Origin of the sequence: Mesorhizobium sp. M0618 (assembly GCF_040320765.1) — a bacterium.
GTDB lineage: Bacteria > Pseudomonadota > Alphaproteobacteria > Rhizobiales > Rhizobiaceae > Mesorhizobium.
The window spans coordinates 57,672-115,342 of sequence record NZ_JAMYQH010000011.1 but is presented as its reverse complement, the minus strand read 5'-3'; the positions used below and the strand labels follow the sequence as shown (position 1 = coordinate 115,342).

The following is a 57,671-nucleotide window of genomic DNA, read 5'->3' as shown; positions in this document are numbered from 1 at the left end:
GATGAAAAAGATACCTACGAAGCTGACGACGTCGGTCTGCTGACATGTTCGACGTGCACGGCAAGGAGTTCACAACCCATGAATGGCAATAGGCTACCCCCGCTTTGTAACGAGAGCGTGATCATTGTGGATCGCGTCGAGCAGAGCCGCCAAAATTGGACGCCTTTCCCTACCGTACCGGCCTGAAGAGTTTATGGAGCGCGCAACGGGGGCGCCTGCACCGCTGGTGCGGATCGATCTCCTCACCTGTGAATTCCCGCCCAGTGCCGTCCTGCGCGCCGCCGAGACAACCTGCCGCAAATTAAGAAGAGATCAGTCCAATGAAAGACATCCATGTGGTCACCGATTTCCCGCGCAAGGTCCGCGAGATTGAGAACCTGTGGATCCCGATGCCAGATGGCGTGAAACTAGCTGCCCGCATCTGGGTCCCGGAAGACGCCGAGGCCGATCCGGTCCCGGCCATCCTCGAATACTTGCCTTACCGCAAACGCGACGAAACGGCGGAACGTGATGCGCTCACTCATCCCTACTTCGCCGGTCATGGCTACGCTGGCGTACGTGTCGATATGCGTGGCACCGGCGACAGTGAAGGTGTTTGCAAGGGCGAGTATCTGAAGCAGGAGCAGGATGACTGTTTGGCCGTCATCGAGTGGTTGGCCAAACAGCCTTGGTGCTCGGGCGCGGTCGGCATGATCGGCATTAGCTGGGGCGGCTTCAACGGGCTCCAGGTCGCCGCCCGCCGGCCGCCGGCGCTTAAAACTGTGATCTCACTGTGCTCAACCGACGACCGCTATAATGATGACATCCATTATCTCGGCGGCGCGCAGATGTGCGACAATCTGGACTGGGGCACTACCGCCTGGGCGGTCGCCATGACGCCGCCCGATCCACTGATTGTCGGCGACCGCTGGCGCCAGCTTTGGGAGGGCCGCCTTAACGGCAACGGCATCTGGATGCAGGAATGGTTTGAGCATCAGCGTCGCGACGAGTTCTATAAGCACGGCTCGATCTGCGAGGGTTACTCCGATGTCGAGATCCCCGTTTACCTCGTCGGTGGCTGGGCCGACAGCTATCCGAACCCGATCTTCCGCATGCTCGAAAGACTGCCTGGGATCCGGAAGGGACTGATCGGTCCGTGGGGTCACAAATATCCCCATTTCGCCATGCCCGGACCGCGAATCGGTTTTCTCAAGGAATGCCTGCGCTGGTGGGACCAGTATCTCAAGGGCATCGATACTGGCATTAGCCAAGAACCGATGCTGCGGGCATGGATGCAAGACCCATGTCCCCCGGCTGCCATTTATGATGAGCGGCCCGGCCGTTGGGTCGCGGAGCCCTCCTGGCCGGGACCAGGCGTCGGTCAACGATCGCTGGCCCTTTCGCCGGGACGCCTTGCAGAGGGCGCCAGCAGCGATGATGTGCTGACAATTTGCTCACCGTTGACGGCGGGCCTCTCCTCGGGGGCTTGGTGCGCTTTTGGCGTCGTTCCGACCTTGCCGGTAGACCAGCGCATGGAAGCCGGCAATGCGCTTGTCTTCGAAACGACCCCTTTGGAAGAAACCGTGGAAATTCTCGGCTTTCCGGAACTCGAGGTAAAGCTCGCCTCGGACAAGCCAGTTGCGCTGATCTCAGCGACGCTATCGCTGGTGCTCGAAGACGGCGCAGCATCGCGCGTTAGCTATGGCATTCTCAATCTCACGCATCGGCATGACGATCTCGAGCTCCAGCCAATGCAGCCAGGCAATCCCGAAACGGTGCGCTTCAAATTGCGCTGCTGTGGCCAGCGCTTCGAGAAGGGTCAGCGCATCCGGCTTGCCATCGCCACCGGGCATTGGCCGATCGTTTTTCCAGGGCCGGAGAAGGCGACGCTGTCGATTCATTGCGCTGGCAGCAGGCTGATCCTGCCGGTGCGCAAGCCGCAGCCACTGGATGCAACGCTTGCCGCGTTTGAAGGACCGGAGAGCGCAACGCCTATGGCGCAGGAAGTGATCAAGGCGGGCGAGCCCTTCCGGCGCGAGGTGACGACCAACCAGGTCACCGGGGAAGCCACCTACACTGTCGTCAGTGATGGCGGGACCGTGCGTCATCCGCATACCGGCATCACTGTGTCGGCTAGGCAAACAGACGTCTTCGTGGTTCTCCCAGACGATCCGAATTCGGCCCGGGGGACCGTGACTTGGGAGAATTCCTATGGCCGAGGCGACTGGGATGTCAGAGTTACGGTCTCGGCGACGGTACGAGCGCTACGTGATGTGTGGCGCATGGAGACCCACCTCGTTGCGCGTGCTGGCGACGATGTCGTCGTTGATCGCGAAGACGTCACGGACTTTCCACGTGATCTGAATTGAAGAGCGGCGCCGGTCGCCGGCTGAGGCAAGGATCAGCGTTGAATAGTCGGACGCCGGCCATCCGGACAGTCCGCTCCTTGAGCGGGCTGCCATGTTGTGAGAAGGTCGAACGGCGAGTATCGCACTAAGGTCAAAGAGACGGGTTCGAACCTCCCGCGCTCAAGGCGTTGAATTGGAGCCGATCCGAGAACTCCCATAGGGCCCTCGGCATGTGACGCCGCAAAAGAGCCGGGTAGTGTGCTGAGAGTTCTGCAAATTCGCTGAGAGGGGCGGTCATGGCAGGCTGGTGATGTTCAATGTCACCTGATTCCCGCGAAGGAACGCCACCATGACCAAGACCGAAGATAAATCCGCCATCGCTGCCGTCAAAGACATTCTGCTTTCGGACCCGGATGGGCTGCACGAAGTGATCCGCGCGGTGACGCAGGAGGTGCTCGAGGCCGAGATGGACGAGGCGCTGGGTGCTTCCAAGAGCGAGCAACGCCTGATCGTCTGGGCTATCGCTCGGGCTATTACGGCCGCACCCTGATCACGCGGGTCGGCAAGCTGGAGCTGCGGGTTCCGCAGGACCGGGCCGGCCGCTTCTCCACCGAGCTGTGCGAGCGCTACCAGCGCTCCAAGCGCGCCTTGGTGGCCAAGCTTGCGAGATGTATGTGCAGGGCGTGTCGACCAGAAAGGTCGAGGCGATCACCGAAGAGCTGTGCGGTCATGCCTTCTCGGCTTCGTCGATCTCGGCCATCAACAAGCGCTTGGACGAGAGCCTGAAGGCGTTTGCCGAACGACCGCTTCAGGAGCCATTCCCCTACCTCATTCTCGATGCCCGCTACGAGAAAGTGCGCGAAGCCGGCATCGTGATGAGCCAGGCGGTGCTGATCGCGGTCGGCATCGACTGGGACGGGCGCCGGCAAATCCTGGCCGTGGAGATGGCCAATCGCGAGAGCCGCTCGGCCTGGAAGGACTTCCTCGTCGGCTTGAAACGACGCGGCCTCAAGGGCGTCGAACTGGCCGTGTCCGACGACCATGCCGGCCTGGTCGCGGCGATCGGCGAGGTGATCCCGGAAGCCGCATGGCAGCGCTGCTACGTCCACTTCCTCAGGAACGCGCTCGATCATCTGCCCAGGAAGCACGGCGACGATTGCCTGCAGGAACTGCGCTGGCTCTACGACCGGCGCGATCTCGCCGAGGCCAAGGCCGATCTCGCCGCATGGCTGTCCAAATGGTCCGCCCGCTACCCGCGACTGACCACCTGGGCGGAAGAAGCTATAGAACAGACGCTGACTTTCTTCCGGCTGCCGCGTCAGCATCACAAGCACCTAAAGTCCACCAACATGCTCGAACGGCTCAACGAGGAAATCCGCCGGCGCACCTATGTCGTGCGCATCTTCCCAAACGCCGAAAGCTGCCTGCGCCTCGTTAGGGCGCTCGCCGTCGAGACCAACGAAAACTGGATGGAGGCCAACCGCTACATCAACATGGACGACCTGCGCGAGCACAAGAAGCTCGCTCTGCGCCAAGCTGCATGACCAGCTTCATGGCCGCCCCGTTTCTGCAGAACTTGGCGCACACAACCAAGAGCCGGACACATGTCAGCACAACGCTCCGCGCTCAAAGCTTCTCTTGCATCAACCGGCGTTTACACAAATCAATGACGTCGCCCCCGACAATGTCGGACCAGCACCTGCTCGACATAGGCCAGCAACACGTTGCCGTTCATGGCGCCATCGTAGACGAAAGCGCAGTCGTGCCCACCAGCCGCAGGGCTCCAGTGAAGGTCGTGATCGGCATACCCGCCCGGCAGCGCTCGCCGCGCGGCGCTCTTCCACGGGGCCACTTTGTGGAGAGGCCGATCTCATACGAACACGAGCTTCCGCTCCATACCCTCGTCCGAAGCCTTTAACACCCGCGACCGAAGATCCTCGCTCAATGGTGTTCCCATCGTCCGCGTCCATCGGGCTCCAGCCCCAAAGACGGCCTGTCCGCACTTCCGTGCTCTGGCCCCATGTCCCGGATGGGCTCACCACAAGGCCGCTCTCAAAGAAGAACAGCAGGACGAACAGGCACCGAAGATCACATAGCGATTTGCTTCCGCCCAATCACGTAATCATAGTAAATTCGCTCTCCGTGGACGCTCATACGGTGGAATATCTTTCCTCGCTTTGAATCGACGATATAGCTTGTCTTCACCTTGGCTTCTATCCACTGCAGAAGTGCCACGCATTCGGGGTCCGGATCGTTTGGCTTAACGTGAAAAATGAACCAGCCACCCGGCTCAAGTACGCTGAAGGCTCGTTCGAAACCCGCCACCGGAATATGGTTGTTCCAGCCCGTCGCAGAGGCTACGCCTACACAGTTTGGTGATAGGCTCGCGATCTCCGCCTTCGCTTCCGAACTGAGAGCGCAAAGGTCGGCTACGATATAGCCATCATATATACCCGGCCGGTCTCGATCGGCAGCGACACGAGCCTCTTCAATGATGTCGAGCCCAACCATGCGTCCGATAGGCATCGCCAAACGGACAGCCTCCGCGAAAGCGCCAGAACCAGCCCCAACCTCCAGCACCCTCAAGGCCGACGGATCAACCCTGTGCTCGAACAAAATTCGTCCGAACTCTCTAGCAAGCGCGAATGGCGTCTCGCATCTCAAGTGCCCGTAGATCATCGCATCGTATAAGTTCGGTATCTTGTACATTTCTCCATAGTCGTGCATGGAAAAGTGGAAATCCTCTCCGTTCACATTTGCGATAAACACCTCGTCGGATTGCTTTGCTCTCTCCAGCGAGAACACAGAGCGAATTGAATATAATTTGGCATACTTCGCCACGTCCATACCGTTGCAGTTCTCGATCATAACCGTACTCTCCTGTTATCGACAACCAATTCTTTTATTGAGAACGGAGTGAATTCCATCATTGCTGTGCCATCAGTGTGAAATGGGAAGTGAAATGGGAACTTTTTTAGCCGAATTGATATTCACTGCCGCAGAGCTGATGTGGCTCCGCAGACTCCGGCAGCCACCCCCACGCGCTTCTAAACACGTCCGAAAGCGTATTGTGCATATGTCGCAATGGTCGCTAAAAGCAGTGCACAGATAAACTGCCCTGGCAGTATACCCTATTTTAGACGCATATCCATGACAACGTGGTTAGTTGCTTCCCATTTGGGCCCCTTTCCCGATCCAGACCAATACCTCCACGACGCCTATGCGATTGTCCTAACTGACTCTTGTACCAAGACCTATCTTATTGGATATCGACATTCAAGCATTATTGGCCACCTTCTGCCGAACTTTCATACTAAGTTCGTGAACACAATGTGAAAACTACGTTATACTTCGTTACAGGAGCGCAATGGACTTGCAATGGAATGTTGCATACTAGGGCTAAGACTCATAACCAGTAGCTGACGGTTGCAGCGATGCAGACGGCGGCGAGGAAGTTGCGGGCGAGCCGATCGTAGCGAGTTGCGATGCGACGGAAGTCCTTGATGCGACAGAACATGCGCTCAATCGCATTGCGGTCCTTGTAGAGGAAGGGCGAGAAACAATTCTTCCATTTTCGGTTCGCCTTGGGCGGGATATTGGCGAAGGCGCCGCGTCCGCGAACCTGCTCCCGTATGGCATTGCTGTCATAGCCTTTGTCGGCATGCAGGATTGGCGCCGCCGGCATCTGCTCGATCAGCAGCGCCCCGGCAGTGCAATCGGCGACCTGGCCACCGGCGACCGGCCGGCAGAATCCATCCGTCAGGGCATGGATTTTGGTAGTCCGTCCGCCTCTCGAGCGACCGATGGCCTGATTTTGCTCCCCCCCTTTGCCGCCGGCCGCACAGCGATGCGCCCTTACCGCCGATGAGACGATGAGACGATGAGAAGCTCGGCCGGAGGCCCGCCGGCGTTGGCAAGAGCATGGAAAATGGCACTCCAAACGCCCTTGGCCGACCAGCGCTGGAAACGGTTGTAGAGGGTCTTGCGCGGTCCATAGACCGACGGAGCGTCGACCCAGCGTCCGCCACTCTTCACCACATGAATAATGCCGCTGATCACGCGGCGATCATCGACGCGCGGCTTGCCTCGGGTGCCGGTCGGCAGATGTGGTTCAAGCAACTCAAACTGCTCAACGCTGAGCCAGAAATATTCGCGATTCATGAGTGGTCCCCCTCAGAGACCCGTGAACCACAATCCCGCCGGCAGAGGAACCCCTTTTATGGGTCCAGACCCTAAAGCTCTCGTGAGCCCGCTCTACGAGGCATCGCTCGCACGCGAACAGCGCTTTTTCACTGCAGCACATGTGATACTGACCTGATCCTGCCAATTGACGTCGATTTGCGCCAAAACATCGCAACACATTTCTCACATAAGTTTACAAAAGCTTTGTGGCCGCCGATCCGCTCCTAATGGTATCTTCACCACGGCTAAGATTGGCTGATGCCGATCTTAGCTTCGACCGCGCCCAGCATGCAAAATCGGAGTCAACAAGTGGCAACAAGAGCTCTTATATTGGTTGAGGGTCATCCGCGCTTGGGCCTGCAATACGTTCAAGCGGCTAAGCGCCTTGGTCTTCAACCAATTACCCTGTCGGCTGATCCAGCTCAGTACGGCTATCTTTCGGCGGAAAACGTTAAGGCAATCGGTGTCGATACTGACGGTCTGGAATCGCTGTCTCGCGAATGTACCCGCCTATCTTCGTCCTATGATATTGCTGGCGTTACCGGGTTTTCGCGCGCCGACGAGTCGGCCTGTGTGACGGCTGCTAAACTCTGCCGGTACCTCAATCTACCTGGACCTAACCCTACATCAATGGAACGATGCTGTGACAAGTTCGTTCAACGTCAGCTCCTTGCACTTGCCGGCGTTCCAGTGCCTACCTATCGCCTAGCATCGAACGCGGCTGACGTTGAACGCTCAGCTGCGGAGATGACCCTTCCGGTTATTCTCAAGCCGGCTGCAGGCAGCGGAAGCTGCGGCGTCCGACTATGCCGCACCCTCGATGAGCTAGCCGAACATACCGCTTACTTACTGGGCAACAAAGCCTTATGGCGGTCTTCGCCTAGGATACTGCTCGAAGAATTCGCGCAAGGTCCTTACTATGAAGCTGACATAATGGGAGATGAGGTCGTTTCGATTGGTACTGCTGAGTTATGGCCCCCACCCCATTTCATCTTTCGGGAAGTGACCTATCCGGCCTCCCTGAATGATGAGGAGTATAAATGTATAGCTGATGTCTCGCTGGCCTGTTTGCGAGCTCTCGGCCTCGGATGGGGACCAACGAACATTGAACTCCGGTGGACGACGCGTGGCCCGGTCGTTATTGAGGTCAATCCACGTATGCCTGGCACGCCGTTTCCTGAACTGGTCCAGTTGGCTTACGGTGTTGATCTGGTTTACGAGCACATCAAGGTTGTCATCGGCGACAAACCTGATTTGCGCAGAAGGCATTCGAACACTGCTATCGCGCGGATCCTCGTTCCAGATCACGATGGTATTCTCGATTGGATCGACGGCACTCGGGCGGCTGCTATACCAGGTGTAGCCGAGGTCAAATTCTATGTTCAACCCGGAATGCCGGTCACCAGGAAAGGCAATTACCGAGATTATATAGGACACGTGATCGCCGCCTCACCCAGCTGTGCTCAGAGCAAGGCGATAGTTCAACAGGCTGTCGACTCTACCGAATTGTTGATCACACCATTTCCGACCCTTGGCGAAGTGTGAAAGTTTCGCGGCGCTTGCTCTCAGCATCAGCGCAGGTGGGCAGGGTGTTGAGAGTTTTATGTTCGGCCTGCTAGCGTCGAGCCGGAATGTTCTGCTCTGCGGAGGAGTTCGCAAGCCTGGACCTCGAACGTGACGTTGTGTGCCGGGGCGAAAGAACAAAGCGCCTCAATCCTCGGAGAGCTTCGCCGCTAATCTGGATTCGTGCGCAACAGCGCCACTCCTCCGGCTGACGCAGCATGAACGTAATCTGCGCCGCTGAGAACCTCCGGCGTTGCCCCGAATCCCTTGGCGACAGACGAGCTGTCTTGGCACGAGTGGCAAATGCCGACGGCAGCGGAGGTAACAACGCAGACGGAAAGGCCCGGCCAGTAAGCACGATCCTTCGGCCGTGACCTTGCCCCCAGTTTCTATCCAATTTTGAGTTCGTTTCCGGCGTGGGTTGTGCCCTGCTGGGCGGGTGAAGCGACGGTCGTTGGCGCGGAGCAGTTGGCATAGCGGAGCGCGAGCGACCGTCGCGGATTGAAGGTGCTGGCGAATTCGGCCGGGGTCTGCCAGGCGATTTGGGAGTGCGGCCGCGCGATGTTGTAGTCGGCGCGCCACAGGGCGATTGCTACGCGCGCCTGGGCAAGCGAGGTAAACAGCGTCTCGTTGAGCAGTTCATCGCGCAGTCAGCCGTTGAAGCTCTCGATGAAGCCATTCTGCATCGGCTTGCCGGCCGCAATGTAATGCCATTCGACGCGGTTCTGATCCGCCCAGGAGAGGATGGCGTTCGAGGTGAACTCGCTGCCATTGTCGCTGACGATCATCCTCGGCCGGCCGCGCTCGGCAATGAGCCGGTCCAATTCGCGGGCAACCCGCATGCCCGAGAGAGACGTATCAACGATGAGTGCCAGGCACTCTCTCGTGCAGTCGTCGACGACGGCCATGATGCGGAAGCGGCGCCTGTCGGTGAGTTGGTCCGATACGAAGTCGAGCGACCAGCGCTCGTCGGGCCTCAGCGGCACTAGCATCGGCGCCCTGGTCCCGATCGCCCGTTTGCGGCCGCCACGGCGGCGAACGGCGAGCTTCTCCTCCCGATAGAGCCGGAACAGCTTCTTGTGGTTCACGACCAGGCCCTCCCGCCTCAGCATCACGAGAAGACGCCGGTAGCCGAACCGGCGACGCTCCTGCGCGATCGCCTTCATCCGCTCGCGAACCTCGCGGTCGTCCGGCCTGCTGATCTCGTAACGAACCGTCATGCGGCAACAGCCGATGGCTTTACACGCCCGCCGTTCGCTCATCCCAAAGCCTTCCTTCAGGCGAGCGACAGCTTTCCGCTTGGCCGCGGGCGTCACCATTAATGGGAGGTCCGCCTCGTCCTCCTGCCGCATCATGAGGCTGTAAAGTCGAAGGAGGTTGCAATGCCACAACGTAATGTGCCGCGTCCTGCCGCAGTCTACGGAATCGATATCGGTAAGAACATATTCCACGTCGTTGGCCTCGGAAGCGACGGCGTGCCAGTTCAAAAGGTTCGTTTCCGACGTGACACGCTGCTACAATTCTTCGAGCGAGCCGCGCCGGCGATCGTTGGCATGGAATCGTGCGCCGGATCTCAATGGATTGCGAGGAAGATACAGGCGCTCGGACATAAGGTGCGCTTGATCCCCGCGCAGTTCGTGAAGCCCTACGTCAAGTCGAACAAGACCGACACCATCGATGCGGAGGCGATCGCTGAGGCGGCCACGCGGCCAACAATGCGGTTTGCTGCACTCAAGAGCGAGGAACAAGCCGATCTTCAGGCTTTGCACCGGGTGCGGGACCAGATGATCGGAACGAGAACTCGTCTGATCAATCAGATGAGAGCCTTCTGCCTCGAATACGGGATCGCCCTACGCCAGGGGGCAGGCCTGTTAAAGCTCGACTGCCGCTGGTTCTCAACGATGCGTCGAACGACCTATCGCCGGCGATGCGCAAACTGCTCACGGATCTGTTCGCCGACCTCCACCAGCTAGAGCAGCGCATTCAGGACGTGACAAGGGAGATAGCTGCGATCGCAGATCGAGAAGATGTTGCCCGCCGGCTCATGACGATCCCCGGCATCGGAGCACTGGGCGCCACCGCCCTTCTTGCGGCAGTCGGCAACGGACGCCAGTTCCAGAAGGCCCGCGATCTGGCTGCATGGCTGGGCCTTGTCCCGCGGGAACACTCGACCGGGGGCAAGCAGAAGCTCCTCGGCATCAGCAAGCGCGGGAACCGCTACGTCCGCAAGCTCCTCGTTCATGGCGCGCGATCCTGCTTCAGACATCTGGATCGAACCCGGGATCGCCTTGGAAGCTGGCTCGATGGGCTGCAGAGCCGAATGCATCCGAACAAGGCCGTTGTCGCACTCGCCGCCAAGATGGCACGTATTGTCTGGGTTGTTCTGACCAAGCCGGGAGCGCTCTACGAACGCAGGGATCCTGCATTCGCCTGACGCTTGCGGCTCGATTGCAAGGCTCGGGAATAGTGATGACGAAACAGTGGATCAGCATGCCGTAAGCCCTGTGCAAAAAAGCGGGCTTCGTGCCCGAACCATTTATTGGGAACGGTGTGCGCGGATCTCATCATGGCCTGGCTGCAACAGCAGCCCGCTCGCGAGAGGCCGGATACATTTATGCAACTGGAATCGTCATCGGCGCTGTCGTGAACCCTTGCACGGACGAGGCGGACCATACATTTTTTCCGAGAAGATCCTTCAACGCGGCATTGTCGAGCATCGCGTCGGCCAGAAGCCGCTTTAGCCGCGTGTTCTCGTCCTCCAGCGCCTTAAGTCGCCGAGCCTCGGAAGATATCCATCCCGCCGAAGCGGGCCTTCCAGTTTGATCTGATCCCCCGAAACTGGACCGTTCAGAATTGGAGTTTTCCGCTGTAGTTTCCCGGCTGGGAGAGGAGCGGAAGCGATGAAAGCATCGAAGTTTTCGGACGCGCAGAAGGCGTTCATTCTGAAGCAGGGAGCGGATGGGTTTGCTGTGGCGGAGATCTGCCGGAGGGCCGGGATCAGCCAGGCGACCTATTTCAACTGGAAGACGAAATATGACGGGCTGCTGCCGACAGAGATGAAGCGGCTGAAGCAGCTCGAGGACGAGAACCGCAAGCTCAGAAAGCTGGTCGCCCGACCTGTCGCTGGACAAGGAGATGCTGCAGGGAACCGACGAAGGCAGCTGTTGACTGCCCAGGTGAAGGAATCTAGTTCTTCCGGAATGCCTTAGTCGGTGGAGTGAAAAAGCCGAAAGATACCAGAAGGAGCTAGACCAAGACCAGCAGGCTGTTGAAGAAGTCAGGCTCTTTGGCAATGACGCGGCCTGCGGCACCATGACCCCAGCAAGCATCACGGCGCTGACGAAGGAGGAGTTTGTGGCAGCAGCTTGGGATGTCGTCGGCCGCAAGGTCAGCAAGACAAAAATTCTGATGGATATTTTCGAGACGGCGCGCTCATCGATGGGATTGCAGCTGCCACTTGATGCCCCTGCCATTCGCATGTTCCGGATGGTCATTGACGAAGTACGCAGCCTGATCCGGCAACGCAATGAGATCGAAGCACAGGCCGACGATCTGCTGCGGCACAGCCAGATTATCAGCTCCTGCGACAAATCCCTGGCATCGGACCGATCAACGCATTGACCGTCACTGCCGAAGCCGGCGATCTTCGCCGTTTCGGTCATCATCGCCAGTTTCTAAAGTTCTGCGGGCTGGACCTCTCGACCACAGAAGTCCGGTCAATATCGAGGCCAGACCCGCCTTTCCAAATTCGGCAATGCTCGTTTGCGCCGCACCCTGTGGATCGCCGGGCAAGTTGCCATCCGACAGCGTGAGAACGGATTCCGGCACAAGTTCGAACGCAACATCGCAAGAGATCGCGACAATCCAGATCTGCGCCGCAAGGCGATGACCGCTATTACCGCCAAGATGGCGCGCGTCGTACACGCCGTCGTCAAAGGCGGTTCCGATTACCGGCCCTTCGTTGAGGGGCGGGTGCCAGGAGGAAGAACCTCTGTCAGCTAGGCCGTAAGGGCATCGCTGCGATGACCCTGTAGATAATGTTTGGGTCTTCCACCTGGATCAGAAGCTCGTGTTGAGGGCGGTGAGGGCCGCTATCAGCGTACCCTGTGTTTGCTATGGACGAGATCTTTTCCCTTGCCGGTGGAAGCCGCCTGGTTCGACTATGGAACTTGACGAGCATCATGCGGCGAGAGCATGTTGACGAACAGAGAGACTTTGACTGTCTCCTCCATTTTCCTTCCGCTCTTAGGACGTTGTCCGAGACGATCGTGCGAGACCTGCCGCGGCGGGCGATGATGGCGTCCAGTTCCCGGACGACGCTGGCGCCCGACAGCGATGGTTGGTCCAAAGTGGCGCTAACTTGAGCACTGACCTTGTCACGGCGCCTCAAGGCAGCAGCAGCGATATGGCCAGCATTTGGTCGCGCTGAGCAAATCTGCGGATTCATTCGTCACCTCATCAAGGTCTTGCGGCTCGGATCCGACTTCCTTGCAACTGCCGAAGTGCTCAGCCCTTTTGCCACCAGACCGCCAGATCAGAAAGAGCACGCTTGCGAAATACGCCAGCTGAAGGAGCAGCGAACAAGCTAGCGTCGTAACAACTACTGTGCGGATGGAATGAGAAGCGACGTAGACGATCAAAGCGTTGGTGCACAGGACCAGGCACAGGACGCGATAAAAGATTCTAAGGGGCAACGCCGTTCTCCTGGATTGTCCACCAGATCATGCAGCGACATTGTCGGCCGCAACATGGGTCTGGCAGTTCTTCGGGCAGACGCGGGCGCAGGCTCCGCAGCCAATGCAGCGGCCGGGATGGTCGACGACCATGATCATGCGATTGAGCTCGCCATCGAAATCGTCATCCCCGTCGTCGCAGGGGCCGAGGATCTCACCCGTGTCATCGACGCCGTAAAGATGCATGACCTCGCGCGAGCAAACTTTGAAACAGCGACCGCAGCCGATGCAGGTCGTGCCGTTTATAGCGGTGAGATATTCCGGCACCCATCCGGAGCCGTCGCGAGTGATGAATGTGCTCGTCATGGTAACTTCTTCATTGCAACGAGCTCTCTCCTGGCACCACCCAACTCGGAAAAAACGGCCGACGCTTCCTCGGCAACTTCCTCTATCTCCGTCCATTTTCTCGGGAGATCCTCTGCAAGGTCGCGCAATTTCATCTTGGCAATTGCCGCGCCCAGCTGAAGCTTTCGGACTTTCGTCCCCATCTCATCTAGCTTTGACATAACCCTTCCTCGAAATCGGTGTCTTCACGCCCGTGCCACGTCGCGATAAGCTTCAGTGGCTGCGGGCGCATCGTCGACCAGTTTCGCACCGGCCTCCCCGAGTTGCCGGAACGTCTCGAAGCCGAACCGATGGACGTCTGGACAGAACGACGAGCTGCCCGACCGTGAAAAGCACGGGCCCGAAGGCCTTACGGTTTTCATCTCAATCATTGGCGATGTCATCAGGCCGGAGCGCTCCTCGATCGCAAGCCCGACGGCCGTGTAGAACATATCGAGCCTCCACAGCACGTCCGGATCGGGATCGCCGATGATGGGATCGCACGGCGCTGTTTTTTGGTGATGATGAAGTCGCCCAGCAGTTCGGCGTCCGATTTGCCTTTCCCACGAGCCATAGGAGTCTTGAGCACGGATCAGCCGCACGAGGCATGTGACAAAAGGCATGGCAAGGGCCGCCTCGTCCTCGTTGACCGGATGACTGACCAGCATCAGACATTTCGCCTTCTCCTCATTTCAGTTCTCTTCCTCGAAGCACGATGTCTGTTTCTGGCACGCCTACTTCGGGCACACTTGCACAGCCGACGCCCGGCTCGGCGCGGCTGATTCCACGCAATTGACGTCCCTTTGGCCGACCTTGAACACGTCCTCGGCTGCGAAGTCTTCCACGCGAATTCGCGTCGAACATCACTTCCGCCCCAATGCGGCCGGAGGCCATGAAGATTCGAGCCTCGGTCCTGCTGCAAACGATCGACCAAGTGCTGCATGGACCCTCCTTGCTGCGGTCGCGCGAGGGAAATGGACGAATTGGCCAGTAAGCAATTTCGAGCAATCACCCTTTTTTAGCTTTCTTTCTTGGCCGACCGCGCTTTGGCACCTTCGGGAAACTGTTTTGCGCAGCCGCAAAGAGAGCGCCGCAACAAGCCTTCGCACCCCTGTACTTGGCAAGGGCCTGCAGCAAATCCCGCAGATGCTGCTCTTTCAATTCGGCTGGGATAGGCTCCGGACCGTCCAGCGACGTCAGTGCCAGTTCGACCAATTCGATCGCGCGATCATTGTTGCCGTTCTCGTAATAGTACCGGGCGACCGCGGGATAGGACCGGAACTTTGGACTGTCGCCTTGCGGGGGATTCAGCGCCAGGATGTGTTCGGACAGCTCCTTGCCCATCGCGAAGCGCTCAGCAGGAAGGCGCGAATGGTGATTGGCCGGATGGAAAAGTTGGTCTAGCGCCGAAACCATCCAATCCTCGGAATTTTTGTCGATCGCGTCGCGAACCAACTGGCGCATCACGGGCAAGCCGGTCCACATGTCTTGTATTTTGTGAAGCAACAGATGTGCATGGGCCAGGCGGAAATTGAGGTCGTCCGGCATCAAGGCGATGCCCTCTTCGATCGCCCAGAGCGCCGTCTTCCAATCTTCCAGCTTCACCGCCGCCCAGAACCTGTCATCGATCGGCTTCTTCAGCGCTTGTCCGCGCGCCAGGGGTTCGCTTGTGGCAATCCGCTGCTGATCGGCGGCTTTCGCTTTGTTGCTCGTAGGCCAGCTGCCGTTGAACACTTTCGGCAAAACCTCACCGAGTTGGCACGGATGACCGATAAAGGCGATGCAGCCGTCTCGGTCGACTACGAACGAGGTCGGAATCCCGACGCAAAAGCTGGGTTCCCTCCAAAGCTTCTTCATTTCGCCTGTGTAGTCGAACGCAATCCGATGATTCAGATCCGGGCACTTTTCGGCCAACCACGCGTCCAACTTGGTCCGGGCCTCGACGGCCGTTGGAGCGTCTTCATCAGCCGCGATCCCGACGACCTCAAGTCCGCTGTCCTTGTATTTCTCCTGTAGCTGCATCAGCTCGAGCATCTCCGCCGCACATAGTTCGCACCACGTTGCCCAAAATTCGATGATATAGACTTTGCCGGGCTGGAAGTCCGCAAGGGGCTCGCCACGCAGCCAGTCCTCCACTTTGATCGAAGGAGCCGGTGACCCCATCCGCAACATCATCTTGCCCTCCAAAGCTGTCGCCAAAGGTTGCGTGATCTTATGCGCAAGCTTGTTCCCCTTTGAGACGGGGCACGAGGGTTCAACGAAGGGAGAGCATTGTTCGTCTTGCGCATCTGCGTGCAGTCAGCCTTCACTCAGTGTTGCTGAATCTCAATTCGCAAAGGCCGTGCCAACGCGCTCAGCGTGCGGTAAATGCTTGATTGACTTCTGCGGCGCCTAAGATCGCCGGTTGTATTGGACGCGACAGATTATCCGCCACTGTCAGGTCTTGGACACGCATCACCCGCTTCCCGTCGGCGCAGATGCGTGGCCACCGACGTCTCGATATATAGGGACGAACAGATGCATGACCGCGTTGGCTACCGGCAGCCTCGTCATCATCGTCCGCCTCAAGCGTTGCTAGCTTCTTGTCGTTTCGGTCGCTCAGGTGGTAGCGCAACGCCATTGCGATTGCAGGCGCGGCTCCATCCGAGCATCGCCTCTGCCCTACCTCTTCCGCTTTGCGCTTGATTCCTGGTGGCGACGCAGGAGTTCTTCACGACGACGCCGGTTATGTCCGGCTGCGGGTCGCGAGTACCGTTATCGCCAGATGATGATCGTGGGGAAGAGAACCATGATGAGTGCCGGCCTGTGCCGGGCCGGTGAACTCTCCCGGATCCTACTTTTGTTGTTCTGTGTCCCTGTGCGCAGGCCCTACAGGGGACCACCTGGTGCGAATGTGAGCGTTGTCGGAATTGGCCGGTCTCAAGGCCGCTCGGTCGCCACGCGGTGGGCCGGGCAGACTGAAAACGCCGAAGATGCGGCGCCCTCGCCGCTGACCCGGCTACCATCCCAGGCGATGACACGTTGCTGCCACCGTTCGCGCCGAGGCCGGCAAGAGCCCGACCGTCGGACTCGAAGGTCGGTGCCTTGGCCGCTGCACGTCGTTGCCATGTTCCGTTCCCGGCCAGTGGTGAGGGAAATCCTGATAACGCTAATACGAAGAGGCTATGGTCCGAACGCGGCCTGCCGCGCTGAAACGACTCTCTTTCTCGACCTGACGCCGGCTCGAGTATTGGTGTTTCGAGCGCATTGAGGGTGCCTGGGCTTCTGCCCGGCCGTTTGTCTGCGCGTTACGGGTTGTCCCGGCGAGCAGACACCGAGCGCGTTAGAGGCGTCCGGGGAATGTTCTTTGCGACGGCGCTTGCAAGTTGCTCATGAGCTTCGCGAAACCTGCTCGTTTGCGGCGACCTTCCTCCAACTTGGTATCAGGGTAGGTGGCCAGCGGAGTAGAGCTTTGAACAGCATCGGTGCTACTTCAGAACCCGTCAGCGGGCCAAAAACAGCGGCAAAGGCGTGCCAACTATCCATCTTATCACGCTACCGGAGAGCCGCTCGCGCAACCAGCGGCTGCCATAAGCGCCCATGACGATCACGTCGGCAGACGTGTCGATTGCGTGCTGCGCTAGCACCGTGGCCACCGGTTTGCCGCGGCTCGCCAGCCGGTCGACCCAAACCCGAGCACCGTGCCGAGTGAGATAGGCAGCGATGTCGGCTCCCCGGCTCGGCGCCGTTTCCGGTGCAGGTCGCCTCCGGATCGACGACTGCGACACGAACTTCCTCAGCACCGGCTAGCAGATGCAGCGCTTCTCGAATCGAACGGGACGCCTCGACTCGCGAATCCCAGCCGACCAGCACGCGCCGTGGAGACAGAGTCGCCTCAGCGCCCTCCGGTACGACAAGCACCGGCTTTCCCGTGTCGAACAAGCTGCCGTTGATAACAAGGGGTCCGAGACTAGTCTCGTTGAGAAGTGCGGGGCCGACGATTGTCAGGTCGGTGCAGAGCGCCCGCTGTCGCACCGCGTCACCGACGCCAGCCTTGTCGCAGTGTTCGGTGTCGACATCATAGCAGCGCCACGTGGCTCTCAGCACTTTGTGAATTTCCCTGCATGTCTTTTCCAGGTTGGCCATCTCCTGTGAAAATTGTTCCTGTGCGGCAATGTGGTGTGCGCGATGTCTAGACCACTCGGGGATGCCACCGCCCAACGGCGGAGGGGACCCAATAAGCGGAGGCGACATCAGGAGCGGCGGAGGCGATATAATCAGTACGGAAAGATACGCGCCGACCTCGGCGCACAAGCGAGCAGCTATTGCGACGTCCTGATCGGAATGGTCAGCTCCCGTCACACTGAGTATTTTCTTGAAGGCCATCTGACTGCTTCCCCCTGAGATGTCGGGCCCGTAGCGCGTTTCGAACCGCAAGACTTGCCTTCCAACGAAGACGGAGAGTGGCACACCATCCGTTCGCGATTCAGTCGTCCAGCTTCTCGAGCGAGTAGCCGGCAGACCTGACAGTACGAATGACGCTACCTGGCGAGGCAGCCTTCAGCGCCTTTCTGATCCGGCTGATATGGACGTCGACAGTGCGTTCACCGACATGGATATTGTCCGGCCAGGCCGCGTCGATCAGCTCGTCTCGGCTGAAGACCTTGCCGGGAGCCTCAAGAAATTGCCGCAGCAGGTTGAATTCGAGAGGTCCGAGGTGGATGTCGTGGCCATTGCCGCGAACTCGGTGGGCATCGAGCTTCATCTCAAGGCTGCCGCAGCAGAGCCAGCTGCCATTTTCGATCCCGTTTGAACCCGGCTTCGGTAGCGCCAGCTTCGTGCGTAGATAGTCGAGCAGCATCGCCGGCGTGAAGGGCCGCACAAAGCTCTCGTCAATACCTGCCTTCAAGAGATCGAGCTGCTGGTTTTCGGCGCCGGGCGCGATCAGCGCAATAACCAGCAGGCCTCTGTTCCGGAACTCCGCCTTGAGCTGGGCACAGATGGTAGACCCTGTCGAGCTTGCCGGCTGGCAGTCCAGCACCACGGCCTGCGGCTCCCGTTCACTGGCTAATGCCAGCGCTTCCTCCACGCTTCTGGCCAGTTCAATCCTGAAGCCATCCACCCCCAGAATGTGGCTGTAGTACAGATACAACTCCGCATCTTGCGAACAGATCAGTACCCCTGGCTTCATCAGCGCTACCCCAAGAACCATATCGGCCTGGACCGCCTCAATTGAGAGGGCTGGCCACCGCATGTCCTCAAGACCTGACATGATCCCCTCGATCGAAAGTCGGTTGCATCACGCCCGCGCCACCTCGGGATGAGCCTCAATGGCTGCGGTGGCATCGCCGGCCAGTTTGGTACCGGCCGCGGCGAGCTTCCAGAACGTCTCGAAACCGAACCGGTGGACGTCGCGCAGGGTCTTTGACAGAACGACCAACCGCCCGGCTGTGAAGAGCACGCGCCCGAAGCCCTCATGGCTCATCTCCATCATCGGCGATGCCATCAGGCCTGTGCGCTCCTCAATCGCAAGCCCGACGGCGGTGTAGAACTTATCGAGCCTCCACAGCACGTCCGGATCGGGATCGCCGATGATTGGAATTGCACGGCGCTGTTCCCTGGTGATGATGAAGTCGCCCAGCAGCTCGGGGTCCGATTTGCCTTCCCATGACCCGTGGGAATCATTGGCACGGATCAACCGCACGAGGCATTTGACGAACGGGGTGGCAAGGGCCGCCTCGTCCTCGGTGGCGGCAGGGCTAACAGCGGCTTCAAACATTTCGGCTACTCCTCATTTCAGCCCTCGTCCTCGAAGGAGGGTTTCTGTTCAGCGACACCTGCCTGCGCCAGCACCTTGCGCAGCCAAGGGGGAGGACACGTCCTGAGCATCATCTGCGTGCGCAACAGCACCTCTTGGATGGTCTGGGGCTGCGGCACTTTGACCGGATGGATCTTTGCGGAAACAAGTTTGGCTGCCGAAGGTCCGCCGATCGCCAGACAAAACAGGAGATGACAGCCCTTCAGCGCCTCCACCTTCGGGGTGATGCGGTCATCGCCCTCAGTTCGGTGCTTCCGGCTCTCGTCGGAAACGTCGTCGAAGGCCACGGCTTCGACGAGATTCCACTCCTCGCGCATCACGTCGTAGACAGCAAAGCGCCTGGCCGACCCGAAATGGGCGTTGAGGTTCTTCATGTCCTGCGTGGCGATTGCCACGCGCAATGCGCCGGCTTGGCGTTTCGGCGCCGGTGCGCGAACCTCGTCAGTGACGAGCGAGAGGCGACGAACGGAGCTCATCTGGGATTTCTCGCTTACGGAGTGGATCAAGCGCGTCAGGCGTCGGCGCGTGCCGGTTGGCTTCAAAAATGTTGGCAACCTCGAAGATCAGGTCGCGGGTCCCTTGGTAGAGGATTGTGAGCTTGTGCTGGGCCCCGAGCCGGTCGAAGATCGGGAAGCCGACGCGCATGAGCGGAATGCCGAGGCGCTGCGCCGCCTGGCGGCCGTGGGAATGAGTAACGAGAAGATCAGTGCCGGCGCCAAGCGTTTCCAAATCGCCGAGATCGCCGATTTGAACCGACTGCGCCGGCACTTCCTCCAGAATTTTCGACATAGCGACCGTTGTGACCGCCGCCGCGATTTCGGAGCCCATGCCGGTGAAGAAGCTCGCGAGTTGGTAGAGTTGGTCTGGTTCTGCAGCGATCGCAATTTTCTTGCCTCCAAAGTGGAAATGTCCGTCGAGCAACGCGTCCTGCAACTGCGCCCGGCGACGGCGCACGCCAGCCGGCGCCGCCGCGCCCGAAACCGCGGACAGCAGCGAGACGAACCGGTCGGCGTCCTTCAATCCAGTCAGCGACCGGAACAGCACGTAAGGCACGCCGGTCAACCTCTGCAGCAGCTCGGCCGGGCGGCGCATATGCTCCCCGATCGCGACGCATTGCACAGCCATGCCAAGCTCGCGGATATCCTCGACGCTGGTGCCGCCATAGGTGGTCGTGACCCACCGGTCGGGCACCGTACCGTCGAGCGAGCCGGAGACGTCCGGCAGAATCACCGGCTTCAGTCCAAAGCTTTCAACCATCTCACGCAAATGCTCGATATCAGCCACAGTGAGGTTCCAGCCAGGCAGGATCACGATTTTCTTCGACTGCCGCGCCTGCTCGCCGGGCCGCGTAATCCTTTCGATCATAGCGGTGACAGCCTTGGCCCAGCCCTCTTCGATCGCGCCGTAGAAATCCGGTGTGTTGGCTAGCACCACCTCCGTACCTGCGAGTTCTTTGGTGCGCTTCAGCCTGATATTGGCGATATCTCCTGCGCAGTCTTCGCCCCGGGTTTCCACCAGCGCGGTCGTGCAAACCCCGATCAGCGTTGGCTTTGTGCGGGCCTTGAGGTTGAGTATCGCCTGTTCCAGATGGTCCGCCCCACCAAGGATCGTCGCCACCTCATCCATCGCCGTTGTCTGCAAGGGGATGGCTTCCTTGAAATGCCGCACGAAGAGCACGAGCGCGAAACTGGTGCAGCCCTGGCTGCCGTGGAACAACGGCATCGCGCCGTCGACGCCAAGAAAGGCCAAGGCGGCACCCAGCGGCTGCGATGACTTCAGCGGATTGACCGCCGCCGCTTTGGTCTGGGGAAGAATGCGGACCATCGGCTCTCCTCAACACTCGCCGAAATCACCGGCCGTCGTGCCGGCGAATTCCTGGACAACATGCAAGGTCGCGGTCTCGCTTTTCGTGCGCGGCAGTTCCTGCCTCACCGCAGGCTGGCAATCCCATGGTGCCGGCTCGCGCACCTGCCCCCAGATCGGGTTGTGAATGGCGATGTCGATCTGGCGTACGAGTTCCACCATGCCGTGATAGCCGGCGTAAGGATGTTGGCGCTCCTGGTTGATATCGAGCCAGGGTGTCTTGGCCTTCAGAGCGACGAATTGCGTGCGCCCGCCTGATAGCAGGATATCGGCCTTGTGTTCGGAGAGCATGGCGTAAAGCTCGCGCGCTGCCATCTGCTCGAATATATGGTTGTCGTCCTTGAGGATCTGCTTGACCCGTTCTTTGTCTTCGACGGTCGACTTCTTGACAGAGGTGCCGACGATCTCGATCCCGATCTCCATCAGCGCATGGACGACCGACCAGGACTTCACGCCGCCGGTGTTGAGCAGCACGCGCTTGCCTTCGAGCCTCGGCCGGTAGGCGGCTAGCTTCTTCCAGGCGATCGCCTCTTCCTCTGCAATCAATAGCTCGGTGCGGCCGAGGATCTCCGGATCAGCACCCTGCTTCACGAGCAGCTCAGCTATGTTCCGGAGTGCATCCGAGGTATCGGTGATGCCGTAGAAGGAGCCTTCGAAGAACGGGATGTCCCAGCGCTCGTGCATCTTGCGTGCCAGATTGATGAGCGCGGTCGAGCACACCATCATAGCCGCCCGGGCGCGGTGCGCGCCGGCAATGTCGACGTAACGTGCGTCACCCGGAATGCAGGCGCGCACCCGGATCCCGAGCCGATCCAGCAGCGGCTTCACCAGCCAGAATTCGCCGGAGAGGTTGAATTCGCCAAGGATGTTGATGTCGTAAGGGCCGGCATCGTCGGGCTCGGCCGTGCCGATGACATGCTCGAGCAACGCCTCGCCGGCAAGCTTGTTGCCAAGATTTTTGGAGCCGACGAAGCCCGGCGCATTGACCGGCACAACGGCCAAGCCGAACTTTTCCGCCGCGCGCTTGCAGACAGCCTCGATGTCGTCGCCGATCAGCGCCGTCACGCAGGTCGAATAGACGAAGATCGCCGGCGGCCCATACGCTTCCTTGATCTCGCGGATCGCTTTGAAGAGCTTCCGCTCGCCCTGCCCCATCACAACATCGAGTTCGGTGAGGTCGGTCGTGAAGCTTGTGCGCCACAGCGTTGGCCCGGACGAAGCCGCACCGCGGTTGTCCCAGGAATTGCCCTCGCAGGCGAGCGGCCCATGGACCAGGTGTGCGACGTCGGTGATCGGCTGCAGTACGATCTTGGCGCCATCGAAGACACAGCCGCCGGCCGCCGCTCCGGGGGTCAGTGGCTTCGAACAGCCCTTTTTGCGCGCCTTGGCAACCTTGTCGCGGTTCTGCTCGCAGGCGGGCTCATTGAAGACATCCTGGATTTTGGCTCTGAGCGAGGACATTGCGTCGGTCTCCAAAGTCCCTCGGGAAGACGATCGGCCAAAGCCGACCGTCAAGCTTAGCGGGTGAGGTCATACGAATAGTCCGTCACGCCCGTCTCGCTTGTCTCGCGATCGAGCTTGTCGAAGATCTTGTCCAGGATCGTCGTCAGTACGCGCAGCCCGCCTTGGTAGCCCATCAGCGCAAACCGATGGTGATGGTGGCGATCGAAGATCGGAAACGTCAGCCGGATCAGCGGCGTGCCCGTGTCGCGCTCCAGATACTTGCCATAGGAGTTGCCGATCAGCAGGTCCACCGGCTCGGTGAAGAGCAGCGAGCGCAATGCCCAGAGGTCCTTGCCCGCCCAGACTTGAGCACCCTTGCCGAAGGGCGATGATGCAAGCAGCTCCTTCAACTCTGCTTCCCACGCCGAGGTGCCGTTGGTGGCGAGGCAATGGGTCGGCTCGCCGCCCGTTTCCATGATGAAGCGGGCCATGCCGTAGACAAAGTCTGGATCGCCGTAGATGGCGTATTTCTTACCGTGCAGCCAGGATTGGCTGTCCGCCATGGCATCGACAAGTCGGCCGCGCTCGAGGCGGATTGCCTCCGGGATTTGCTTGCCGGAAATCGCGGAGACCTCCATCAGGAAGTCGTCGGTCGCCTGGACGCCGAGCGGGTAATGAAACGAGGCCGTCGCCTGCCCTACCCCCTCGCAATACTCCAGTGTTTTTCGGGTGTTGTAATGCTGTAGCGAAAGTGTCGCCTCGGCGTTGAGTGCTTTCTTCACGTCTTCGATCTTCGTGCCGCCGTCATACATGCGGTATTCGCCGTCCGACGGCGTGTCGAACTGGTCAGAGGCGTCTTGGATGAAGGTATAGGAGACGCCCAGCAGATCGAGCAGGCGCTTGAGTTCCCGGTTGTTGCCGACACAGAACCCGTCGAAGCCCGGAATGATGTTGATGGTTCCCTTGGCTTCCGTTCGCTCCTCGCCCTTCCAGAAATGCTCCAAAATGCCCTTGACCGCAACGTCATAGCCGTCGACATGGCTGCCGACAAAGGCCGGCGTGTGGGCGAAGGGCACGTCGAAGTCGCGCGGGACCGAGCCTTCGTCCTTGGCGTTCTCGATGAAGCTGTGCAGGTCGTCGCCAATGACCTCCGCCATACAAGTGGTCGAGACGGCGATCATCTTTGGGTCGTAGAGTTGGTACGTGTTGGCGAGCCCGTCGACCATGTTCTTCAGGCCGCCGAACACTGCCGCGTCCTCGGTCATCGAGGAGGAAACCGCCGAAGCAGGCTCCTTGAAATGGCGCGACAGGTGCGAGCGGTAATAGGCGACGCAGCCCTGGCTGCCGTGGACGAAGGACATGGTTCGCTCGAAGCCTGCGGCCGCGAACACCGCGCCGAGCGGCTGGCAGGCCTTGGCGGGGTTCACGACAAGCGCTTCGCGAGCAAGGTTCTTTTCGCGGTATTCCCACGTCTTGGTGAATTCGCCTTGGTCGGTAACGATCTGGTCCGGGTGAGGACATTCGAAATTCAGCCTCTTCTCGGCTAGCATCTGCCTGTATTCCGGCTCGCGGAACAGGGGCGCGTGGTCGAGAACTTTTTCAGCCGACTGCGGCATGGGTGGTTACCTCTTTCCATCTGGCCCGCCATAGGGCGGCACAGGGACGTCGAAACGTTTTCAGGTCTCCCGCGGACAAAGGCCACAGGCGTTCACGGCCTGCCGGCTTCCGGGAGGCCAGGTTTTCATTCAGCTGCGATCGCCGCCCACGGCTCGGCTTTTTTCTTCCAGGGGGCGTCGTAGAGGTTCCAGACCGGGTTGTTGATGGCCAGATCCATATCGCGGGCGAAGATGGCGAAGCCGTCGTAGCCGTGATACGGGCCGGAATAATCCCAGGAATGCATTTGACGGAACGGTATGCCCATCTTCTGGACCGGGTACTTTTCTTTGATGCCGGAGCCCACGAGATCAGGACGGATCCCTTCGATGAACTTCTCCAGCTCGTAACCAGTCACGTCGTCATAGATCAGGGTGCCCTTCTTCACGTAGTGGCCGGTGCGCTGATAGTCGTCGTTATGGCCAAATTCGTAGCCAGTGCCGACGATCACCATGCCCAGGTCCTCATATGCCGTGACGACGTGACGGGGGCGCAGCCCGCCGACATAGAGCATCACCGTCCTGCCTTCGAGGCGCGGCCGGTACTTGGCGATTACGGCATCGACCAACGGCCGGTATTTGGCGATGACCGCCTCGGCCTTGGCCTCGATTTCCGGCCCGAAGTGCTTGGCTATGTTGCGCAGAGAGGCTTCAGTCTGGGAGGGGCCGAAGAAATTGTACTCCATCCAGGCGATGCCATACTTTTCCTCCATGTGCCGGCAGATGTAGTTCATCGACCTGTAGCAATGGATGAGATTTAGCTTCGCCTTTGGCGCCCGCTCTATTTCGGCCAGCGTAGCGTCGCCCGACCAGTTGCCGACCACGCGCAGGCCCATCTCCTCAAGCAGGATGCGCGAAGCCCAAGCGTCGCCGCCGATATTGTAGTCGCCGACCACGTTGACATCGTACGGGCCGGCCTCGAATTCGATGTCCTTCTTCTCGAACACCCAGTCGCGGATCGCGTCGTTGGCGATGTGGTGGCCGAGGGATTGCGAGACGCCGCGGAAGCCCTCGCAGCGCACCGGCACGATTGTCTTCTCGTGCTCCTTGGCCTTGTTGCGGGACACAGCTTCGGTGTCGTCGCCAATCAGCCCGATCGGGCATTCGGATTGCACAGTCATGCCCTTGTTCAGCGGAAACAGTTCCTCGATCTCGTCGATGATCCGTTCCAGCTTCTTGTCGCCGCCGAAAACAATGTCCTTCTCCTGGAAATCGGAGGTGAACTGCATGGTGACGAATGTGTCGATGCCGGTCGTGCCGACGTAGTAGTTTCGGCGTTGCGACCAGGAATATTGTCCGCAGCCGACCGGGCCGTGGGAGATATGGACCATATCCTTGACTGGACCCCACACCACGCCTTTCGAGCCGGCATACGCGCAGCCGCGAATCGTCATCACGCCGGGGATGGACTTGATGTTCGATTTGACCTCGCATTCGGAAAGGACCTCGCTTTCCTCGCCAGCCTCGTCGCCGCTCTTTGCGACGCTGAGGTGCTTTTTGCGGCGCTTCGCCGACTTGTCAGGATATTGCGACAGCACTTCCTCGATAAGCCTCGCATGGAGGCCACCGTCATTCTCGTATTCCAGGCTCATGGGACCCCTTTCAAGGTTCAGGGTGACGCCTCACCGACGAGGCGCCGTTCTTTGAAAGGCGCACCAGGTAAGGCGGCGCCTCATGTCGGCAGCAGTCGCTACTGTGCGGCAGTTTTGGCCGCTTCCTTGACCTGAAGCTCGGCAAGCATCTGCTCGTCGGTCTTCATGATGCCGAAGTCGAGCAGCATGTCCTCAAGCTCCTCCATGGTGATCGGGGTCGGGATGGTGCCCTGGCCCGAATTCCCGTGAATCTTCTCGGCCAGCGCCCTGTATTCCCCGGCCTGCTTGGAGTCCGGCGCATACTGAATGACAGACATCTTCCTGAGCTCGGCGTGCTGGACGATGTTGTCGCGCGGCACGAAGTGGATAAGCTTGGAATTGAGCCTGGAAGCCAGCGCTTCGGCGAGGTCGAGCTCCCGATCGGTTTGGCGCTCGTTGCAGATCAGGCCGCCGAGCCGCACGCCGCCCGAATGGGCGTATTTCAGGATGCCCTTGGCGATGTTGTTGGCGGCATAGAGCGCCATCATCTCGCCGGACATGACGATATAGATTTCCTGGGCCTTGTTCTCGCGGATCGGCATCGCGAAACCGCCACACACCACATCCCCGAGCACGTCGTAGGAGACATAGTCGACATCGTCGTAGGCGCCGTTCTCCTCGAGGAAGTTGATCGAGGTGATCACGCCGCGGCCGGCGCAGCCAACACCTGGCTCGGGGCCGCCCGACTCCACGCATTTGATGCCTTTGTAGCCGACCTTGAGCACGTCCGCGAGTTCCAGGTCCTCCACCGAACCTTCCTCTGCCGCGAGATGCAGGACCGTATCCTGCGCCTTCGCGTTCAGGATCAGGCGGGTGGAGTCGGCTTTGGGGTCGCAGCCGACGATGAGGATTCTCTGCCCGAGGTCGACCAGGGCGGCGAGCGTATTTTGGGAGGTGGTGGACTTGCCGATGCCGCCCTTGCCGTAAAAGGCGATCTGACGCAAACCTGACATGTAGCTTTCCTTCCTTCGTTCCCATTCATCGCGGCTGCCGCGACTTGAATGCCGGTCGGGCAGCTCTAGCCGCCTCGCACCTAAGGATCTCAAGACTCATGCCAATTTGAGCTGATCCAACCGAAGAATAATTTCATGGTTGCTTTTCAGCGGTTTAGCTTGAGTTCCAAGAAAGGATCGTCGGAACAGCCCGTGTAGCGGACGCGACATTGGCGACACAAAGCGTCGGATCGCGATCCTCAGTCACCGAATTCGTTTGCACCGCGTCGTTATGTTGAAGTGGACGAACAGCATCTCAACCTACTTGCGGGAAGCTGCGAAACTTTCTGTGCCAGCGAGCTGACGTGCTTCGTCTCGCGTGTCCTCGTCGAGACTGCGTAGAATCCTGCGCGCGACGCTGGCATACCATCGGTCCGCGGCCACTCATCCGGTGCCACAGGCGGATGGTCCCGCTATATCAGCAATTCGGGGGGTCGGCTCACTTGTCGGCACAGGAGTTCAGTATCGGCGTCATCGCCTTCACATGTCCGTCGATCCGCTCGAGCACTTTCGCTGCGACAACGTCGCGCTCAGGCAGACGCCACCAGTACTCGTTGACGAGTTTGACCGTCTCGACCACTGCCTTCAGGACTGCTGGCTCCGGAAGCCTTGCACGGTTCGCAAATGCTTTCCATCGCGGTGCTGCCAGCGCCTTGAACGAGCGCTCTCCTCCAAGCGACAGCGCCATGGCGTCGGCGGGAATATATGGCACGGTGGATAGGAGGTCGTAGATTGGTGCAAGCGCCGGCTTGTCGCCGTTACCGGGATAGATCAAAGACCAGTTTTTCAGGTGCATGTCGCCATTGCCGGTGATGACGGTCAGTGCCAGGCGGCGGACGAACTCGAGAGCCGCCGTAGGCGAGACGGCCACGCCAAGAGCCAAGGCTATGTCGTGATAAGCAGCCCCCTCATATTTGCGCGAAGGGTAGACACCGAAGACCTGAGCGAAATCCTCGATGTGTATCCTCTCGCCACCGGCGCCGCGATCGAAGCGTTTGACGAGAAGGACCTTGCCGTCAGACAGCGTGTTGAATTCTTCGGGAACGCCCTCAAAATCGGACTTCTCGACCAGTTCGCATTCAGGAACGTCCATGCCGATTGCTGCTGCCAGCGCCAGGTTAGCGAATTCGTTCTCGGAAACGCCCGGAAAGGCCGTCGAAGGGAACTTGGCAATGTACCGGCCCTGCTCGTCGTCCATCGGCAAGGTAAGGCCGCCGCCTTTTCCAATGTTCTTCATGACCGACAGCTTCATCTGCACGCCGGCAAGCGAGAACCGTGCCTTGGGCTGATCCTTTGAAGCATCCTGCGAAACCGCTATCGCGCCGTCACTGGGCAACGCCCGTACGGCTCCCGGCAGATCGGCGCCTAGTGCCGCTAAAAGATCGAAGTCATTGCCTGGCCGCACATTGCCTTCGTGGTGCCTTTCCATCGCCTCCCGCAATTTCTCCTCCGGCAGGAGGTTCGCGAAGAAAGCGGGCAAGGCGCTTGCCAGAGGCTTCGGATCTTTCCGCAATCCTCCCGTCGCTGCCCGGAACGACAGGCTGAGAACCGGAAAGCCGCCCGTCGCGCGGTAGGCCTCATCGAAGTTAAATGCATTGAAATCACCCGGCGTCCTGACGATCGTGCCGATCTTCACTGCGTTCAAGAGCACGTCCAGCGACGGGATCGTCTTAGGTGCGCGAAAGACTGGAGGCATGATCGTCATCGTCAGGTTGAGAAACAAAGGCCGGTCGATCGCCATCATCATGCGGACGCAATAGAGCCTGGACAGCCGGCACCATGACTTGCGGAACCAGCATCATTTCCAGACCGAGCGCGCGAGCGATATTCATGAGCGTTGTTGCACGCGCGGCTGCGGCTCCCTTTTCGATGTCGCGATATCGGGGACGGGATATACCCGCCAAATCAGCGACCTGCTCTTGCGTCATCGCAGCGGCCAGCCTCGCCTGCCTGAAAAGCCCACCGATTTCGCGTAGAATTTCCGATTGAGGGTCCATATGATACGTAAACGTTCCATTCCAACGCTGGATGATATGGCAGAGTATCTTATCCAGTGATGGAGTCAACACGTTATGATCTGTTCCCATATCATGCATCAGCCTTATGATACGTAAAGAGATCAATCCTCCTGCATTTGGCGCCGCCCGACGGTGAACGCCGTCCGAAACTGACGCCCGATCAGCCCACCGAAACTATCGGAATGTTAAATCAAGGCGGTCCGGCAGCTGAAATCGCTCGCCTCTTCTGGTTCATACGGCCGGCCGCGCTGACTGGAGGTCAATGTGATCGCCACTCCTTGATGGCAATGGCTTTGTACCATCTGCTCCTGCCGGTCTCCCGCCGCACCTGGTGTTCCGACCCTTTGAGGGGCTTCTCGCTCTGCGTGACCGGTCACCCTGATCAAGCATCGACATAGCCGTCGAATACCGCTTTACTCTCGGCTGTCCGTTAGGGGCATGGCGGGGTGCCTCCCCGATCACGAAGCAGCACCCGAACAACCCCGCGACCAGGCAATCCCCCCGCTTCCGAGACTTTCTCACTCAGTAAGACTAGCGCCCGCCGCACGTACGGGCGCCGCCGTCAACCGGCGGGCAGGTGCGCCGAGGGCAACAAGCGCGCCTGACGCAACGCCGCCACATCAGCCGAGCCGGTGCAGAAGCAGGCGACGGCCAACTGGCGGATGACAATCTCGAAATGCGCGACAACCGCCTCGGTGGATACCGTAGCCGCGCGCAGCACGCCGGCCGCCTGCCCGGCGATGTCCGCGCCCAGGCGGATGGCCTTGGCCACGTCGACGCCGTCGCGGATCCCGCCCGACACGATCAGCTTCACCGTTGGCAGCGCCCGACGTACCGCCTGCACGCTGGCCGTGGTCGGAATCCCCCAATCGGCGAACGCCATCGCGACTGCACGGTCGGCGACATCGCGGGCGCGCTCGCCCTCCACCGCGGCCCAACTGGTGCCGCCGGCGCCGGCGACATCGATCACCGCCACGCCCGCCTCGACGAGCGCACAGGCCACCGAGGCGGACAGGCCCGACCCCACTTCCTTGGCCACGATCGGCACGCCGACGCTGCGCGCGGCGCGAGCGATCTGCGCCAGGACGCCGCGCCAGTCGCGGTCGCCCTCCGGCTGTACTGCTTCCTGCAGCGGATTGAGATGGACGATGAGTCCATCGGCCTCCAGTGCATCCACCGCCCGGCGCGCGAGGTCCAGGCCGTCGGGCTGGCGCAGTTGCGCGGCGCCGATATTGGCCAGCAAGGGAACGTCTGGGGCCAGGCGGCGCAGCGCGCGCGTCAGCCCCTGGGAGTTGCGGGATTGCAGGCTCACGCGCTGCGAACCGACGCACATGGCGATCCCCAAGGCTTGCGCTGCCTCGCTCAGATGGCGGTTAATGGCCTCGGCACGTGGCATGCCGCCGGTCATGGAGCTGATCAGCAGAGGCGCGCGCATGGTCTTGCCCAGCAGCGAGGCGCTGAGGTCGATCTGCGTCAGGTCCAACTCGGGCAATGCACAGTGTTCGAAACGAATGCACTCCCAGCCAGCGGCCTTGGCCCGTGCCGTTCGCCGATCCAGCACGATGTCCAGGTGGTCGTCCTTGCGCCGGCTCAGGTTGGTGTCGCTGATGCTCGCTCCTTCCGCGTCATCGGGCGAGGGCGTTGCGTCGGATCGGACCGACGGCAGCGCGCGGACGCCGCCGTCTCCCGCGCGTTCAGGCCGGCGCACGCTCGCCTCCGCCCGCAGCGTCGCTGCGGTAGCGACTGGTTGAGGTCTCGTAGTACTGCGCGCGGATGGCCGCCATGGCTTCGATCAGCGGTCCCCACGGCGGGGGAAAGCGTTCTTGCGCCATCACCCGGTGCAGCATGCGTGTGTGGCCGGCCAGCTCGTCGTTGAGGAACTCCACCACAGGCATGGCCGGATAGCGCTGCAGCAGCAGGATCGCCGCGTTGTCGGCCTCGCCGGCCGATCTATCCTTTTCGCGTCCATGCAGGTCGTTCTGCAAGCGCCCTATCGCGGAGATGAGCCGCAGGACCTGGCGAAACGCCGGACGCGCGCGCAAGGTCGCCATGTCCAGCCCCCACAGCAACGACAGGCAACAGAACACGTTCGTGTAGGCGATCGAATCGATGCCGTTGTGCAGGTACTCGGCGTAGGACCAGCGTTCCGCCACTGCCGCCTGCGCGTGTCCGGCGCGCAACGCCGCGCAGTAGCACCGGGTATCGTCGAGAAGCTGAGCATAGTCGCGACGATCGTAGGCGAGCGCGGCGAGCGAAGCGCGCAGCACAGCACAGCCCTCGAATCCGGAAAGCGCGCACGGCACGCCCTGCCCCAGCGCCTGCTCCACCGCGGCGAGCTGCTCCGGCGCGATCAAGCCAAGGTCGTTGCAATCGTCGAGCCAGAACAGCAGCGCCAGTTCGCGATAGAACGCCACGATCAGCGTTTCGTCCTGCGGATCGCGGCCGGTGCGCGCGCTGGCGTCGCGCAGGCTCGGGTGGATGCGCTGCAGGATGTACTGGCCGCCCCTGACTGCTTCCACAGCATGCTCGTCGGCGAACCCGGTCAGGGAACGCCCCCACTCCAGCACGTGCTGCAGGGCGCGATCGGTCGGGATCATGGCCCCGCTCCTGCTCCCTCGGCCGAGACGTGCCGCCCCCAACGAACCGCCAGCCACAACCCGGCGAGTTCGGCCACCCGCACCACCCGGGTGGGGCAATACAGTTCCTTGCCGATCCACAGCGGCGTCTGGGGCGATGCATGGGCTGCGTGGCGGGCGAGCATCCACTTCAGCGCACGCCCCACCGCCTGCGCGATGCGCCGGCGCCCTGCCGGTTCTTCGGTCCCGTCTATCACGTGCAACGCGAACAGCGCATAGGCGGTTTCCTCGAATGTGGACGCGCGACCGGCGCCCCAGCCGCCGTCGTCGCGCTGCGTCCGCAGCAGCCCCGCCAGCGCGCGCTCGTCGCGCCACTGGGGCTTGCCTTGCGCGAGCGCAGCGATCGCATGCGCGGTGGGATACAACCACGAAACGTGCCATTTTTCGTTGTCCCATAGACCGTGCGGGTTGCGATTGGCTTCGACGTAGGCGCTGGTGCCGGCGGCGGGCTTTCCCAACATTCGCAACGCATGCAGGGCATGGATGTTGGTCGACACCGAGGCATTGCGCTCGCCGGGGAAGGTGACGAACAGCTCGCCGACTTCGAAATGGCGCAACGCATCGACCGCGGGGGCGCGGCCTGCAAGGCGAAGGACGCACAACGCAACGGCGGTGTCGTCCGCATCGGCCGCGAAGTGCAAGGCCGGGCCCAGACCGCGCGCTCCGAGGCGGGCGTCGAGCTGCGCGATGACCACTTGCACCGCCTCGGCGAAAGCGGGATGCGCGAACAGACCGGCCAGATGCAGGGTGTACAGCGACCAGCATGGCTCGAACACATTGATCGGCCAGACGTTGGGAACGACACCTTCGATGCCGGTGCGCGTCGCCCGCGATGCCGCCTGCAGATACCCGTCGGTGCGCCAGACTTGCGCCGTTCTTCCCTGTGCCACGGCGTGCGCACGCCACGCGGCGGTGGCCGCTGGACTGATGCCGATGCTGCCGTCGTCGTCCGGGCATGCGGTGGCCGGCGACGTCCCCCAGGCTTCCCAGGAGTGCAGCAAAGGATGGCCGCTCGGCAACGTCGCCACATCCCCCAGCTTGACCAGGCGTGCTTGCCGCAACGGCAACAGCGCTGGGTGGCGCGGAAACGCCACGCCGCCCAGCAAGGATGCGGCCTCGTTGCACAACTGCGGCAGGATCAGCTCCGCGCCGATGGGCGCGTCTTCCGGCACCGCATGCGCGTAGGGATCAGGCTGGCGCTCGAGGAACCGGATTGCAGCCTGGGCTGCGTCGGCAGCGCCGGGAAGAGGATCGGCACGCTGCAATGCCAGCAACGCCGCCCAGGTAGGCGCATGGCGAAACAGCGGGAAGTCCGCACTTCCCCATCCGCCATCGGCCTGTTGCTGCGCGATGAGCCACGCGTATGCGTCCTGCCGACCGGTGACGTTGCCGTCGAACTGCAGAGCTCGCGCCGTGTCGTAGGCGGACGGACCGACGCTGCCGCCGTCGCTCATCTCGCTCAGCAGGTGGCGCATTTCGGAAAGGATCTGTTCGGACAGCGCGTTCACGGGGGATGTTCCTTCTGCAGAGGGCTAACGAGAACAGACCTGGCAGACGGCGCGCACGTCGCCGCCGACACGGGATGCAGCGCCCGCCGGCCGATCGCAGCAGCACAGGGGCGAGTCCTTACGGATGGGCGCGCTCATGCGTATGGCGCGGACAGATAGACGTTGGCCCGCTGCAGCATCTGCGCCAACCCTTCCGCACGCGGCCCCAGAGGGGCGATGGCCTCCCCGGCGTCGTGCAACAAGTACAGGGCGAACTGGCGCGCAGCCTGCAGCCCCATGATCGACGCGCAGGTCGGCTTCTGCGCCGCCGCGTCCTTACCGGGGGTCTTGCCAAGAGTAGCGGTATCCGCCGTCGCGTCGAGAATGTCGTCGGCCACCTGCAACGCCAGGCCGAAACAGGCGGTGTAGCGATCGAGCGCTGCATACAGCGCAGCGTGCGCGGCATCCTCCGCGATGGAGTATAGCGCGCCCATGCGAACCGACGCGCGCACTAGCGCTCCGGTTTTCATCCCGTGCATCGCCAGGATCCTGTCCAGCCCGGCGTGCTTTCCGACCAACGACAGATCCATGGCCTGCCCGCCTGCGGCACCCTCGGCGGACACCGCCTGCGCCAGTTCGCGCACGAGCGCGATACGGTTGTCGCCCGGCGCATCCAGGCTCGCCAGGGTCAGGAAGGCGTGGGCCTGCAGCGCATCGCCGACCAGGATCGCGGTGGCTTCGCCGAACTTTACGTGCACGGTCGGAAGGCCGCGGCGAAGCACGTCGTCATCCATCGCGGGCAGGTCGTCGTGGACCAGGGTACAGGCGTGCATCATCTCGATGGCGGCGCCGACGTCGTCGAGCATGTGCGCCGGCGTGCCCGCCAGTGCGCCGGCAGCCAGACAGAGCAAGGCGCGGGTGCGCTTCCCGCCATGCAAGGTGGCGTAGCGCATGGCCGCCATCAGCTCTGTCTTACCGTCGTCTTTGGCGCAGAGCAGACGCCCCAGAGCCTGTTCGACCCGCTTTGCGCCGTCCTGCATCCAGATCTCGGGGAGCAGCCCGCCAGAGGCGGCGCGCGCCTGCGCGCCCAATCCGCCGGATGCGGAAACGCCGATTCGGTCGCGTGGAGTGGAACCGGTCTGCATGTTGTTCATGTCCTTGTAGCTGAGACGGCCACGGCGAGCGCAAGCCGTCACGGTGTTGCCGGCGTCACACCAATGCGTGCGCTGAGTGCAGCAATGCCGCGCCCCGCCGGCGCCGCTGCCTTGCCACACAGGGCGTGCCCAGCTCATGAGAAGCCTATGCGGATTGCCATGGACGGATGTGCGGTCGGGTAGTAGCGCCGGCCTTTTTCGACGTCGCTCAGCAACTGCGGCCGCACCCCGTCATTGTGCATGGTCAGCGCCAAGGCGATGCAGAACTGCACCATTTCCAGCCATACCAGATAGTAGCCGATGCAGACGTGTGGTCCGGTACCGAACTGCAGCATGTCAACCGGCCGGATCGGCTCCGTGCGTTGCAGCCACCGCGCCAGGCGGAACTGATCAGGCGCGTCGTGCAGCAGCGCCGAGGTCGAGAAATGCAGCAGCGGGATGCATAGATGGGTGCCCGCGGGAATGCGCCGCTGGCCGAGTTGCAATTCCTGCAGCGCGCGACGCGGTAGGAGCGTGGTCGCCGGATGCAGGCGCAGTGTCTCGCGGAACAGCGCCTCGGCGACCGGACACTGCGCCAGGTCCGCGTGCCGGGTCGGCACCGCGCCCACGCGTTGCGCCTCCTCAACCAGGGCGTCCCACAGCACAGGCTGCCGCGCCAGCTCGATTACAATCCAGGCCATCGTCGAGGCAGTGGTGTCGTGACCGGCAAGCAGCAGCAAGCGAATATTCGCGACCAGGACGTCATCGGAGAGCGGACCGTCGCTGCGGTCGAAGGCGCTCACCATGTCGTTGATCAACCCGGTGCGCGCGGCATGCGCGCGCGCATCGCGGACGAACCGGCGCAACTGCGCGTCGATCCAGTCGCGGGCGGAGCGGCCACGCCGCAAAGGCAATCCGGGCAGGTCGACCGGTGGCGCGATGATCAACTGCAGCAATTGCCGGTACTTGCGATGCCATCCCGGCAGGTCCTGCGCGGGGATTCCCATGAGGCTGAAGATGAGCTTCAGCATCAGGTCGCCGGTTTCGCGCAGGATGGTTACCTCGCCGCGGGCGCGCCATGCCTGCACCCGCGCCCGGATGACGGGCGCGAACAGGTCGCCGATCCCGGCCTGGGTCAGCCCCTTGGGCAAGAACGCTGCCTTGATGGCATCGCGCGCCTGCCGGTGCGCGCCGCCGTCCAGCGCAACCAACGTTCCGCCAAGCAATTCGGGCGCGATCTCTTCGATCAGCGCCGAGGACACGTCCTTGTGCTTGAGCAGTGAGAAAGCGTCCGGATCCACACAGGTCATCAGATGTCCGGCAGGGCCGAAATCCAGCCAGAAGTGGCTGCCCAGCGTCCGTTCTGCGCGCTGCAGCAGGCGCGGCAGGTCGCAGACAATGGCGGGAAGATGCCCGACCAGGGGGAAAGCGCCAGGCATGACCGGGATGTCGCATCGCAGCCGGTGCCGGCGGTTGAGTGGGTTGAGCAGCATGTCCATCAGCAGCGCGCCGCCGTCGCCGATTGGGTGTCGCCGGCAGGGCGCGCGGCGCAGCTGTTGCCACCGTCGGCGTATGTCGGCACATGCGCCAGCATGCCGCCATCGATGCACACGACCTGGCCGGTGATGAACGCAGCATCGTCGGAGAGCAGGAACGCCACGAGCGCGGCCACGTCCTCGGGGCGGCCGACGCGCTGCAGGAGCTGGTGGCGGCGCAGATGCCGTTGCATGCACTCGTCCAGCTTGGCGAGGAGACGCTCGGTCATGATAAGACCCGGCGCAACCGCGTTGCAGCGGATCTGAGAGTGACCGTACTGGGTGGCGAGCGAGGCCGACAGCATGTTCATCGCCGCCTTCGACGCGGCGTAGGACGTCTGCGCCCTGTCACCGCTGAGCCCCTGGCACGACGACATGTTGACGATCGCGCCACCGCCGCGGGCGATCATCCGTGGGATGGCCTGCCGGCAGCAGAGCAGCGTGCCGCGCAGATTGGTCGCCATGGTCTGGTCCCATAGTGCCAGGTCCAAGTCGAGGATGGCGCGGTCGCGCGGGGTCAGATGCATGGCGCCCGCATTGTTCACCAGCAGGTCGACCCCCCCGAAGTGCCGCTCCGCCGTCTCGAACAGCGCTGCCACCGCCTGCTCATCAGCGATATCCATGGCTATGGGCAGCGCGTGGCCTGCTTCGGCCGCGATCTGCGCGGTGCAGGCGATGGCCGCCGAGCCATCAATGTCGGCCACCACCACTCTGCCGCCCCCGCGCGCGATGGCGAGAGCGCATGCCTTGCCGATGCCGGCGCCGGCGCCGGTCACCACGGCCACCTTGCCATCAAACCGTCCCATCGTGTCTCCTGAATTGCATTGGTCTTTCGCAGCATGCCGCTCGGCCTCCACCGGAGAAGGCGCAGGGTCGGCGCTGGCGCGCTCGTCATGGCCAGCGTCGCTTTCGATGACACGAATGGCGGCGACCGGGCACTGGTTGGCCGCAAGCCGCACGGCGGCGTGCAGCGCCTGCGGGACCGTCGCCACGCACACTTCGGCCACGCCGTCCGGTTCGCGCTGGCGAAAGGTGCCCGGCAGCGTCAGCACGCACTGCCCGGTCGTTCCGCACAGATCCTGATCGACCACGACGCGCATCTCAGCCCTCCTGCCCATGCAGCCGCACCGGCAGCGCGCGGAACGTCCTAAGGAACGCGGAGGGCTCCCGGGTCGGCTGCTCGGCCAATGCCAGGGTGGGGAAGCGCGCCTGGATCCGCGGCAGGCTCTCGGCCAACTGCACCCGGGCCAGTTGCGCACCAAGGCAGAAGTGGATGCCATGGCCGAAGGTCAGCATGATCTTCCCGTCGATCGACATGCCAGGACTGGTGCCGTAGAACCGCACGGGATCGAAGCGGTCGGGATCGGCGAAGGCGTCCGGGTCGCGATTGCCGGCCGCGATCAGCACGCGCACGTCCGCGTTCTTCGGGATCACCACGCCGCCCAGTTCGATGTCGCGCTGGGCGATACGCGGAATGGAGCTGAACAAGGCGGGCGCGTCGTAGCGCAGGGCTTCTTCGACGAATGCCTTCACCCCCACGGCATCTCCCTTCAGCCAGTGCCGCTGTTCGGGATATGCCAGCATCGCCAGGATCGCATGGCCGATGGCCGCGGCAGTGGTGGCGAAGCCGCCCAGCAGCATGCCCCACAGCATGCTGATCAATTCCGCATCCGACAGCATCTCGGCATCGCCGTCGTGTGCGCCGACCAGCATTGACACGATGTCGTGGCTGGAATCGGTGCGCTTGCGCTGTATGAGGTCGCCGAAGTAGGCCTGCACCCTGGCGCTGGCCGCGTCGCCCGCAGCGAGTTGGGGATCGCTGGCGTGCGGGCTCAGGCCTTCCAGAATGGCGCTGATGCCGGTGATGAGCCCGAGAATGTCGTCCGGGGGCATGCCGAACAGTTCGCCGAAAACCAGCATGGGCAAGGCCAGCGCGAATTCCTGATGCAGGTCCACTGCCTCCCCGCGCTCCAGTGCGGGCGCCATGCCGTCCAGGCGCGCTGCGGCAATGCGAGCGATGGTCGGCCTCAGGTTTTCGATCTGGCCCATGGTGAAATCGCGCGAGATCAGCCGGCGCAGACGCGTATGCGTTGGTGGTTCCTTCATCGCTAAAGTGGACGCCAGCAAACTTAGCGACAGGCTGGTCGCCGCCCGCGGGAAATAGCGCGCCAGTTCGCCTGGTGCCGGCCCCCGAAAAGCATCGCCCGTTGCCTTGAGCGCCCAGTAGATGTCGACGTGGCGGCTCAACAGAAAGAGGCCCGACGCCGCGCGATGCACCGGATCGTGCTCGCGCAACCACCGCATGAATGGGTACGGATCCTGAATGCACGCTGGCGACGCCAGTTCGGCGAAGGCGTCCCGGCATGATGCCATGGTTTCTTGCGCGTCCATCTTGGTCACCTGTTGGCTGGCTGATCTGATCGGCGCGCGGCAGGCGCGCCGGCAACTCGAGAACATCGCGATTCCTGGTGGGCGTCCGCGCATCACCAGAGCACCGGTAACTCCTCGAACCCACCAGTGATGATCTCCTTGCGCAACTTCAGTTCTTCGGGCGCCACGGCCAGGCGCAGCGCGGGAAAGCGCTGGAAGATCGAACCGAACACCGCCTTGAGTTCCAGCCTGGCCAGCGCCAAGCCGACGCAGTTGTGCGGCCCGTAGGAGAACGCCAGGTGCGGGTTTTCGTCACGTCCGATGTCGAAGGTTTCCGGGTCGTCGAAATGGCGCGGATCGAACGACGTCGCCGGCAGGCCGACCAGCACCTTGCTCTCCGCGGGAACATGCACGCCCGCGATAGTCACGTCGGTCCTTGGATAGCGCATGATGCCGTCCCAGCCGGCGCCCGGCGGGTACATGCGCAGGATTTCCTCCACCGCCTTGTCCACCAGGGATGGATCGCCCACCAGGCGTTCGCGCTGTTGCGGATGGCGGAACATGGCCAGCAGGCCGAATTCGATCTGGGCGACGGTGCTCTCGTGCCCCGCCACCAGCATGCCCGCCGCTAGGCCGATCGCCTCTTCCTCGGTCGCCTTGCCCTTGTCGACCGCCGCGAGCAGATCCGTCAGCACGTTGTCGCCCGGATGCTCGCGCTTGTCCCGCATCTTGCCGCGAATGTAGGCGCGGAGTTCTTGCCAGGCCAAGCGCGACGCGCTTCGCGGGCCGCTTTCATGCTGGTGCGTCATCACCTCGTCGGACAGCCCGGCGAAAAAGGCGTGATCCTCGTAGAGCACGCCCATCAGCGCGCCAATGACCATGGCGGGAAGCGGAAAGGAGAGGTGGCGCCGCAGATCGGCGGGCTGGGGCTGGGCCGCCAGCGTCTCGAACAACTGCGCGGCGATCGCCTCGACCTGCTGCGCGAGCAGCTTCACCCTGCCGTTGCTGAAGGCCGGCGCCACGATCGTGCGTAACCGCGTATGCTCGCCCCCCTCGTGCGAGACCAGCCATCCTGGCGAACCGAGAATCACCGAATCCGGGGTGAATGCCGCCGGCGGCATTCCCGCGGGCCGGAACGCCGCCTCGGACAACACCGCCTTGGCCTCGTCATAGCCTGTCACCCACCAGCCTTCGTGCCCGGACGGGAAGCGCACGCGGTGGATCGGACCGTTGGCCCGTAGCGCCAACATCTCAGGCGAGGGCTCAATGTGATCGACGCGCCACATCGGCAGCGTCGGCAAAGGTTGTTCGGACATGCTGGCACTTCACTCTATAGCGATGGAAGGGCGGAAGGTGACCGGCGGGCGCTGCGGCAGCGAAGACCTAAGACCGCATATAGACGACGTCGTCGGAAGGCAGACCGATTATCAGGATCGGCTAACGCTTAACTGTCTAGGCAAACGCTCGGCGAGATGCAGAACGTTATCCTGTACCTTCGAGGTCAGGATAAAGTCGGCGTGGTTGGCCTTTGAGTCGCCGCCGGCCAAGGGTCGACAAGGGCGGCGAGCTGTTGGGTAACGGCGGTTTCGCCGAGGACCCCCTGCCCATAGACGCTATCCGACGCGGATTTGACATTTTGCTTTTCTTTCTTCGTTCCATTCGTGTCATCCACGAAATGAAAGTCGGTCGGCGGCTCCCGGCCCGCAACGAAGGTGCTTCAAATCTCGTGCCAATTTGGCCGCAACAGAAAAAAGATTGTGGCAGCTTCTCGACGGCTTAGCCTGAGGCCAGAGAAGAGCTAGGCGAAATAAGCCGGTGTCGCGGGCCAACAAAGGCGACGGAAGAACGCCTCGGGCGACCTTTAGGTCGGGCCTGCGACATTCTGGTCCAGTTTCGAACATAAGAGGGCGGCAAACAGACACGATTGGGGAATTCGATCCTCACGGCGCCAAGGCGCTTGCCCAAGAGCGCGCGCTCATGTTGCTGCGACAGGCGCGTGTTCGCGATAGCCGTGCCTGCGCACCCATGAACGCTAGCGGCACACGCTACGCAATCCTGCGGTGCCCGCCGGTGTGAGGTGGTGCATCGGCTCGGCTTCCGGTTCGTCTTTGCCCAGCCGGGGCTGAGCGCCGAATATCCGCACCATACAGCATCGTTGTTGCCTGTGTGACGAGGCAGTTATAGGGCGCGCCCGATCTTCCATGACACGGCCTCCGAGAAGAAAGGGGCGGTCCAACGGCACCTCTATTTGAAATGGCACGCCGCTTGCTGCTCCTGGTAGAGCACCATCAAATCACGATGAAAGCGACTTGCACCATGCCCGACGCGCGAAGCTCTAGACAGTGGTCTGAGGAAACGGTGCCCGTTCCCGCTGAACATCGGGACATCGTCTCCTCCGGAAGGCCGTTCTCGGTGGCCGCTTTGCGCATGGCTGGTCCGATGCCGGCACGCCAACACGGGCCGCTCGCGCAAATGCCGTTTACCGATTCTGTTCAGCATGGGAGTGCCCAAGGGCCCCGTCAAAGGGTCACCCAAGCCAAGGCCGGCGGGTCACTGCCACATATCGACAACACGCTGAACCAGTCCAGTGGTCTGCGTGAAGTGACATTTCAGGCCCCCACATGCTTGCGATATTGGCTACTTCCGGCCGCTATCCCTTTTCCAAACGCACGATCGCTAGTCACCGATCCCGCTTCCGGCGCCATAGCCGTGGAAAGCAACCGGCTCGACGGTGTCCAGCTCGCTCAGATCGATTGCGATTGGGTGGCCAAGACACCGCTAAGACGTTCCCATACGTCGGGAGGGAAAAAGGAGGTTGCGAGCCGCGAGGCCCTCATTCCGTGCCGGGCATACGAGCCTTTGCCCGGTATTGCGCCAGGTTCTGCCAGAATCCAGCGCGCCAGTTTTCTACTTTGCAGGAGCAAATTAATGACAGTTCAAAAGAAAGTTCCCTTCGTCACCTTTCTCACACGTGTTCACGATAAGTCCGTCCAGGGGCCAAATCCATATCGCTGGCAAGAAAAGACATCTGACGACTACTTTGCCGGCAAGCGGGTCATCCTGTTCTCGCTGCCTGGCGCCTTCACCCCGACCTGCTCGACATACCAATTACCCAAGTTCGAAGAGCTCTATGATGAGTTTGTAAAGCAGGGAATTGACGCGATTTACTGCCTCTCAGTCAACGACGCCTTCGTCATGAATGCGTGGGGGAAGTCCTTGGGCCTGAAGCAGGTCGAGCTCATCCCCGATGGCTCAGGCGAGTTCACACGCAAAATGGGCATGCTGGTCGCCAAGGACAATCTCGGCTTCGGGATGCGCTCTTGGCGCTACGCCGCCCTGATCAACAATGGCGTGGTGGAGCACTGGTTCGAGGAGGAAGGTTTCTCCGACAACTGCGAGGCCGACCCGTATGGCGTCTCATCCCCGCAAAACGTTCTCGAAACGCTGAAAGCCGCCGCTTGATCTAGAAAATGTCTCACTGGTGCCATTGCCGGCCCCAAGAGGCTCCTCGACAGGATTATCGCGCTCACCATGCAATCCTCAGCAAGCCTGCTTCAACGCCAGAAGCAATCCATGGTGGCATCGCCTCAACTCATTGAGTCGATTCGCTTGCTGCAACTGGCGCATACTGAACTGCATCAGTTCGTGGAGCGGGAAATCGAGAAGAACCCGCTCTTGGAACCTGCATCAAGCGATGGCGGGCCTTTTGACGACGTTTCGATTTCGGGAGCGGATCAGCCTGTCGGCCCTGGCACAAACGCCGTTGAAGGACCGACCGGGGCAGGGTCGCCTGAACGGCTCGGGCAATGGAAATCACTTGGCAACACGACCAACAACCCGCCGGGCAATGGCCCTTCCCTCGACGAGTTTGCCACCCTCGCCGAAACATTGCACGACCATGTCGCTCGTCAGATCGCCCTCACTGCGTTCACACCACAGGAGCGGTTGATCGCTGGCCAGCTTGCCGCCGATCTGGAAGACACTGGCTATATTCGGGCAAACCTTTTGGAGCTGGCCGAGAGCCTGAATGTCCGTGAGGCTGTTGTGGAACGGGTTCTCGGAACCTTGCAGCAATTTGATCCACCGGGAGTTTTTGCGCGAAGTCTCAGAGAATGCCTCGAGATCCAATTGCGCCAGCGAAACCGGCTCGATCCGGCAATGGCAGCTTTGGTTGCCCATCTTGAAATGCTTGCACGACGCGATTTTGAGGCACTGAAGAAGCATTGCGGCGTCGATGAAGAAGACCTTCTCGACATGATGCATGAGATTCGGGCGCTCGATCCCAAGCCTGGGAACCGATTCCAATCCGGTGCGTCTGAATCAATCATACCCGACGTCTGGGTCACGCCCTCGCCGCAAGGCGGGTGGCAGATCGAACTCGATCCCGCCACGCTGCCAAAGCTGCTGATCAACCAAAGCTACTATGCCGAAGTCTCGCGTCAAACTGCCCAAAATTCGAAAGATCAAGCATTTCTCGACGAATGCTTGCAAAATGCGAACTGGCTAATCCGCAGCCTCGATCAGCGCGCCAAGACCATTATTAAGGTTGCGGCTGAAATCGTGCGTCAGCAGGATGCCTTTTTGGAACATGGCGTCGCCCACCTGCGGCCTCTCAATCTTAGAACCGTCGCTGACGCGATCGGCGTGCACGAGTCTACGGTAAGCCGGGTGACCTCGAACAAGTACATGCTTACCCCGCGCGGAGTTTTTGAACTGAAGTATTTTTTCACCGTCGCGATCGCGTCCTGCCAAGGCGGCGATGCGCACTCCGCTGAAGCTGTCCGGCATCGGATCAAAGCGATCATTGCCGCAGAATCTCCCGGCGACGTGCTTTCCGATGAGGACATCGCTGTCCGGCTGAAGGAAACCGGCATCGATGTTGCGCGCCGCACCGTCACAAAATATCGCGAAGCAATGAACATCCCCTCCTCCGTGCAACGCCGCCGGGAAATGCGCTTGTGTTTTTAAATTTGGGTCAAGGCAGCCAACATCACGTTGCATTGCATCAAAGTGGAGACTTCGTTCATGACCCAATCCGCGGCATGCGTCATGGACGCTGTTCTGCACGACCCAGAAAAGCCCGTCCCACCGTCTGGTCCCGCATGGGGTGCGGTCATTTCGCTTTCCTTGGGCACCTTCGGGCTGGTCACGGCAGAGTTTCTGCCTGTCAGCCTGCTCACGCCCCTCGCGCATGATCTCGGTATAACCGAGGGAGCGGCTGGACAGGCGATGACGGCGACAGCTATCGTCGGGGCGATCTCGGCGCCGACGGTGGCCATCATCACAAAGCGCCTGGACCGCAGGACCGTCATGTGGACGATGACGCTGCTGCTGATTCTGTCGGACCTTCTGGCGGCCGGCGCGTGGTCGCTGGCGCTTCTCCTGACTGCACGCATCGTGCTCGGCATAGCGCTCGGAGGCTTCTGGTCAATGTCGGCAGCACTGGCGATGCGGCTCGTTCCAAGCCACCTCCTGGCGCGCGCTATGTCGATCATCCTCACCGGCGTTTCGGTGGCTACCGTTTGCGCAGCTCCAATCGGCGCTTATGTCGGCGATATCTGGGGATGGCGAAGCGCCTTCATACTCGCCGCAGTCGGCGGCGCGGCTACACTGCTGGTGCAACTCATAACCATTCCGAGACTGCCTCCGATTGGAGTGGCTAGCTTCCGCAGCCTGCTGGATGTGGCTCAGATTCCGATGGTCAAGGTTGCGCTTTTGGTCGTCCTGCTGGTCGCTTCCGGCCACTTCGCCGGAATCACCTATATCCGCGCCTTCCTCGAGAAGATTCCCGCGCTGGATGTCGAGACGATCTCGCTTGTGTTGCTGGCTTTTGGCATCGGCGGATTCTTCGGCAATTTGGCCGGCGGGCTTCTGGCCGAGTACAGTCTCAAGGCAGTCACGGCCCTTGCACCGCTGCTCATAGCGATAGCCGCTGTTTCGCTGCTGACGGCGGGAGCATCGGCCTTGGCCTCGGCGATTGCTGTTGCCGTGTGGGGGTTTGCCTTCGGCGCGGTGCCAGTGGGATTGCAGACGTGGATGGTACGGAGGGCCGTTCCCGAGCAGGCCCAAAGCGCCGGTGTGCTGCTGGTCACAGTATTCCAAGTGGCAATCGCAGCCGGCGCGATTTTCGGCGGACTATTGGTGGACAATGCCGGGGTTACCAGTGCCATTGCCTACAGTGCTGTTGCCACGTTCCTCGCCGCCCTGACAGTGTTCCTGCTCGGCCCGAAGCGCGAAACCTAGACCGCCTGACAGAAGAGGCCTCAGCATCGCAGCGGGACGAGAGATGCGATGCACGGCGCGGCGCGGTCCTCCGCACGATTACGCATGGACCAGCGCAAGCGCCTCGCCGGCTTCACCTCCGGGCCACGCGACCTTCGCCGCCAGACACGCGAACCTCGCCGGCACCGGTTTCCATTTGGCGACGGTGAGCGCTGCCGGCCCGATGGAACCCTTGCTGGCCGTCATATCCTTCACGACAAGCCGGCATTCTGGGCAAGCGACAGCTACGCGCCGGCCATGCCCGTCAGAACGCCGGTGACGATGCCGCTCGACAGCGCAGACAGGTCGCGAATTGCCAGTCGTGTCAACGGCGGCCGGATTATCGTCGACCGCGCGTACCTTGTTTCGGCCAGACTATCGTTCGGCAGCTTGATGATGTTGACCACATAGCCTAGGAGCTATATATGACGCGGGAAGTCGTTTTTGGCGATGAGTTCGATGGGAGTTCGAGGCGTTGCACCAGACAGCCCAAGATGAGCTATTGGCCCCGGCTAAGCTGCTCAGTGCGTTCGGGCCCCAGCTGGCGCGACCGCATGCGGATAGCTTGAATGACTCGTCGTTCGCGACATGAAAGAACTTCGCTTCGACGCTGATGATGGTGTCTGACGGGTTGCGTTCGCATTCGACCGGAAGCGGAAGGCGATCCTGCTCGTCGCCGGCGATAAGTCGGGCGTGAGTGAGAAGCGCTTCTAATAAAAATCTGATCGCCAAGGCGGACAAGCGCTATCAAGGGCATCTCGACCGTTTGGCGGCGGCGAAGAAGGAGAAGAAGTGATGGGACGGAAGCTTGACGACCTAATCGCTGCGCTCCCCGAGGATCGTCGGGAGCGGGTCGACGCGCGTTTCGAAGAGTTAAGGGGAGAAGTCGAGAGTCTCGGCGATTTGCGGCGTGCCGCTGGAAAGCCCCAGGCCGAAATCGCTTCGGTACTCAAGATCAAGCAGCCTTCGGTCTCGAAGATCGAGAAACAAGCCGACATGTACTTGTCTACTCTTAAAAGCTACGTCGAGGCGATCGGGGGGCAACTCGAACTCGTCGTTCGCCTTCCCTCGCGCGTGCCCCTCCGTATAGAGCGGCTCGGCGACGTCGTGGCTCCCAAAGCCGTCTCCGCGCGTAGCGTTAAAAGAGCGGCAGGTGGACGTAATCGCACAAAGGCCGCACGAGCCGGCTGACCTCACTCTGTTTCGGCTAAAGACTGGCCAATCTACGGTTACAAGTATCGAATCCTCGATAGGACGCTGTACGCCTTTCTGGCGGTGGAGTGGCATTCTCACTATGAACGTAACAGAAAGCGGCCTCGAGAAGTCACTTCTTACAAGGCTGCAGGACCTAAAATATGAGTATCGCCCAGACATCCGCGACCGCGCCTCGCTGGAACAGAATTTCCGGAAGAAGTTCGAAGAGCTAAATCGCGTCCGCCTTACGGACGCGGAGTTCTCTCGGCTTCTCGACGAGATCGTTACGCCCGATGTCTTCACAGCCGCTCGCACCTTGCGCGAGCGCAACAGCTTCACTCGCGATGACGGCACGCCGCTCAACTACACCCTCGTCAATATCAAGGACTGGTGCAAGAACACCTTCGAAGTCGTCAATCAGCTCCGTATCAATACAGACAACAGCCATCATCGCTATGACGTTATAATCCTGATCAATGGTGTACCCGCCGTTCAAATCGAGCTAAAAACCTACGGCATCAGCCCGCGCCGAGCTATGGAGCAGATTGTCGAATACAAGAACGATCCAGGCAACGGCTATACCAAGACGCTCCTGTGCTATCTTCAGCTTTACATTGTCAGCAACCGAGACCGCACTTTTTATTTTGCAAATAATAACTCCCGACATTTCTCCTTCAATGCCGAGGAGCGCTTTCTGCCTGTTTATGAATTCGCCGACGTAGATAACAACAAGATCGTCTATCTCGACAGCTTTGCCGAAACCTTCCTTGCCAAGTGTACCCTTGGTCAGACCATCAGTCGCTACATGGTTTTGGTCGCGAGCGAGCAAAAGCTTCTGATGATGCGGCCATATCAGGTCTACGCAGTGAAGGCGATCGTGGACTCTATCGCTCAAGACTGCGGGAATGGCTATGTTTGGCACACCACCGGCAGCGGCAAGACGCTAACCTCCTTCAAGGCTTCAACTCTGTTGAAGGACAACTCTGATATCGAGAAATGCATGTTCGTTGTAGACCGCAAGGATTTGGACCGGCAGACGCGCGAGGAGTTCAATAAGTTCCAAGAAGGCTGCGTTGAGGAAAATACCAACACCGCGTCCCTCGTACGCCGACTCCTCTCAGACGACTACGCCGATAAGGTCATCGTCTGTACCATCCAGAAACTCGGCCTCGCGCTTGATGAGAACAGCAAGCGCAACAAGCAGCAGAAGAAGGGCGGCAAGAGGAGCTTCAAGGAGCAGCTGGAGCCACTTCGCGACAACCGCATTGCGCTGATCTTCGACGAGTGCCATCGGTCGCAGTTCGGCGAAAACCACAAGGCCATCAAGGAGTTCTTCCCTCGAGCCCAGCTCTTTGGCTTCACTGGCACGCCCATCTTCGGCCAGAATTCCGCCCTGCAGAAGATCGAGGATACTCAGGCCAGCATGAAGACGACGGAAGACCTCTTCCAACAGCGTCTTCACGCCTACACGATTACGCACGCAATCGATGATGGGAATGTCCTCCGCTTCCGTGTCGACTACTTCAAGCCTCAGGGGAAAGCCGTGCCCAAGCCTGGCGAACCGCTGGCGAAGCGAGCGGTCATTGATGCGATCCTGAACAAGCACGACGCGGCTACCGGTCAGCGTCGGTTCAATTCCTTGCTCGCCACGGCGTCAATCAATGACGCCATCGAATATCACGCGCTGTTCAAGACCATGCAGGAGGCAAGGAAGGCTGCTATTCCCGACTTCCAGCCGTTGAACATCGCCTGCGTCTTCTCCCCGCCCGCCGAAGGCAATCCAGACGTGAAGCAGATCCAGGAGGATCTGCCACAGGAAAAGGAAGACAACGCTGTCGAGCCGGAGAAGAAGAAGGAAGCCTTGAAGGCGATCCTCACTGATTACAATCTCCATTACGGCACCAACTACAAGATTGGCGAGTTCGACCTTTACTACCAAGATGTGCAGAAGCGGATCAAAGACCAGCAATGGACGGATGCCGATCTGAGGAAGGCTTATCCCGACGTGCCTCACCATAAGATCGACATCACGATCGTGGTAGACATGCTGCTCACTGGGTTCGACTCGAAGTTCCTGAACACGCTCTACGTCGACAAGAAACTCAAGCATCACGGTCTGATCCAAGCCTTCTCGCGCACCAACCGGGTGCTGAACGCGACCAAGCCTTACGGCAACATCCTCGACTTCCGGCAGCAGCAGGAGGCCGTCGATGCTGCTATCGCGCTCTTCTCGGGCGAGGCGGCTGCCGAAAAGGCTCGTGAAATCTGGCTGGTAGACAAGGCCCCGGTGGTCATCCAGAAACTGGAAATCGCTGTGCAAAAGCTCGACGCCTTTATGAAGTCGCAGGGCCTCGACTGCGCCCCGGAAGCCGTGCCCAACCTCAAGGGCGACGCCGCGCGCGGGGCGTTCATCGAGCATTTCAGAGAGGTGCAGCGCCTCAAGACCCAGCTTGATCAGTACACCGACTTGACCCCGGAAAACGCCGCAGCGATCGAACAGGTCTTGCCGCGCGACAACCTTCTGGGCTTCCGTGGTGCCTACCTTGAAACGGCCCAGCGCCTCAGGTCCCAGCAAGGCAAGGGTGCGGCCAAGCCGACGCAGGCTTCGGACCAGCTCGATTTCGAGTTTGTCCTCTTTGCGTCTGCCGTCATCGACTACGACTACATCATGGGTCTGATCGCCCGCTATTCCGAGGCAGCCCCCGGCAAGCAGACTATGAGCCGCGAGCAGCTTATCGGGCTGATCCAGTCCGATGCAAAGTTCATGGACCAGCGTGAGGATATCGCCGCCTACATCGCTACGCTAAAGGCGGGTGAGGGTCTGAGTGAGAAGGCCATTCGCGACGGCTACAGTCGCTTCAAGGCGGAGAAGAACGCGGCAGAGCTGGCGGAAATCGCGGGAAGACACGGGCTGACTACCGATGCGCTGCAGGGCTTTGTCGACACGATCCTGCAACGCATGATCTTTGATGGCGAGGCGCTTACGGATTTGATGGAACCCCTTGGCCTGAACTGGAAAGCCCGCCGGGTGAAGGAGCTGGACCTGATGGCTGAGCTGATGCCCTTCCTTCTCAAGCGCACCGGTGGACGTGAAATCTCGGGGCTCAGCGCTTATGAGCAGTAAGACAAAATATTTAGCTCCCGAAGCGGTTGGAAGCCCGACGTTGACGCCTAAGCTGCGCTTTCCGGAGTTTGATAACTCGCCGTTGACCGATGTGCGGCTGGGCGACGTCACGACCGAGAGTACTTACAGAAACGGAAGTGGTCGACCAAAGTCGGTGGTTATGGGGGTCTCGAGGACCGATGGAATCGTACCGATGGAGGAGCGCCTCATCGCGTCTGACGCGACACGCTACAAGATCGTTCAGAAAGACTGGTTTGCTTACAATCCGATGCGGCTGAATATCGGCTCAATTGCACGCTGGCAGGGTGACACCGACATTCTGGTAAGTCCTGACTATGTCGTCTTTAGATGCAAGACAACGGGGCCTTCTCGACTTGATCCGACCTATCTCGATCTTTTTCGACGATCGGAAGCCTGGGAAGACTTCGTGTCAGAAACGGGGGACGGAAGTGTCCGTGTCCGAATCTACTATAGGGACCTTGCTCGACTCAAGCTTGCTCTGCCTTCTTTTGATGAGCAGAGAAAGGTCGGGGAATGCCTTGCCTCTGCGGACGCGCTGATTGAAGCGCAGGGGCGGAAGGTGGATTCGCTGAGGACCCACAAGAAGGGGCTGATGCGGCAGATTTTTCCCCTGAAAGGCGAAACACAGCCCCGTCTTCGCTTCCCCGACTTCCGGGGCGCGAGGGAATGGAGTTTTGATGCTCTGGGAAACCTATTCGATACCTCCTCAGGCGGCACTCCGGACCGTACAAATAAAGAGTATTGGAATGGGTCTATTCCTTGGATTACGACGTCCATAGTAAACTTCAGCATCATCACTGATGCTGATGAGTACATCTCCGATGACGGGTTAAGGAACTCATCTGCGAAAGTTTTTCCTAAGAAGACAATATTGATGGCAATGTATGGTCAAGGAAAGACGCGTGGCCAAGTTGCGATGTTAGGAGTCAAGGCGGCCACAAATCAGGCTTGTGCCGCGATCTTACCGCAAAAAGGTATCGATCCGAATTTCGTCTTCCTGAACTTGGGCAGCCGGTATGAAGAATTGCGTGGTTTGAGTAATAGTGGCGGTCAAGAGAACTTGAGCCAGGGGCTGATTAAGGGGCTTCAGTTTTCATTCCCCAATGACTATGCCGAGCAACAGCGTATCGCAGACTGCCTCAACTCCTTAGACGACCTAATCGCCACCGAGAGCCAAAAGCTCGGAGCCCTCAAAACCCACAAGAAGGGGCTAATGCAGCAGCTTTTCCCGTCGGTCGCGGAGGCTGACGCATGAGTACGTATAAAACCCTGAAGACTCTGGTGGACAGACTTCGTGACGATCTGAACAATCCAACGAAGCCAGTCTCGCTGGTCATGATTTACGCCTACAACCGCACCGGCAAGACACGTTTGTCGATGGAGTTCAAGAACGCGGGGAGGCGCAAGAACAAGAAGAACCCGACCGGGACGCCCGACACCATCTATTTTAACGCCTTCACCGAAGATCTGTTCGTCTGGGAGAACGACCTGGAAGGTGACAGCGTTCGCCGCCTTCAGCTGAACGAGAAGTCTTCCTTCTTCAATGCGATGACCGAGCTCGCGCTGGACGAAACGATTGCCCAGTATCTTTCCCGATACGCCGACTTCGATTTCGACTTCACCTACAAGGAGGTTGAGCAGGGCGAGGAGAAGCTCTTCAAGCCGGATTTCGTGAGCTTCCGAAAGGGCGATCAGACCAACATCAAGGTTTCACGGGGTGAGCAGAACATCTTCATCTGGTGCGTCTTCATGGCTATCTGCGAACGGATGCTTGATGGGCATGAATCCTATCAGGGGAAGAAATACCTCTACATAGATGACCCCATCTCGTCACTGGATGACAACAACGCAATCTCCGTCGCCTGCGACCTGGCCAAGCTCCTCCGTCGGGCGGCCACGCGGAAGGACGGCACCGGTGCGCCCGCCCCGATCAAGGTGATCTTTTCTTCTCACCACGCGCTGTTCTTCAACGTCATGTGCAACGAATTTGGCCGGAAGGTCGATGACTCGCCGACAATTGAGCACAGACGCTATTTCCTGCACCGCCCAAGCAGCGACGGCGCCTACACGCTTCAAGCGACAGCGGATACGCCCTTTTTCCACCATGTCGCCACGCTCGCCGAACTGCAGCGCGCCGCCGATCCGATCAAGGGAAAACTCTACACCTTTCACTTCAACGCCCTGCGCAGCATCATGGAGAAAACGGCTTCCTTCTTCGGGCATTCAAGCATGGCCTTCTGCCTGAAGTCGCTAGACAACGAGGAAGACAGGGCGCTCTTCAACCGGGCACTTAATCTGCTGAGCCACGGCGCCTATGCCATCCATGAGCCGACAGAAATGGGCGAGGACAACAAGGAACTTTTCCGCCGCATCCTAAGGCAATTCATCACACGATTTGATTTCGCCCTGCCTGATGTTGTACCCGCCCCGCCTGCGGCAAAAGTCCCAGCGCCCACTCCCCAGGAAGTACCCGCACAATGAACGACCAACTCCAAAAGCAACTGGGCAAGACACTCTGGAACATCGCCGACCAGTTGCGCGGCGCTATGAATGCGGACGATTTTCGCGACTACATGCTTTCCTTTCTCTTCCTCCGCTACCTCTCCTATAACTATGAGGCGGCCGCGAGGAGGGAACTGGGACCGGACTACCCCGATTGGCCGGACGACGTGCTGAAGCGCTCTGGGGCTAGCACCCCTTTGCAGGCATGGTACGAGGAAAATCCGAATGACGTGGCGGAGTTCGAAAAGCAGATGCGCCGCAAGGTGCATTACGTGATCCAGCCGCCCTATCTATGGAACAATATCGCCAATCTGGCCCGCACTCAGAGCGATGAACTGCTGCTGACGCTGTACGAAGGCTTCAAGTACATCGAAAACGAGTCCTTCCAGAGCACTTTCAGCGGCTTGTTCTCGGAAATCAACCTTTACTCGGAAAAGCTGGGCAAGACCCAAACCGAGAAGAACAAGAAGCTCTGTGCCATTATCGCCGAGATTGCGAAGGGGCTGGCGAAATTCTCCTCCGAAGTTGATAACCTAGGCGATGCCTATGAATATCTCATCGGCCAGTTTGCCGCCGGTTCCGGGAAGAAGGCCGGCGAGTTCTACACCCCACAGCAGATTTCGGACATTCTGTCGGCGATCGTGACGTTGGACAGCCAGGAACCGGCAACGGGAAAGAAGGACCGGCTCGCCAGCGTTTTTGACTTTGCCTGCGGATCTGGCTCGCTGTTGCTCAACGTTCGGAAGCGCATGGGGCCCGATGGCATCGGCAAGATTTACGGGCAAGAGAGCAACATCACGACCTACAATCTGGCTCGCATGAACATGCTGCTGCATGGGGTGAAGGACACCGAGTTCGAGATATTTCACGGCGACACCCTAGCAAATGACTGGGACATGCTGCGGGAGATGAACCCCGCTAAGAAGCCCGCGTTCGATGCCGTCGTGGCAAATCCGCCCTTCAGCTTGCGGTGGGAGCCTACCGACGCGATGGGCGACGATGTGCGAATTAAGAATTACGGGCTGGCGCCCAAGTCGGCGGCCGACTTCGCTTTCCTCTTGCACGGCTTCCACTATCTGAAGGATGAGGGCGTGATGGCCATCATCCTTCCTCACGGAGTGCTATTCAGAGGTGGGGCAGAAGAGCGAATCCGCACGAAGCTGCTGAAGGATGGCCATATCGACACCGTCATCGGCTTGCCCGCGAACCTGTTTTATTCGACTGGCATCCCGGTCTGCATCCTTGTGCTCAAGAAGTGCAAGAAGCCTGACGACGTGCTCTTCATCAACGCTGCCGGACCTCAGCATTTTGATAAGGGGAAGCGTCAGAACCAACTTGCAGAGAAGCACATCAATAAGATTGTCGAAACGTACCAGTTCCGGAAGGAAGAGGACCGCTACTCCAAGCGCGTCAGCATGGAGCGGATCGCCGAGGAAGGCTACAACCTCAATATCTCTCGATTCATAAGCACGGCCGATCATCAGAATATTGAGATCGATCTGACAAACACGCACGACGAACTGATGGAGATCGAGAAGCAAATCCAACAGGCAACGGCTCAGCACAACGCATTCCTCAAGGAGTTGGGGCTTCCTCTTTTACCAAGATAGATGAAGGGGATCTTCAGCCCGATTATTGGGCTGCGAGTTCCGTCGCGCCTCGAAAATCGAATTTTAGCAATGTCCGCTTTCGGGTGGCAACGAGGTAGGACTGAATGGCATAGATGAGGCGCGTTGCCGCCCGGCCGCTACCCGCCTCGTTGCGGTCGTTAGCCCTTCCCTCCGGCAAGGAAAGCTCCTGTCCCGAAGCTACCGCTCGAAACAAACATTCAAGGCCGCATCGGGGCCTCCGATCCGGACGACATTCAGGATGGCCATAGCGGCTTCACCCGCTCAATCCGATATCTCTTCTCGAACTCACGAAGCACCATTTCGAGCGTTGCCTCAAAAGCACCCTGATCGAACATCATCGATTTCTTTGCCTCGTGAAGGTAGCGCCAGTCGGTGAAGGCATCTTGGTGCTGATACAGAATGTGACGAATGCTGTAGTCGATGTAGAAACCATTGGGATGATACGGGACCACTGACCTTTTGAACTCCGCGTCGAGTTTCTCTTGGCTTTCGGGCTTTAGGCGATCAAACAGCTTCATCAGGTTGTGCGATTTGACAACTCTTGGATCGTCGTGGTCGAAGACGAACCACGCTTTGAGTGCCAGCTCCATAGAAAGCGCCAAAAGCATCGGTTCAACACCGACGTGTTCGCGTTCGCTCAGGTCTGCATGCTCTCCGAATTCTCGGCTTGGAAAGCTCTGAGTTTTTCGAAAGATCGCCTTTGCGGCTTCCCCGATCCTAATGGCCGTCGATAGGCGCGCACTCATTAGAGGTCCATTGGATTGATGTAAACTAGCTCAGGAGCTTGAGCTATTGAGCTGAGATATTGCAAAAACGCAATCGCTTAGACTAGGAGGCACGGAACCACAACTTAACGACAACAAGTTAGAGTTGAGTTCACCGCCGGCGGCCTGTTTTTCCCACCTCTTTGGGGCGCAAATGCTATCTGGTTGCGATCCTTATAACCGGAGCCAAGGTCTCTAGAACTGCGGCGCATCCGCGCGAGCTTATCGGGCTATGTCAAGCTCGTCTGCATTCAAAAGCTGGCGTCCGGCTAATGAGCAGACTGTCCGCCGCCAGACCGGAATGAGGCGGTGGGTTCAACCGGTCGCCGCAACACCTTTAATCTGAGAGGATTGGGAGGTGTCGCATGGTGATGTCACGGATCTGGTTTACCCCGGAGCAGAAGGCCGAGCTTTGGGAGCGGTGGAAGCAGGGTCAGAGCATTTCATCGATCTCGCGGGCACTAGACCGCCGGACCAAGGGCGGCGTTCAGCGGATCGTATCCTTACACGGCGGCATTGCTCCGTCAGCAAGGCGTAGAGCGGCCTCGGCGCTCGAGCTGGGGGAGCGCGAAGAGATCTCTCGCGGGATTGCGGCAGGTCTTGCCATCCGCGCTATTGCACGAAGTCTGGGGCGATCCCCATCAACGATCAGTCGCGAGATCTCGCGCAATGGCGGTGCCCAAGCGTATCGAGCAACCCGAGCCGACAAGCAGGCTTGGCAGCGCGCGCTTCGCCCGAAGCAGTCGCCTGGCATGCTCTGGACGGCTAAAGTGGCGGGTGGCGCAAAAGCTGGCACTGCAATGGTCGCCGGAGCAGATTGCGGGTTGGCTGAACCAATGCTTGAGATAAAGGTCGGCACATTAGAATTTTGACCCATAGACGGGCTCCAGCCGCCAACGGCCGCCCAGGGCTCACAGCCATGTGGCCTTTGCGCTCGGCCCGCCTGTACCAAGGCCGTATCGACGGCGTCACCGCCTCGGGCACCATCGCGGATTTGGAGAGGCTCGCCTAGCCTATGACCTCAAGGTCGGTGGGGGTCCAGTCCGCCGTGGCCCATTGATCAATGATGCGACGTCGATACCCTCACCCCGATCTTCGCGTGAGAAAGAATATACACTGGCAAGCCTAAAGGCTTCCAATTTAGCAGGAGTATCGAGCACTTCGTGATGGGGCAGCCAGACTACCCCGCCGCGCGTGGACACGCGCTTGGCGCGGCAACGTTGCGGCCTTGCGGTCGGAAATCGACCTGCGGCTGGGACTCGTAGGACGTGGGCCCCGGGCGAAACGTTATCTCGGCTTGTTGCAGTTCTGCCTTGCGGGGCGGGCCGGAATGTCTTTTTTCGGGCCGTTGCTTGCGATCTGCAAGAATTCCCATGTGTAGTAGTCTTCATATAATTCGATCTTCAGGACACCCTGGTTTCCTTTCAGGTTACCGAACGGGCCGCCTTCCGATGTGGCGGCGAACGGTTTTTTGTAGAAGTCCTTGGTAAGTCTGGAACCACCGGTGCCGACGACGAACGACCTAATGCCGTCGGCTGCAGGCTTGCCATCGGCGTCATGCGGGGCGAACTGTTCGTAGTCATGGTCGTGTCCGGAAAGCACGACGGACGCACCATGTTTATAGAGCGTGCGGAAGATCGCTTGCATCGGCCGTTCATGGCTGAGTGGCGCGTCGGGTTTCGGATGACTATAGCCCTCGTGGCCGTGTTGCCCAGAACTGAACAGTGGCGCATGCCAGAATGCGAGGATACATCTGGTCTTGCCGCCTAGCGCAGAGGAGTCGAGCCTTTTGTCCATCCACTTCATTTGGGTGGCCATGTCTTGCTTATAGGCCGGTTCCTGAAAGTTGTCGTTCAGGCCTACAATCAGCCAAGGCCCGTCTTGTCTTGGAAATTCGAGTGAAAAATAGCCCTTCTTATCCCAGCGGGGGTTCCCCTTGTGTCCTTCATTGGGCTCCGGATCGTCGTTCTGGTGCACAAACTGGTTGTCCTTGAAATGACTGAAGAACGGCGCCGCATCCTTAGTGTCATACTCGTGGTTGCCTGGGATTGGCAGGAGGAAGTCGTCAAAGCCAGCCCAGTTCTTAGCGAAGCACTCAAGCTGACTCCTCTCCCCATGCTTGTAGGCGAGATCCCCCAGAGCCAAGACACGGACTGGCACTTTCGCCTGCTTGATCACGTCGCGAATGATGTCGCCCGTCGCCTTGGCGCGTGTCCAGCCCTCGCGGGGACACCATGAAATATCACCGGCGGCAAGTAGCATACCGATCTTCTCCGGCTCCTGCGACCGCGTCGGCGAAATACCCGAAAGGGCGCTTAGCACAGTGCCCACCATCAAAGCTACGACACGTCGTGTCAAAGTGATTCTCCCACCCGACCAACCGCCTTCGGCGAACTGTCAAATAATAGCGGCGAAGCACGAGCGCCGCCTGTGCAGACCTCGGATTTCAGGTCACTCCCATTGCGGCTTTGAATTTCTTCGCTACAGCCTCGGCTCCCCTTCCTCTCGGGTGAAGCTCGTCGGTCCATTGGCCCGCTTTCACCGTATTGCGTACGTCGACCACTACTATGTGCCTGACCTGAGTCAGTGCGGCATAAAATGAGTCGATCAAGTATTTAAGGATCTTTGCGATCAGAACCCTATCCGTTTGCAAATTGTAACCCCGCCTTATCAGCGGCTTTCCAAGCCAGACTCCGTTTACGCGAGGAATCGGGTAATCGTACGTGTTAACTAGCATGGTAGTCCGGCCGTGTGAGATCTGGAGGACATCATCTGCAATCTCTTCATAGCCCGAACGCAATGTATCCAGACTCACCTGAAGCCACGACATATTGAGGTGAGTTGCCGGATCGTTACCATCGCCCTCGTCACGCCAGCGTAGGAGATCGAACAACGCCCCACCTCCGATGAGGTCATTGCCTCCAGCTGACACGACAAAATACTCGAATGACTCAGACGCGACGTTCTGACGATAGTCCTTCTCCGTGCGAACTTGTTGGAAGGTATCGCCTGGATACGCCGTTCCTGTCGCGTAAAAGCGTGAGTCTTCTTCGATTAAGTCGAAGAACGTATGGTCATACCCGGCAACAGCCGACATCGGCCAAAGTATGTTTATCCAAGAGTCGCCATCGGAGGTCACTCGAATTTTGTCTTCTTCTACCACCTTGTCAAGAACAGACCGGCGGCGTTTCTCTATGGCCGTCTTGTACACCCTCTGACGAGGAACGATCTGCCCGCGACCATCATATACATCGTAGACCAATGCGACCGCTTCATTCGGCTTCAAAAAAAGCGTTGAAGTCGCTTCCTTTCTTCGGATCTTAGGTTTTGACGTAGGTCTGCTATTTGATTTAGCCACACTAATTCTCCCATGCAGTACTAACAAGGGATTTTCTTCGCCAGCGCCGTCATACTGGTGCACTAGTCATCTGTCTTTGCACCAACGAAGAATTCGCGCTGAGCCTCAAGATGCTCCACTGAAGGCAACATCAATGCCGCAACAGCACGCTCGGCGTCCCATACTCCCACCGATGGGTCCATCAAACGCTCCTCTTTTGCGTACTCAATCGCATCCCAAAAGGCCTCCGCATAACCGGCAATCTCGGATGCACGATTAAGGACATTTACTGTGCGGCGCGCATGCACAAAATCGACTCTCTTTCTATTGATATAAAACTCCAGCCCGCGGCCGCTTCCATTAAAATCGCCATCCATCATCCCACCTACGAGGATTTGCACTGCAATCTCGGTTGCAAGAGCCATATCGGGAAACTTGACAAGCGGAATATTTAACTTATCTTCTTGGCGTTGATAATTGTATATCCACGTCAATTGGACATAGCCTCGCCCGTAATATGCATGCCCATAAGGCGGAGTTGACTGCGCGTATGCCTTATGGCGCAAGCGATATCGCGCTTGCTCATCCGATCTAGCGAACGTTTCCCTGACTGGATTCATGTCTCGACCTACCTCAGCAAGGACCGTCGCCAAGATATAAGCAAGCTGCTGCTCAACATTATCACTGTATGCTTGCGCCCAGTATGACACTATCTTGTTGATGTTGTCGACCGTAATCTGCTTCAACGAGCCGCCGTATAGCGATCCACGAATTCGGTCGAAGAAACGCGTCATATTCATTTGCTACTCCCATCTTCATGTCCGTTTAACTAGATACCTTCTAAGTTCTCAATTTTTTTCTACGATCTGTCTGACGATATCTGATTGTATGTTTGTATCTTCATTACTTCAGCGGCTGCCCCAACCGTTCCAATTGCGGACGGAATACTCCCGGCGTCGCGATAGCGATTGAGATCGATAAACGCTGCGGCGAGTGGATATTCGTCATCTGAATCTTGCAAACCCCTACTTATCTGAAGAAGTGTTTTCGCGCGAGTGGCGTCCATTGCTGCGATCAAGGCCGGCATCGTCTTTTCGTAGAAGAGATTCTTGTCGACCTGTCCAATGCCCCCCAGTACCGCTGTCGAGGCG

The 57,671-nt window shown here is 60.0% G+C and carries 42 protein-coding genes and 9 pseudogenes (1 of these 51 only partly in view); 16 read left to right on the top strand and 35 right to left on the bottom strand.

Annotated features, from left to right (window positions below):
- Positions 1-320 precede the first annotated feature (320 nt).
- Both NKJ04_RS14250 and NKJ04_RS14245 read left to right on the top strand, forming a co-directional pair.
- On the top strand, positions 321-2,348 hold the full coding sequence (locus tag NKJ04_RS14250; protein WP_352675750.1) for a CocE/NonD family hydrolase: 2,028 nt from the start codon (positions 321-323) through the stop codon (positions 2,346-2,348).
- A 328-nt stretch (positions 2,349-2,676) separates the two neighbouring features.
- Positions 2,677-3,871 (top strand): annotated as a pseudogene (locus tag NKJ04_RS14245) (IS256 family transposase).
- A gap of 146 nt (positions 3,872-4,017) precedes the next feature.
- On the opposite strand, the pseudogene NKJ04_RS14240 reads toward NKJ04_RS14245, so the two are convergent.
- From NKJ04_RS14240 to NKJ04_RS14230, 3 genes and pseudogenes are all read right to left on the bottom strand, one after another.
- Positions 4,018-4,199: pseudogene (locus NKJ04_RS14240) on the bottom strand (IS630 family transposase); the annotation flags it as partial.
- 216 nt (positions 4,200-4,415) lie between these two features.
- The gene (locus tag NKJ04_RS14235) at positions 4,416-5,195 is read right to left on the bottom strand and encodes a class I SAM-dependent methyltransferase (protein ID WP_352675747.1); all 780 of its coding nucleotides are present in this window, start codon (positions 5,193-5,195) and stop codon (positions 4,416-4,418) included.
- A gap of 538 nt (positions 5,196-5,733) precedes the next feature.
- A protein-coding gene (locus NKJ04_RS14230; RefSeq protein WP_502897921.1) for an IS5 family transposase occupies positions 5,734-6,488 on the bottom strand; the annotation gives its coding sequence in 2 pieces (ribosomal slippage) (positions 5,734-6,197 and positions 6,197-6,488; 756 coding nt in all).
- A 330-nt stretch (positions 6,489-6,818) separates the two neighbouring features.
- Between NKJ04_RS14230 and NKJ04_RS14225 the strand changes: the two genes are divergently transcribed.
- Complete coding sequence (locus NKJ04_RS14225; protein WP_352675744.1) at positions 6,819-8,054, top strand: ATP-grasp domain-containing protein; 1,236 nt, start codon at positions 6,819-6,821, stop codon at positions 8,052-8,054.
- 407 nt (positions 8,055-8,461) lie between these two features.
- Here the strand turns inward: NKJ04_RS14225 and NKJ04_RS14220 are convergent.
- Positions 8,462-9,391: pseudogene (locus NKJ04_RS14220) on the bottom strand (IS3 family transposase); the annotation flags it as partial.
- Between the two features lie 63 nt (positions 9,392-9,454).
- Between NKJ04_RS14220 and NKJ04_RS14215 the strand changes: the two are divergent.
- Positions 9,455-10,506: pseudogene (locus tag NKJ04_RS14215) on the top strand (IS110 family RNA-guided transposase).
- Positions 10,507-10,744: 238 nt separating this feature from the next.
- Here NKJ04_RS14215 and NKJ04_RS14210 read toward each other — a convergent pair.
- Positions 10,745-10,889 (bottom strand): annotated as a pseudogene (locus NKJ04_RS14210) (transposase); the annotation flags it as partial.
- A gap of 83 nt (positions 10,890-10,972) precedes the next feature.
- Between NKJ04_RS14210 and NKJ04_RS14205 the strand changes: the two are divergent.
- A pseudogene (locus NKJ04_RS14205) lies at positions 10,973-11,216 on the top strand (transposase); the annotation flags it as partial.
- 171 nt (positions 11,217-11,387) lie between these two features.
- Positions 11,388-12,074: pseudogene (locus tag NKJ04_RS14200) on the top strand (transposase); the annotation flags it as partial.
- Between the two features lie 374 nt (positions 12,075-12,448).
- Here NKJ04_RS14200 and NKJ04_RS14195 read toward each other — a convergent pair.
- From NKJ04_RS14195 to NKJ04_RS14075, 25 genes and pseudogenes are all read right to left on the bottom strand, one after another.
- Positions 12,449-12,712: an exopolysaccharide production repressor protein gene (locus NKJ04_RS14195; protein WP_352675883.1), complete on the bottom strand. Its 264-nt coding sequence runs from the start codon at positions 12,710-12,712 to the stop codon at positions 12,449-12,451.
- An 81-nt stretch (positions 12,713-12,793) separates the two neighbouring features.
- Positions 12,794-13,111, bottom strand: a complete 318-nt coding sequence (gene fdxB / locus NKJ04_RS14190; RefSeq protein ID WP_352675742.1) for a ferredoxin III, nif-specific — start codon at positions 13,109-13,111, stop codon at positions 12,794-12,796.
- The gene (locus NKJ04_RS14185; RefSeq protein ID WP_352675740.1) at positions 13,108-13,311 is read right to left on the bottom strand and encodes a CCE_0567 family metalloprotein; all 204 of its coding nucleotides are present in this window, start codon (positions 13,309-13,311) and stop codon (positions 13,108-13,110) included. Before NKJ04_RS14185 ends, fdxB begins: the two co-directional genes overlap by 4 nt.
- Positions 13,312-13,335: 24 nt before the next feature.
- The gene (locus NKJ04_RS14180) at positions 13,336-13,797 is read right to left on the bottom strand and encodes a DUF269 domain-containing protein (RefSeq protein WP_352675738.1); all 462 of its coding nucleotides are present in this window, start codon (positions 13,795-13,797) and stop codon (positions 13,336-13,338) included.
- 340 nt (positions 13,798-14,137) lie between these two features.
- Positions 14,138-15,304: a TlpA disulfide reductase family protein gene (locus tag NKJ04_RS14175; protein WP_352675736.1), complete on the bottom strand. Its 1,167-nt coding sequence runs from the start codon at positions 15,302-15,304 to the stop codon at positions 14,138-14,140.
- Positions 15,305-16,611: 1,307 nt separating this feature from the next.
- Entirely contained in the window at positions 16,612-16,896 is a 285-nt protein-coding gene (locus NKJ04_RS14170) for a universal stress protein (RefSeq protein ID WP_352675733.1), read from the bottom strand.
- Positions 16,897-17,594: 698 nt separating this feature from the next.
- The gene (locus NKJ04_RS14165; RefSeq protein ID WP_352545596.1) at positions 17,595-18,380 is read right to left on the bottom strand and encodes a response regulator transcription factor; all 786 of its coding nucleotides are present in this window, start codon (positions 18,378-18,380) and stop codon (positions 17,595-17,597) included.
- A 27-nt stretch (positions 18,381-18,407) separates the two neighbouring features.
- Positions 18,408-18,887: a NifX-associated nitrogen fixation protein gene (locus NKJ04_RS14160; RefSeq protein ID WP_286461356.1), complete on the bottom strand. Its 480-nt coding sequence runs from the start codon at positions 18,885-18,887 to the stop codon at positions 18,408-18,410.
- Between the two features lie 17 nt (positions 18,888-18,904).
- Entirely contained in the window at positions 18,905-19,402 is a 498-nt protein-coding gene (nifX, locus tag NKJ04_RS14155) for a nitrogen fixation protein NifX (RefSeq protein WP_352675730.1), read from the bottom strand.
- On the bottom strand, positions 19,368-20,750 hold the full coding sequence (nifN, locus tag NKJ04_RS14150) for a nitrogenase iron-molybdenum cofactor biosynthesis protein NifN (protein ID WP_352675728.1): 1,383 nt from the start codon (positions 20,748-20,750) through the stop codon (positions 19,368-19,370). The genes nifX and nifN overlap by 35 nt, the downstream gene beginning before the upstream one ends.
- A gap of 9 nt (positions 20,751-20,759) precedes the next feature.
- Positions 20,760-22,250 (bottom strand): nitrogenase iron-molybdenum cofactor biosynthesis protein NifE, encoded by a 1,491-nt coding sequence (gene nifE / locus NKJ04_RS14145; RefSeq protein ID WP_352675727.1) that lies wholly within the window; start codon positions 22,248-22,250, stop codon positions 20,760-20,762.
- A gap of 56 nt (positions 22,251-22,306) precedes the next feature.
- Positions 22,307-23,848 carry a nitrogenase molybdenum-iron protein subunit beta gene (nifK, locus tag NKJ04_RS14140; protein WP_352675725.1) on the bottom strand — a complete coding sequence of 514 codons (1,542 nt, stop codon included), beginning with the start codon at positions 23,846-23,848 and terminating at the stop codon, positions 22,307-22,309.
- Positions 23,849-23,973: 125 nt separating this feature from the next.
- Complete coding sequence (nifD, locus tag NKJ04_RS14135) at positions 23,974-25,476, bottom strand: nitrogenase molybdenum-iron protein alpha chain (protein ID WP_352675723.1); 1,503 nt, start codon at positions 25,474-25,476, stop codon at positions 23,974-23,976.
- A 98-nt stretch (positions 25,477-25,574) separates the two neighbouring features.
- Positions 25,575-26,468, bottom strand: coding sequence for a nitrogenase iron protein (nifH, locus tag NKJ04_RS14130; RefSeq protein WP_023763052.1), 894 nt, complete (start codon positions 26,466-26,468; stop codon positions 25,575-25,577).
- Between the two features lie 478 nt (positions 26,469-26,946).
- Entirely contained in the window at positions 26,947-28,203 is a 1,257-nt protein-coding gene (locus NKJ04_RS14125; protein WP_352675880.1) for a type II toxin-antitoxin system HipA family toxin, read from the bottom strand.
- Entirely contained in the window at positions 28,178-28,504 is a 327-nt protein-coding gene (locus NKJ04_RS14120; RefSeq protein WP_352675877.1) for a helix-turn-helix domain-containing protein, read from the bottom strand. Before NKJ04_RS14120 ends, NKJ04_RS14125 begins: the two co-directional genes overlap by 26 nt.
- A gap of 583 nt (positions 28,505-29,087) precedes the next feature.
- On the bottom strand, positions 29,088-30,191 hold the full coding sequence (gene fni, locus NKJ04_RS14115) for a type 2 isopentenyl-diphosphate Delta-isomerase (RefSeq protein ID WP_502897924.1): 1,104 nt from the start codon (positions 30,189-30,191) through the stop codon (positions 29,088-29,090).
- Between the two features lie 28 nt (positions 30,192-30,219).
- A complete protein-coding gene (locus NKJ04_RS14110; RefSeq protein WP_352675722.1) occupies positions 30,220-31,122 on the bottom strand; it encodes a terpene synthase family protein in 903 nt (300 codons plus the stop codon).
- On the bottom strand, positions 31,119-32,669 hold the full coding sequence (locus NKJ04_RS14105) for a hypothetical protein (RefSeq protein ID WP_352675719.1): 1,551 nt from the start codon (positions 32,667-32,669) through the stop codon (positions 31,119-31,121). Before NKJ04_RS14105 ends, NKJ04_RS14110 begins: the two co-directional genes overlap by 4 nt.
- A gap of 134 nt (positions 32,670-32,803) precedes the next feature.
- On the bottom strand, positions 32,804-33,793 hold the full coding sequence (locus NKJ04_RS14100) for a polyprenyl synthetase family protein (protein WP_352675871.1): 990 nt from the start codon (positions 33,791-33,793) through the stop codon (positions 32,804-32,806).
- 143 nt (positions 33,794-33,936) lie between these two features.
- Positions 33,937-35,280, bottom strand: a complete 1,344-nt coding sequence (locus NKJ04_RS14095; RefSeq protein WP_352675716.1) for a cytochrome P450 — start codon at positions 35,278-35,280, stop codon at positions 33,937-33,939.
- Positions 35,280-36,122: an SDR family oxidoreductase gene (locus tag NKJ04_RS14090; protein WP_352675868.1), complete on the bottom strand. Its 843-nt coding sequence runs from the start codon at positions 36,120-36,122 to the stop codon at positions 35,280-35,282. The genes NKJ04_RS14095 and NKJ04_RS14090 overlap by 1 nt, the downstream gene beginning before the upstream one ends.
- A gap of 168 nt (positions 36,123-36,290) precedes the next feature.
- A pseudogene (locus NKJ04_RS14085) lies at positions 36,291-36,416 on the bottom strand (ferredoxin); the annotation flags it as partial.
- 1 nt (position 36,417) lies between these two features.
- Entirely contained in the window at positions 36,418-37,707 is a 1,290-nt protein-coding gene (locus NKJ04_RS14080; protein ID WP_352675714.1) for a cytochrome P450, read from the bottom strand.
- Positions 37,708-37,799: 92 nt separating this feature from the next.
- Complete coding sequence (locus tag NKJ04_RS14075; RefSeq protein WP_352675711.1) at positions 37,800-39,002, bottom strand: cytochrome P450; 1,203 nt, start codon at positions 39,000-39,002, stop codon at positions 37,800-37,802.
- Positions 39,003-40,614: 1,612 nt separating this feature from the next.
- Between NKJ04_RS14075 and NKJ04_RS14070 the strand changes: the two genes are divergently transcribed.
- From NKJ04_RS14070 to NKJ04_RS14030, 9 genes are all read left to right on the top strand, one after another.
- On the top strand, positions 40,615-41,148 hold the full coding sequence (locus tag NKJ04_RS14070) for a peroxiredoxin (protein WP_352675865.1): 534 nt from the start codon (positions 40,615-40,617) through the stop codon (positions 41,146-41,148).
- Positions 41,149-41,217: 69 nt separating this feature from the next.
- A complete protein-coding gene (gene rpoN / locus NKJ04_RS14065; protein WP_352675709.1) occupies positions 41,218-42,654 on the top strand; it encodes an RNA polymerase factor sigma-54 in 1,437 nt (478 codons plus the stop codon).
- A 57-nt stretch (positions 42,655-42,711) separates the two neighbouring features.
- Positions 42,712-43,929, top strand: coding sequence for an MFS transporter (locus NKJ04_RS14060; RefSeq protein ID WP_352675862.1), 1,218 nt, complete (start codon positions 42,712-42,714; stop codon positions 43,927-43,929).
- Positions 43,930-44,013: 84 nt separating this feature from the next.
- A complete protein-coding gene (locus NKJ04_RS33680) occupies positions 44,014-44,358 on the top strand; it encodes a hypothetical protein (RefSeq protein ID WP_502897928.1) in 345 nt (114 codons plus the stop codon).
- A 384-nt stretch (positions 44,359-44,742) separates the two neighbouring features.
- Positions 44,743-45,138 (top strand): XRE family transcriptional regulator, encoded by a 396-nt coding sequence (locus NKJ04_RS14050; RefSeq protein WP_352675706.1) that lies wholly within the window; start codon positions 44,743-44,745, stop codon positions 45,136-45,138.
- Positions 45,139-45,241: 103 nt separating this feature from the next.
- On the top strand, positions 45,242-48,265 hold the full coding sequence (locus NKJ04_RS14045) for a type I restriction endonuclease subunit R (RefSeq protein ID WP_352675704.1): 3,024 nt from the start codon (positions 45,242-45,244) through the stop codon (positions 48,263-48,265).
- The gene (locus NKJ04_RS14040) at positions 48,255-49,541 is read left to right on the top strand and encodes a restriction endonuclease subunit S (protein WP_352675702.1); all 1,287 of its coding nucleotides are present in this window, start codon (positions 48,255-48,257) and stop codon (positions 49,539-49,541) included. The genes NKJ04_RS14045 and NKJ04_RS14040 overlap by 11 nt, the downstream gene beginning before the upstream one ends.
- On the top strand, positions 49,538-50,767 hold the full coding sequence (locus NKJ04_RS14035) for an AAA family ATPase (RefSeq protein ID WP_352675701.1): 1,230 nt from the start codon (positions 49,538-49,540) through the stop codon (positions 50,765-50,767). Before NKJ04_RS14040 ends, NKJ04_RS14035 begins: the two co-directional genes overlap by 4 nt.
- Complete coding sequence (locus NKJ04_RS14030) at positions 50,764-52,398, top strand: type I restriction-modification system subunit M (protein WP_352675700.1); 1,635 nt, start codon at positions 50,764-50,766, stop codon at positions 52,396-52,398. The genes NKJ04_RS14035 and NKJ04_RS14030 overlap by 4 nt, the downstream gene beginning before the upstream one ends.
- Before the next feature lie 254 nt (positions 52,399-52,652).
- On the opposite strand, the gene NKJ04_RS14025 is transcribed toward NKJ04_RS14030, so the two are convergent.
- Positions 52,653-53,165 (bottom strand): hypothetical protein, encoded by a 513-nt coding sequence (locus NKJ04_RS14025; protein ID WP_352675698.1) that lies wholly within the window; start codon positions 53,163-53,165, stop codon positions 52,653-52,655.
- A gap of 383 nt (positions 53,166-53,548) precedes the next feature.
- On the opposite strand from NKJ04_RS14025, the pseudogene NKJ04_RS33675 reads away from it, so the two are divergent.
- Positions 53,549-54,020: pseudogene (locus tag NKJ04_RS33675) on the top strand (transposase); the annotation flags it as partial.
- Positions 54,021-54,470: 450 nt separating this feature from the next.
- On the opposite strand, the gene NKJ04_RS14015 reads toward NKJ04_RS33675, so the two are convergent.
- The 4 genes from NKJ04_RS14015 to NKJ04_RS14000 form a co-directional block, all read right to left on the bottom strand.
- Positions 54,471-55,541 carry a metallophosphoesterase family protein gene (locus NKJ04_RS14015; RefSeq protein ID WP_352675697.1) on the bottom strand — a complete coding sequence of 357 codons (1,071 nt, stop codon included), beginning with the start codon at positions 55,539-55,541 and terminating at the stop codon, positions 54,471-54,473.
- Positions 55,542-55,629: 88 nt separating this feature from the next.
- Positions 55,630-56,541 carry an SGNH/GDSL hydrolase family protein gene (locus NKJ04_RS14010; protein ID WP_352675695.1) on the bottom strand — a complete coding sequence of 304 codons (912 nt, stop codon included), beginning with the start codon at positions 56,539-56,541 and terminating at the stop codon, positions 55,630-55,632.
- A 62-nt stretch (positions 56,542-56,603) separates the two neighbouring features.
- Positions 56,604-57,320, bottom strand: coding sequence for a hypothetical protein (locus NKJ04_RS14005; RefSeq protein WP_352675694.1), 717 nt, complete (start codon positions 57,318-57,320; stop codon positions 56,604-56,606).
- Positions 57,321-57,379: 59 nt separating this feature from the next.
- Positions 57,380-57,671, bottom strand: the 3' end of a protein-coding gene (locus tag NKJ04_RS14000) for a hypothetical protein (protein ID WP_352675693.1). Its footprint extends 476 nt past the window's final position; only the last 292 of its 768 coding nucleotides appear in the window; the start codon falls outside the window, past its right edge; its stop codon occupies positions 57,380-57,382.

Bases quoted from the DNA above. Each gene is read 5' to 3' on its own strand.
- NKJ04_RS14250 (WP_352675750.1), top strand. From the start codon at position 321: ATGAAAGACATCCATGTGGTCACCGATTTCCCGCGCAAGGTCCGCGAG.
- NKJ04_RS14235 (WP_352675747.1), bottom strand. From the start codon at position 5,195: ATGATCGAGAACTGCAACGGTATGGACGTGGCGAAGTATGCCAAATTA.
- fdxB (WP_352675742.1), bottom strand. From the start codon at position 13,111: ATGACGAGCACATTCATCACTCGCGACGGCTCCGGATGGGTGCCGGAA.
- NKJ04_RS14185 (WP_352675740.1), bottom strand. From the start codon at position 13,311: ATGTCAAAGCTAGATGAGATGGGGACGAAAGTCCGAAAGCTTCAGCTG.
- NKJ04_RS14180 (WP_352675738.1), bottom strand. From the start codon at position 13,797: ATGCTGGTCAGTCATCCGGTCAACGAGGACGAGGCGGCCCTTGCCATG.
- NKJ04_RS14175 (WP_352675736.1), bottom strand. From the start codon at position 15,304: ATGATGTTGCGGATGGGGTCACCGGCTCCTTCGATCAAAGTGGAGGAC.
- NKJ04_RS14165 (WP_352545596.1), bottom strand. From the start codon at position 18,380: ATGTCAGGTCTTGAGGACATGCGGTGGCCAGCCCTCTCAATTGAGGCG.
- NKJ04_RS14160 (WP_286461356.1), bottom strand. From the start codon at position 18,887: ATGTTTGAAGCCGCTGTTAGCCCTGCCGCCACCGAGGACGAGGCGGCC.
- nifX (WP_352675730.1), bottom strand. From the start codon at position 19,402: ATGAGCTCCGTTCGTCGCCTCTCGCTCGTCACTGACGAGGTTCGCGCA.
- nifN (WP_352675728.1), bottom strand. From the start codon at position 20,750: ATGGTCCGCATTCTTCCCCAGACCAAAGCGGCGGCGGTCAATCCGCTG.
- nifE (WP_352675727.1), bottom strand. From the start codon at position 22,250: ATGTCCTCGCTCAGAGCCAAAATCCAGGATGTCTTCAATGAGCCCGCC.
- nifK (WP_352675725.1), bottom strand. From the start codon at position 23,848: ATGCCGCAGTCGGCTGAAAAAGTTCTCGACCACGCGCCCCTGTTCCGC.
- nifD (WP_352675723.1), bottom strand. From the start codon at position 25,476: ATGAGCCTGGAATACGAGAATGACGGTGGCCTCCATGCGAGGCTTATC.
- nifH (WP_023763052.1), bottom strand. From the start codon at position 26,468: ATGTCAGGTTTGCGTCAGATCGCCTTTTACGGCAAGGGCGGCATCGGC.
- NKJ04_RS14125 (WP_352675880.1), bottom strand. From the start codon at position 28,203: ATGCCTCCAGTCTTTCGCGCACCTAAGACGATCCCGTCGCTGGACGTG.
- NKJ04_RS14120 (WP_352675877.1), bottom strand. From the start codon at position 28,504: ATGGACCCTCAATCGGAAATTCTACGCGAAATCGGTGGGCTTTTCAGG.
- NKJ04_RS14110 (WP_352675722.1), bottom strand. From the start codon at position 31,122: ATGATCCCGACCGATCGCGCCCTGCAGCACGTGCTGGAGTGGGGGCGT.
- NKJ04_RS14100 (WP_352675871.1), bottom strand. From the start codon at position 33,793: ATGCAGACCGGTTCCACTCCACGCGACCGAATCGGCGTTTCCGCATCC.
- NKJ04_RS14095 (WP_352675716.1), bottom strand. From the start codon at position 35,280: ATGGACATGCTGCTCAACCCACTCAACCGCCGGCACCGGCTGCGATGC.
- NKJ04_RS14090 (WP_352675868.1), bottom strand. From the start codon at position 36,122: ATGGGACGGTTTGATGGCAAGGTGGCCGTGGTGACCGGCGCCGGCGCC.
- NKJ04_RS14080 (WP_352675714.1), bottom strand. From the start codon at position 37,707: ATGGACGCGCAAGAAACCATGGCATCATGCCGGGACGCCTTCGCCGAA.
- NKJ04_RS14075 (WP_352675711.1), bottom strand. From the start codon at position 39,002: ATGTCCGAACAACCTTTGCCGACGCTGCCGATGTGGCGCGTCGATCAC.
- NKJ04_RS14070 (WP_352675865.1), top strand. From the start codon at position 40,615: ATGACAGTTCAAAAGAAAGTTCCCTTCGTCACCTTTCTCACACGTGTT.
- rpoN (WP_352675709.1), top strand. From the start codon at position 41,218: ATGCAATCCTCAGCAAGCCTGCTTCAACGCCAGAAGCAATCCATGGTG.
- NKJ04_RS14060 (WP_352675862.1), top strand. From the start codon at position 42,712: ATGACCCAATCCGCGGCATGCGTCATGGACGCTGTTCTGCACGACCCA.
- NKJ04_RS33680 (WP_502897928.1), top strand. From the start codon at position 44,014: ATGGACCAGCGCAAGCGCCTCGCCGGCTTCACCTCCGGGCCACGCGAC.
- NKJ04_RS14050 (WP_352675706.1), top strand. From the start codon at position 44,743: ATGGGACGGAAGCTTGACGACCTAATCGCTGCGCTCCCCGAGGATCGT.
- NKJ04_RS14045 (WP_352675704.1), top strand. From the start codon at position 45,242: ATGAACGTAACAGAAAGCGGCCTCGAGAAGTCACTTCTTACAAGGCTG.
- NKJ04_RS14040 (WP_352675702.1), top strand. From the start codon at position 48,255: ATGAGCAGTAAGACAAAATATTTAGCTCCCGAAGCGGTTGGAAGCCCG.
- NKJ04_RS14035 (WP_352675701.1), top strand. From the start codon at position 49,538: ATGAGTACGTATAAAACCCTGAAGACTCTGGTGGACAGACTTCGTGAC.
- NKJ04_RS14030 (WP_352675700.1), top strand. From the start codon at position 50,764: ATGAACGACCAACTCCAAAAGCAACTGGGCAAGACACTCTGGAACATC.
- NKJ04_RS14025 (WP_352675698.1), bottom strand. From the start codon at position 53,165: ATGAGTGCGCGCCTATCGACGGCCATTAGGATCGGGGAAGCCGCAAAG.
- NKJ04_RS14005 (WP_352675694.1), bottom strand. From the start codon at position 57,320: ATGAATATGACGCGTTTCTTCGACCGAATTCGTGGATCGCTATACGGC.